Origin of the sequence: Acinetobacter sp. CFCC 11171, from assembly GCF_003268405.1 — a bacterium.
Taxonomy (GTDB): Bacteria; Pseudomonadota; Gammaproteobacteria; order Pseudomonadales; family Moraxellaceae; genus Acinetobacter; species Acinetobacter amyesii.
This window is the reverse complement of the sequence record NZ_LQXP01000005.1, coordinates 1-57,671: the sequence shown is the minus strand read 5'-3', so window position 1 is coordinate 57,671 and position 57,671 is coordinate 1. Positions and strand designations below refer to the sequence as shown.

The 57,671-nt window shown below is 36.9% G+C and carries 52 protein-coding genes, 1 tRNA gene and 1 pseudogene; 20 read left to right on the top strand and 34 right to left on the bottom strand.

The window, feature by feature from the left end; translation table 11 throughout:
* Nucleotides 1-87: 87 nt before the first annotated feature.
* Nucleotides 88-307, top strand: a pseudogene (locus AVJ20_RS04105) (IS5/IS1182 family transposase); the annotation flags it as partial.
* A 247-nt stretch (nt 308-554) separates the two neighbouring features.
* On the opposite strand, the gene AVJ20_RS04100 reads toward AVJ20_RS04105, so the two are convergent.
* From AVJ20_RS04100 to AVJ20_RS04090, 3 genes are read right to left on the bottom strand one after another with little or no spacing between them, the layout of a single operon-like run.
* Complete coding sequence (locus tag AVJ20_RS04100; protein ID WP_111884248.1) at nt 555-2,873, bottom strand: AAA family ATPase; 2,319 nt, start codon at nt 2,871-2,873, stop codon at nt 555-557.
* On the bottom strand, nt 2,857-3,516 hold the full coding sequence (locus AVJ20_RS04095; RefSeq protein WP_111884247.1) for an ABC-three component system middle component 1: 660 nt from the start codon (nt 3,514-3,516) through the stop codon (nt 2,857-2,859). Before AVJ20_RS04095 ends, AVJ20_RS04100 begins: the two co-directional genes overlap by 17 nt.
* On the bottom strand, nt 3,506-4,741 hold the full coding sequence (locus AVJ20_RS04090) for an ABC-three component system protein (RefSeq protein ID WP_111884246.1): 1,236 nt from the start codon (nt 4,739-4,741) through the stop codon (nt 3,506-3,508). Before AVJ20_RS04090 ends, AVJ20_RS04095 begins: the two co-directional genes overlap by 11 nt.
* 340 nt (nt 4,742-5,081) lie before the next feature.
* On the opposite strand from AVJ20_RS04090, the gene AVJ20_RS04085 reads away from it, so the two are divergent.
* Nucleotides 5,082-5,681, top strand: a complete 600-nt coding sequence (locus AVJ20_RS04085; RefSeq protein WP_111884245.1) for a recombinase family protein — start codon at nt 5,082-5,084, stop codon at nt 5,679-5,681.
* Entirely contained in the window at nt 5,671-6,375 is a 705-nt protein-coding gene (locus tag AVJ20_RS18490; RefSeq protein WP_201703681.1) for a hypothetical protein, read from the top strand. The genes AVJ20_RS04085 and AVJ20_RS18490 overlap by 11 nt, the downstream gene beginning before the upstream one ends.
* 268 nt (nt 6,376-6,643) lie before the next feature.
* On the opposite strand, the gene AVJ20_RS04075 is transcribed toward AVJ20_RS18490, so the two are convergent.
* Complete coding sequence (locus AVJ20_RS04075) at nt 6,644-6,985, bottom strand: hypothetical protein (protein WP_111884244.1); 342 nt, start codon at nt 6,983-6,985, stop codon at nt 6,644-6,646.
* A 48-nt stretch (nt 6,986-7,033) separates the two neighbouring features.
* Complete coding sequence (locus tag AVJ20_RS04070) at nt 7,034-8,008, bottom strand: hypothetical protein (RefSeq protein ID WP_111884243.1); 975 nt, start codon at nt 8,006-8,008, stop codon at nt 7,034-7,036.
* A 185-nt stretch (nt 8,009-8,193) separates the two neighbouring features.
* On the opposite strand from AVJ20_RS04070, the gene AVJ20_RS04065 reads away from it, so the two are divergent.
* Nucleotides 8,194-8,589, top strand: coding sequence for an XRE family transcriptional regulator (locus tag AVJ20_RS04065; protein ID WP_111884242.1), 396 nt, complete (start codon nt 8,194-8,196; stop codon nt 8,587-8,589).
* A 105-nt stretch (nt 8,590-8,694) separates the two neighbouring features.
* Here AVJ20_RS04065 and AVJ20_RS04060 read toward each other — a convergent pair whose 3' ends face one another.
* From AVJ20_RS04060 to efp, 12 genes are all read right to left on the bottom strand, one after another.
* Nucleotides 8,695-8,889, bottom strand: a complete 195-nt coding sequence (locus tag AVJ20_RS04060) for a helix-turn-helix transcriptional regulator (protein ID WP_111884241.1) — start codon at nt 8,887-8,889, stop codon at nt 8,695-8,697.
* An 18-nt stretch (nt 8,890-8,907) separates the two neighbouring features.
* Nucleotides 8,908-9,837: a phage/plasmid replication protein, II/X family gene (locus AVJ20_RS04055; protein ID WP_111884240.1), complete on the bottom strand. Its 930-nt coding sequence runs from the start codon at nt 9,835-9,837 to the stop codon at nt 8,908-8,910.
* A 399-nt stretch (nt 9,838-10,236) separates the two neighbouring features.
* Complete coding sequence (locus tag AVJ20_RS04050) at nt 10,237-11,292, bottom strand: metallophosphoesterase (protein WP_111884239.1); 1,056 nt, start codon at nt 11,290-11,292, stop codon at nt 10,237-10,239.
* Nucleotides 11,293-11,320: 28 nt separating this feature from the next.
* Nucleotides 11,321-11,701 carry a hypothetical protein gene (locus AVJ20_RS04045; protein WP_111884238.1) on the bottom strand — a complete coding sequence of 127 codons (381 nt, stop codon included), beginning with the start codon at nt 11,699-11,701 and terminating at the stop codon, nt 11,321-11,323.
* Nucleotides 11,702-11,799: 98 nt separating this feature from the next.
* The gene (locus tag AVJ20_RS04040; RefSeq protein WP_111884237.1) at nt 11,800-13,005 is read right to left on the bottom strand and encodes a tyrosine-type recombinase/integrase; all 1,206 of its coding nucleotides are present in this window, start codon (nt 13,003-13,005) and stop codon (nt 11,800-11,802) included.
* 176 nt (nt 13,006-13,181) lie between these two features.
* A tRNA-Val gene (locus AVJ20_RS04035) sits at nt 13,182-13,258 on the bottom strand.
* Between the two features lie 31 nt (nt 13,259-13,289).
* The gene (locus AVJ20_RS04030) at nt 13,290-15,302 is read right to left on the bottom strand and encodes a transglutaminaseTgpA domain-containing protein (RefSeq protein WP_111884236.1); all 2,013 of its coding nucleotides are present in this window, start codon (nt 15,300-15,302) and stop codon (nt 13,290-13,292) included.
* A gap of 3 nt (nt 15,303-15,305) precedes the next feature.
* Nucleotides 15,306-16,211, bottom strand: a complete 906-nt coding sequence (locus AVJ20_RS04025; RefSeq protein ID WP_111884235.1) for a DUF58 domain-containing protein — start codon at nt 16,209-16,211, stop codon at nt 15,306-15,308.
* Nucleotides 16,212-16,223: 12 nt separating this feature from the next.
* On the bottom strand, nt 16,224-17,180 hold the full coding sequence (locus AVJ20_RS04020; protein WP_111884234.1) for an AAA family ATPase: 957 nt from the start codon (nt 17,178-17,180) through the stop codon (nt 16,224-16,226).
* 229 nt (nt 17,181-17,409) lie between these two features.
* Nucleotides 17,410-17,712, bottom strand: coding sequence for a YbdD/YjiX family protein (locus tag AVJ20_RS04015; protein ID WP_111884233.1), 303 nt, complete (start codon nt 17,710-17,712; stop codon nt 17,410-17,412).
* Between the two features lie 13 nt (nt 17,713-17,725).
* Nucleotides 17,726-19,828 (bottom strand): carbon starvation CstA family protein, encoded by a 2,103-nt coding sequence (locus AVJ20_RS04010; protein WP_078191829.1) that lies wholly within the window; start codon nt 19,826-19,828, stop codon nt 17,726-17,728.
* Between the two features lie 194 nt (nt 19,829-20,022).
* Nucleotides 20,023-20,592, bottom strand: coding sequence for an elongation factor P (efp, locus tag AVJ20_RS04005; protein WP_067762759.1), 570 nt, complete (start codon nt 20,590-20,592; stop codon nt 20,023-20,025).
* Between the two features lie 388 nt (nt 20,593-20,980).
* Between efp and epmB the strand changes: the two genes are divergently transcribed.
* Genes epmB through AVJ20_RS03990 form a run of 3 tightly spaced genes read left to right on the top strand, consistent with a single transcriptional unit; the run spans nt 20,981 to nt 25,868 of the window.
* Nucleotides 20,981-21,997, top strand: coding sequence for an EF-P beta-lysylation protein EpmB (gene epmB / locus AVJ20_RS04000; RefSeq protein WP_111884232.1), 1,017 nt, complete (start codon nt 20,981-20,983; stop codon nt 21,995-21,997).
* 14 nt (nt 21,998-22,011) lie between these two features.
* Nucleotides 22,012-23,757, top strand: a complete 1,746-nt coding sequence (locus AVJ20_RS03995; RefSeq protein ID WP_111884231.1) for a GTPase — start codon at nt 22,012-22,014, stop codon at nt 23,755-23,757.
* Entirely contained in the window at nt 23,739-25,868 is a 2,130-nt protein-coding gene (locus tag AVJ20_RS03990) for an EAL domain-containing protein (protein WP_111884230.1), read from the top strand. Before AVJ20_RS03995 ends, AVJ20_RS03990 begins: the two co-directional genes overlap by 19 nt.
* A gap of 85 nt (nt 25,869-25,953) precedes the next feature.
* On the opposite strand, the gene rpmE is transcribed toward AVJ20_RS03990, so the two are convergent.
* From rpmE to AVJ20_RS03965, 5 genes are all read right to left on the bottom strand, one after another.
* Nucleotides 25,954-26,178: a 50S ribosomal protein L31 gene (rpmE, locus tag AVJ20_RS03985; RefSeq protein ID WP_078190165.1), complete on the bottom strand. Its 225-nt coding sequence runs from the start codon at nt 26,176-26,178 to the stop codon at nt 25,954-25,956.
* A gap of 217 nt (nt 26,179-26,395) precedes the next feature.
* A complete protein-coding gene (locus tag AVJ20_RS03980) occupies nt 26,396-26,866 on the bottom strand; it encodes a hypothetical protein (protein ID WP_111884229.1) in 471 nt (156 codons plus the stop codon).
* Between the two features lie 56 nt (nt 26,867-26,922).
* Nucleotides 26,923-27,897 carry a bile acid:sodium symporter family protein gene (locus AVJ20_RS03975; protein ID WP_111884228.1) on the bottom strand — a complete coding sequence of 325 codons (975 nt, stop codon included), beginning with the start codon at nt 27,895-27,897 and terminating at the stop codon, nt 26,923-26,925.
* 222 nt (nt 27,898-28,119) lie between these two features.
* Nucleotides 28,120-28,521 (bottom strand): lactoylglutathione lyase, encoded by a 402-nt coding sequence (gene gloA, locus AVJ20_RS03970; protein ID WP_078190168.1) that lies wholly within the window; start codon nt 28,519-28,521, stop codon nt 28,120-28,122.
* Nucleotides 28,522-28,718: 197 nt separating this feature from the next.
* Nucleotides 28,719-30,863 (bottom strand): AmpG family muropeptide MFS transporter, encoded by a 2,145-nt coding sequence (locus AVJ20_RS03965; protein ID WP_111884227.1) that lies wholly within the window; start codon nt 30,861-30,863, stop codon nt 28,719-28,721.
* Nucleotides 30,864-31,069: 206 nt separating this feature from the next.
* On the opposite strand from AVJ20_RS03965, the gene AVJ20_RS03960 reads away from it, so the two are divergent.
* Entirely contained in the window at nt 31,070-33,724 is a 2,655-nt protein-coding gene (locus AVJ20_RS03960; RefSeq protein WP_416240535.1) for a Lon protease family protein, read from the top strand.
* Nucleotides 33,725-33,906: 182 nt separating this feature from the next.
* Here the strand turns inward: AVJ20_RS03960 and grxD are convergent, their stop codons facing one another.
* Complete coding sequence (grxD, locus tag AVJ20_RS03955; RefSeq protein ID WP_067762767.1) at nt 33,907-34,248, bottom strand: Grx4 family monothiol glutaredoxin; 342 nt, start codon at nt 34,246-34,248, stop codon at nt 33,907-33,909.
* 198 nt (nt 34,249-34,446) lie between these two features.
* Here grxD and AVJ20_RS03950 point away from each other — a divergent pair, with 198 nt between their 5' ends.
* The gene (locus AVJ20_RS03950) at nt 34,447-35,658 is read left to right on the top strand and encodes an aspartate aminotransferase family protein (protein ID WP_111884225.1); all 1,212 of its coding nucleotides are present in this window, start codon (nt 34,447-34,449) and stop codon (nt 35,656-35,658) included.
* A 69-nt stretch (nt 35,659-35,727) separates the two neighbouring features.
* On the opposite strand, the gene AVJ20_RS03945 is transcribed toward AVJ20_RS03950, so the two are convergent.
* The 3 genes from AVJ20_RS03945 to surE all read right to left on the bottom strand — a co-directional run bounded on the left by AVJ20_RS03945 (nt 35,728) and on the right by surE (nt 38,468).
* Nucleotides 35,728-36,657 (bottom strand): LysR family transcriptional regulator, encoded by a 930-nt coding sequence (locus tag AVJ20_RS03945; RefSeq protein WP_111884224.1) that lies wholly within the window; start codon nt 36,655-36,657, stop codon nt 35,728-35,730.
* A gap of 92 nt (nt 36,658-36,749) precedes the next feature.
* Entirely contained in the window at nt 36,750-37,580 is an 831-nt protein-coding gene (locus tag AVJ20_RS03940; RefSeq protein WP_078191836.1) for a peptidoglycan DD-metalloendopeptidase family protein, read from the bottom strand.
* A 114-nt stretch (nt 37,581-37,694) separates the two neighbouring features.
* A complete protein-coding gene (gene surE / locus AVJ20_RS03935; protein ID WP_111884223.1) occupies nt 37,695-38,468 on the bottom strand; it encodes a 5'/3'-nucleotidase SurE in 774 nt (257 codons plus the stop codon).
* A 116-nt stretch (nt 38,469-38,584) separates the two neighbouring features.
* Between surE and AVJ20_RS03930 the strand changes: the two genes are divergently transcribed.
* From AVJ20_RS03930 to purB, 9 genes are all read left to right on the top strand, one after another.
* Nucleotides 38,585-38,959, top strand: coding sequence for an MCR_0457 family protein (locus tag AVJ20_RS03930; protein ID WP_111884222.1), 375 nt, complete (start codon nt 38,585-38,587; stop codon nt 38,957-38,959).
* A 228-nt stretch (nt 38,960-39,187) separates the two neighbouring features.
* Nucleotides 39,188-39,574 (top strand): MCR_0457 family protein, encoded by a 387-nt coding sequence (locus tag AVJ20_RS03925; protein WP_111884221.1) that lies wholly within the window; start codon nt 39,188-39,190, stop codon nt 39,572-39,574.
* A 118-nt stretch (nt 39,575-39,692) separates the two neighbouring features.
* Nucleotides 39,693-40,841, top strand: a complete 1,149-nt coding sequence (gene dacC, locus AVJ20_RS03920; RefSeq protein ID WP_111884220.1) for a D-alanyl-D-alanine carboxypeptidase PBP5/6 — start codon at nt 39,693-39,695, stop codon at nt 40,839-40,841.
* Between the two features lie 103 nt (nt 40,842-40,944).
* The gene (locus AVJ20_RS03915; protein ID WP_111884219.1) at nt 40,945-41,475 is read left to right on the top strand and encodes a gamma carbonic anhydrase family protein; all 531 of its coding nucleotides are present in this window, start codon (nt 40,945-40,947) and stop codon (nt 41,473-41,475) included.
* Between the two features lie 318 nt (nt 41,476-41,793).
* Nucleotides 41,794-42,426, top strand: coding sequence for a hypothetical protein (locus AVJ20_RS03910; protein ID WP_111884218.1), 633 nt, complete (start codon nt 41,794-41,796; stop codon nt 42,424-42,426).
* A gap of 230 nt (nt 42,427-42,656) precedes the next feature.
* On the top strand, nt 42,657-43,142 hold the full coding sequence (locus AVJ20_RS03905; protein WP_111884217.1) for an NUDIX hydrolase: 486 nt from the start codon (nt 42,657-42,659) through the stop codon (nt 43,140-43,142).
* Nucleotides 43,143-43,146: 4 nt separating this feature from the next.
* Nucleotides 43,147-44,283 carry a tRNA 2-thiouridine(34) synthase MnmA gene (mnmA, locus tag AVJ20_RS03900; protein ID WP_111884216.1) on the top strand — a complete coding sequence of 379 codons (1,137 nt, stop codon included), beginning with the start codon at nt 43,147-43,149 and terminating at the stop codon, nt 44,281-44,283.
* 12 nt (nt 44,284-44,295) lie between these two features.
* Nucleotides 44,296-45,027: a high frequency lysogenization protein HflD gene (hflD, locus tag AVJ20_RS03895; RefSeq protein WP_111884215.1), complete on the top strand. Its 732-nt coding sequence runs from the start codon at nt 44,296-44,298 to the stop codon at nt 45,025-45,027.
* A gap of 56 nt (nt 45,028-45,083) precedes the next feature.
* Nucleotides 45,084-46,472: an adenylosuccinate lyase gene (purB, locus tag AVJ20_RS03890; RefSeq protein ID WP_111884214.1), complete on the top strand. Its 1,389-nt coding sequence runs from the start codon at nt 45,084-45,086 to the stop codon at nt 46,470-46,472.
* Nucleotides 46,473-46,592: 120 nt separating this feature from the next.
* Here purB and AVJ20_RS03885 read toward each other — a convergent pair whose 3' ends face one another.
* On the bottom strand, nt 46,593-46,832 hold the full coding sequence (locus AVJ20_RS03885; RefSeq protein ID WP_111884213.1) for a hypothetical protein: 240 nt from the start codon (nt 46,830-46,832) through the stop codon (nt 46,593-46,595).
* Between the two features lie 212 nt (nt 46,833-47,044).
* On the opposite strand from AVJ20_RS03885, the gene AVJ20_RS03880 reads away from it, so the two are divergent.
* Nucleotides 47,045-47,674 (top strand): DUF2238 domain-containing protein, encoded by a 630-nt coding sequence (locus tag AVJ20_RS03880; protein WP_111884212.1) that lies wholly within the window; start codon nt 47,045-47,047, stop codon nt 47,672-47,674.
* Nucleotides 47,675-47,736: 62 nt separating this feature from the next.
* Here AVJ20_RS03880 and AVJ20_RS03875 read toward each other — a convergent pair whose 3' ends face one another.
* The 7 genes from AVJ20_RS03875 to AVJ20_RS03845 all read right to left on the bottom strand — a co-directional run bounded on the left by AVJ20_RS03875 (nt 47,737) and on the right by AVJ20_RS03845 (nt 56,844).
* Complete coding sequence (locus AVJ20_RS03875; protein ID WP_111884211.1) at nt 47,737-49,944, bottom strand: Ig-like domain-containing protein; 2,208 nt, start codon at nt 49,942-49,944, stop codon at nt 47,737-47,739.
* Nucleotides 49,945-50,275: 331 nt separating this feature from the next.
* Nucleotides 50,276-50,761, bottom strand: coding sequence for a hypothetical protein (locus AVJ20_RS03870; protein WP_111884210.1), 486 nt, complete (start codon nt 50,759-50,761; stop codon nt 50,276-50,278).
* Between the two features lie 96 nt (nt 50,762-50,857).
* On the bottom strand, nt 50,858-51,820 hold the full coding sequence (sohB, locus tag AVJ20_RS03865; protein WP_078190186.1) for a protease SohB: 963 nt from the start codon (nt 51,818-51,820) through the stop codon (nt 50,858-50,860).
* 190 nt (nt 51,821-52,010) lie between these two features.
* Nucleotides 52,011-52,934, bottom strand: a complete 924-nt coding sequence (gene pstB / locus AVJ20_RS03860) for a phosphate ABC transporter ATP-binding protein PstB (RefSeq protein WP_111884209.1) — start codon at nt 52,932-52,934, stop codon at nt 52,011-52,013.
* Nucleotides 52,935-52,947: 13 nt separating this feature from the next.
* Nucleotides 52,948-54,339, bottom strand: coding sequence for a phosphate ABC transporter permease PstA (gene pstA / locus AVJ20_RS03855; protein ID WP_111884208.1), 1,392 nt, complete (start codon nt 54,337-54,339; stop codon nt 52,948-52,950).
* Complete coding sequence (gene pstC / locus AVJ20_RS03850; protein WP_111884207.1) at nt 54,336-55,715, bottom strand: phosphate ABC transporter permease subunit PstC; 1,380 nt, start codon at nt 55,713-55,715, stop codon at nt 54,336-54,338. The genes pstA and pstC overlap by 4 nt, the downstream gene beginning before the upstream one ends.
* Before the next feature lie 100 nt (nt 55,716-55,815).
* Nucleotides 55,816-56,844 carry a substrate-binding domain-containing protein gene (locus AVJ20_RS03845; RefSeq protein WP_111884206.1) on the bottom strand — a complete coding sequence of 343 codons (1,029 nt, stop codon included), beginning with the start codon at nt 56,842-56,844 and terminating at the stop codon, nt 55,816-55,818.
* A 411-nt stretch (nt 56,845-57,255) separates the two neighbouring features.
* Here AVJ20_RS03845 and AVJ20_RS03840 point away from each other — a divergent pair.
* Nucleotides 57,256-57,671: Rieske 2Fe-2S domain-containing protein (locus tag AVJ20_RS03840; protein ID WP_162689725.1), on the top strand; the 416-nt coding region annotated here is incomplete at its 3' end.

Sequence of the window (57,671 nt, the reverse complement as noted above, 5' to 3'; positions counted from 1 at the left end):
TTTTTGTTTCAAATAATCCGCTATAGCATACATTGTATGAAGCACTACTATATAGTCATTAATGCAGAAATATGAGCCAAAGAAGTAGCGAATATACCAAGGAAAACGAATAGCCAATCGAACAATGACCATATGGACTGGTATTTATATAAAATCAGGCATTTAGTTGAAAATATGTTTTGTAGATTAAAGCAATTTAGAGGAATAGCTACTCGATATGACAAGCTCAAAAGGAATTATCAAAGTTCTGTTGCTTTAGCCTGTATATTTTTATGGCTACCTTTATAGGGTTAATTATGAACAGTAAATGTCAACAGACCCTAATAATTTCAGATAAAAAAAAGCAGAATCATTTTGATTCTGCTTTTTGAATTTGGTAGGTATATCCAATACCAAACAGATTACTAAACACTTGATTTAAATGCAAAAAATAAATAAAAGATCACAGTGATACACAATATGATACAAAAAAATTAACAGTAAGCTCTATAAAACATACCTCATGCGTTAATATAAATATAGCCCTTAAAATGTAAGCATATTAATATTTACAATCATGAATTAATATGAATTTTTTGAATATTAAATGGTTTTTGACTCAAACCTACTCTTTTGAATCTAAAGCGTAAGTATGCCGATATATCGTCCTCATGAGAGGATAAAAATAATTGTCTATCTTTTAACTCACATCGTAATAAATCACTCAAAGAAGCAATATTTATATCATCTAAAGATTGAGCAGGATCATCAATAAGAATGAATGGAGAATTAGCATAAACTCTATTAAGCGAAAGAAAGAATGCTAAACTTAATGCTGAAAGCTGTCCAGAACTCATCGCCAATGTAGCATCATGAGCAGATTGTTCAGCTGTACAGAAGCGCAAACGATCACCATCCCCTTCATCAATAAAAATTCCTAAGCCACGCTGATAGTTTTGTATTAACCTCCCACTATAAATATGGAAAGTTAATTCAATTTCTGAAATAATTTTCTTAGAATATGCATTTTCTAAATTACTCAGCTTTGATTTAAGATCATTTATTTTTGACTTTAAGCGACTGCTAGCATTTATAACTTTATCAATCTGTAAAATTTCAGTATTAATCTTATAAATCTGACCACTATTAAATTCATTTTTTTTAATTTTATAATAGTTAAATTTATTAATAATAATAGTTTTATTTAATAACAAAACATCATCTAATTTCTCAAATGATTTTAAAAAAGTGCTTAAACATTTATCAAAAGAGCTTGTGTCAACTTCTTTCTTCAATGAATTTACAGATAAAATCAGATTATTATATCTTTGCTCAATCACAGAACTTGTATTTGTAAAATCATATTCACCACCATCTATTTGGTTGTTTTTCAACCAATAAATAATTGTATTAAGTGAAGAAAAAATACCTTTGTTTAGCTCCAACTCTTTAAATAGATCATTATTAAAGTTAAAATTATCTATAGTTTTTTGAATTTTCTCTTTTTCCACATTAATTATTATTTTCTGTTGCTCCTCCAATGACTCAATTTCTTTTAAAGCTTCATTATTACCTGAATTAATAATATTTGTTTTAAGATCTAAAGCTGAAATTAGAAGATCATAATTATCAAAATCAGAATTACATAATAAGCATTTGGTTTCAGATGAATGCGAGTGTAAGTCTATTAACTTTTGTCGTGCTACATTAATTTCTAAAATTTCCTTACTATTCAATGAAATAGTTTTTCTCCTTTCAATAATTATATTATTTTTTTTAAAAAACAAATCCATATCAAAAGATATTATATTTTTTACTTCATCTAGCATTTCTTTTTTTATTTCTATTAAGTCTTCACTTAAGTAATTTATTGCTTTCTGCAACTCCACTATATAATTATGAGTTAATTTCAAGTCTTCATATTCATGTATGTACTTGCCAATTTTAGTAATAATTTTAAGGTTAGATGAATATTTTTCAATGAAATTATCAATTTTTTTATTATTAATATTTATCGTTAATTTTCCATGGTCTTCAAAAACCTCCAACAAGTTTAAGAAAATTTTATCAACTTCATCTACTATAGCTGCATTCTGAAAAAAATTAAAATTCTCTAAATCCCACAATGGAGTTTCTTTACTAGTCGATAATTTTTTATATAAAATCTCAGAATCCAAATTTAAATCTAACATATGAATTTCTTTAACTTTATCTAATAGATCTATTTTCCTTTCCTTAAACTTACCAACAGTAATCTTTCGTGTAATTTTTCTTTCTATATCACTACAACTTTTAATAACATTTGAGATTTCATCAGTATTAAGTAATTTTTTTATACTATCTTTTCTTTCTTTAATGCTTTTTGAGTAAATGAATTGATTTTGACCTTGCTCCAGATAATTTACAACATTATAATTGTCAAAAAAATTATCATCTAATTTTTCTTCAAGATAACCTTGTGAAATTTCATTCACATAATTATTATCATCAAAACTATTCATCAAAAACAATTTAAAAATATTAAAATTATTTGCTTTATTATTCTGTATTACTTTCAAATCATCAACAAATGCTTTTCTTGAGAAAACAAATACCTCATTATTATCTAAATTAATCAACTCTATTTTAATTAAAATATCTTCTTCGCGAAGCTTATTATTCCAAAATAGATTATCAGCGTAATTTCTTTGAGCCGATAACATTATTCCATTACACAGCCTATTTATTCTTTCAATTTTCCCTGTAAATACAAGTTCTAATGCATCATAAATGGTAGTCTTACCAAAACCATTTGGACCCTCCAATGTTAATAATGTTGAACAATCAAAATTAAGAATTATCTTTTCAAAAGCTTTAAAGTTTCTAATTTCTAACCTATTAATCTTCCATTTCATTCTTAATCATCTCCTCAATCAAAAAATCAAAATCAGTGTCTTCATCAATATTCTTTAAATTATCAAATATAAACTCTGCACCTAATTCACTAACTAAATTCTGAACCTGTAAATTTATTGGAACTATTTCCTGTTTTGTCTTGGGCATCTCTAAAAAAGGTAATTTAATAAATATTCTTGCAATAAAACTATATAAACTAGGACTTAATGGATTCTTCTTATACTCCCCAAATGCTTGAGAATTACTCAAAACATTTTTTATTTCATCAAAACTCATATTCTCTATTAGATCAACTTCTTGATTCATAAAATATAAAACATATTTTTTGAAAAAAAATGCATCTTCCTCAGTTTCAAAGACATCTTTTTCAATTTTTTTAAATTCAGATAAATTTTCAAGGCATAAGAAAACTATCAAATCTGTATTTTTAGAGAAAGCAGCTAACTCCTTTAAATATTCTGGTGTGTTATTCAAAACATACTCATTAATAGACGAAGCAGCATGTAAACTTTCAACACTATAACAAATTATATATCGCTTATAATCACCTTGCTCTTTTTTAAAAAATATTAGGCTATCATTTTTAAAAACTTCATCAAAACCATCTAACTTCAATGCTTCATTTATAACGTCATTTAACATTTATTTCACTCTCTGCCATACTTACTGATATTACCCTCAATGAATACGGTTTCACAATATGGTGTATATTATTATTTTCATCTTCAACATCCATAATATTTTCCATACTCAGAATCTGAAGATCTCCATCAATTTCCGATGCAATAAGGTTATTATATTCAAATACTAAATTTGATAAATTTGGATTATTGCTTATATTTTCTCTCAGCTGTGCAATAAACATATCTGCTCGTATTCTTTTACTTGCTTTTATTTTTAGAGCTGTTGGTAAATACTTATTAATTAGATCATTACAATAGTGGGGAATATCTTTCAATAAAGGAGCAACACCAAATTCAAGAAAAATATCTAAATAATCATGAACATGATCATAGTCTAAAATATAATTCTCCTTGTGCGGTTGAATAGAATCATTAATTGTCACATGATCTAAATCTTTATTTTCACATATAAACTTTAAAATACACGTTAATATATAAATTTGATCTGTAGTGTAATCCTCATTATATAAATACAAATAGTTTTCTATAATATTACATAAGTTTTTTTTAAACCTTAAAGCAACATACTCTTTATCTAAAAGAAACATTTGCGGTTGATTCAAAATATCAACAATTTCCTCACTATTAATTCTATTATAATAAGCAACTTCATTTTGAGTCATACCAGAATGAATTTTTGAATGATTAAATAAAATTTTTCTAGAAATTAACTCAGATAGTAATGTTAACTTTTCTAATATGATATTCTCAGTGGCATCAAGTGAATTTAAATTTAAATATTCTTCCAATATTTTACTTAACCTAACATCAATTTCAGAGAGTGTGCAAAATTTTTGATTATCATATTCATAAAAATTTACGATCTTTTTATTAGAATTTACATAGTCACTAAAATCATCTAATTTATTAGCGACATGAAAAAACCTTTTTGTATTTGCATTACAATCTTTTTGAACATTCGAAGCTTGTTCTAATGCATCTATATAACTACTTCTATTTTCAGATTTTTTTGCTTTAACTTGATGCGTAGATATCGCAACCCCATTAAAATATATTGCAAAATCGTCAGTACTATCTAACTGTAATTCAAAATTATTTATTACTTTTTTTTCAAATTCTCCGTCAACAATTAATTTTAACGAATGCAATAGTGCTATCTTACCTTGATATAAAAACCCACCCCAAGATGAAATTGCGCTATGTGGCAATAAATTATTAGCCATATACTAAACCTATAATTTCATAAAATTTCAAAAATAATAAATCTTATATTATGATTATTTGAAAGTTAATAAACTTCCAAACCATAACAGATATCAAAATCCCATTAAGAAATTCTTAAAAAACTTCATAAGCACACTTAACGTAACTATATATTTTTCAACACATTCATAATTATGCACTAGTATACCTTAGCTTTAAATCTGTACAACTTTAAAATTATCGTTTATCTATACTCAAAAAATAATAAAATTAAATGATAAATAAACTATCATTAGACTATACAATTTAATCAAATGATAGTATTATCATAATACCTGAAAAATTATAGATAAATGATAAATGACTACTAGAATTTATGTACGTGCAAGTACAAAAGACCAAGATGCAGAAAGAGCTTTAGATGATTTGCGAATGTTTGCTAAATCCATTAAAGGTGATGTTAACGAATATATAGAGAATGAATCAGGTACAAAATTAGATAGACCTATTTTAAATCAACTATTAGATGAATCAAAGCACGGCGATACGTTACTGGTTGAGAGTGTCGATCGCCTATCTAGACTTTCCCAAACTGACTTTGATGTTTTGAAAGGACGTATAAAAGAAAAGGGCTTAAAGCTCGTTGTAGCTGATTTACCGACTACACACATGCTATTTAGTTCAAACGATACCATTACAAGCTCTATTCTAAATCTAGTAAACAGCATGCTTATAGATTTGTTAGCTACTATGGCTAGATTGGACAATGACAAACGTAGAGAACGTATAATGCAAGGCTTGGTGAGAAGTGGATACAAACCAAGTGGGAAAAAAGCGGATACAGAAAAACATGCTAGAATTAGAGAGTTAGCTAAGAAAGAGCTTACAAAAGAAGAAATAGCTAAAGCTGTTGGTTGTGGTATTGCTACTGTATATAGAGTATTGAAAGATGTTAAGTAAAAATAAAAAATTTGATTTAGCTACAACCCTGATAATTATTTACTTAGCTTTACTTACTATATCTATAGCTCTATATGCTCTTATACAAATTTATGTAGAAGATAAAGGTACAGCAACAAATCTAATGATATGGTCAGCTACACTGTTTCCAACAATAGCATTGCTATATACATTTAATACATGGAGAAAGCAAAAAGGTAGTGAAGTTTTATCTAAATTATCAGAAATTCTTTTTTTTGAAATAAAAGAGTTTTTTGATATTAGTAAAAAAATTATGGAAGAACACAGAGATGATATATTAGACAAAGTGCTAAATAATATAGAGATACCAAAGTCTAAGTCGGATACTGAATTAACAAATAATTTGAACTTACAATTTGAAAATATAATCCATAAGGTATACTTAATTTATAAATACACAAATAACAATGATATAAAAAAATATGTTAATGAATTTAATGATTCTTATATAGAGTATACAACATTTAGAAAAAATATATATTTTGGGATGAAAATTATTGAAAAAACTGAAACAACACTTAAATCAGTTGCAATAGATAAAAACAATAAAGATGACTATCTTAATCATAGAGATGAACTTTCTAAACTATATGTAAATTTAAATAAATCTGCTTCTAATTTATCTGAAGAAATATTTAAATATATATTTCATATTGATGATAAAAGTGCATAGCCACACCAGAGCTTGTAAATTATTTTGTGTAAGCTAGATTTTTTAATCGCTTACCGAACTAAATCGTAAATTACCGCTAATGTTGGTAGAGCCTCATTCCTTAAAAGCGAATCCAATATTGTTGATAATATTACTATTTACTTAAAATCAAGCCCTGATAATAGTGTGTTTACATAGATTTACAAGCATAAACAAACACTTATGAAATATGCAAAAGCAAGATTTTATCAATCTTGCTTTTTTAAAAAGTGGCTATTATAAAGAAAAATTATTTACGAATATATTCAGGAAAAGCCTTTAATAAATCAGTACACATTACTGATTTACCTCTTTCAGACTCATTTCGATCAAACTCAGCCATACCAAATTTTAAGACTTCTAAACCTCTTTCTTGACCTAATTCGTGCTCAAAACATTTCCTTGAGTCATCAATGAGCTCTTGATTATATTGACTATAACCACATTGAAACTGTGCCCTGCTTAATAAACCATGTAGAGAAACAACTTGTTCACAATACGTTGGTTGTTTGCCGTTTGCAGGCTTTAATGCTTCTTTTGCGAAAACAGTGCTACCTAAAAAAAGTAAAATAAGAATTATAATATTCTTCAATTAACTACACTCCATATAAAATACTAAACAATTAATTCATCTTTATGCTTAATTTTGAGGACCAAACATATAACTGCCAAAATTTGTCTTTACTTCTATTTCTTGAACCATTTGAGCATCACAACCACCTATTGATAATGCTACATATTCACCAAATTTTAAGCTTGATGGAAGTTGCTTTTCTCGCGCATAGCTAGAAAGACCACATTGATTCCCTCTATTTAAAACTACATCATATACAACAACTTCCTCATCAGCTCGACCTTGAACTACAATGTCATATGCAACCTTATCGTAAAGTGATGTATTAAATTCATTAACACCGAATCTTACAGCGATTGGTTGACCATCGCCCTGTTGATTAACTGTATTAACATCGTTTTCTTCACTCGTCCCTTCATCTCTAAAATCTGCGCTATTTTCCCATTCCGAACGCTCTTCATCAACTTTCCCTGAAACACTGTCTATGGAATTCTCATTCAGAACATTTTCAGATTTCTCGCTATTTTCGATCATAGATTTATTTGTAAGGTCATACTTATTTAAAAATTTTCCACCAACGACCATTACAAAAACAATTGTCGATAACATCGTAAACCATGACTTAAAACTTCCTCCTACTTCATTCTTAACATATCCCGTCTTGATAAAGCTTTTCATATCTTCACTGAATAATAATATGAGTACATAAATATCAATTAATATTGAATACAAATATAGAAGAAATTGGAATGTAGAGTAACTTTCAGTGAATAAAGATAATCCATATGAAGCTATTCCAATAATAATTAAAAAAATTAATATAATTCTTGCTAGTTTTTTACGCTTGTATAGAAAGTAAATTAATATTAGGAATAACACACTAATGAAAATTTCTGCTATCAGTAGGACAAGTATTGATTGATCTTGAACTAAATTAGCCCCAACAGCAGCATCTAGAAGAGATATAAGAAAGGAAAAAAATATTGATACAAAAGTCAGCGTTAATATTTTCTGAATGAATAATGGACTATTCTTAAACATTTCACCCTCATAATTTAGATAAATACAAAATTTAATTTAACTTGATAATTTTTATAAATAAAAACCAACTATAACAATATTTTACAGAATAAAAAATACCAACAAAACTTAACTAAAGTTTATATTTTTACGTAACTTATATCAATAGTTACGTGAGTTTCAACTGAATTTACTATTTTGGAGAGATGAAAAATGATGATGAAAAAGCCTTGTTTGCAAAACGCTTAGTACTGGCTATGCAATCTAAAGGTTATGAAGCTAAAGCCTCTATATTAGAAAGAGAGTTTAATTTGAACTACTCTGGCAAACCCATGACCTTACACGGCGTTCGTAAATGGTTGATCGGTGAGGCAATTCCTTCTGGAGATAAATTACTCGCATTAGCAAAATGGTTAGAGATACCGCCTGAAGAGTTAATCCTCAATAAAAATATTCAAACGGCTATTCAACAACGTGATGCTCGATGGAAACAAGAACTCGGCTATAAAGATAAAGAAGTATTTGAAGGATACACTCAACTTTCATCATCGCATAAAAAAATTATAAGAGACATGATCATTGCTTTATTAGATAATAAATAATATACAAATATTTATAACTCATACAAAAGAAGTAAGATTTTCTTGATCTTACTTCTTAAAGTATAAGTACAAAAACTGTATATTAATATTAATAATTATAATATTTTACGAACTCTCAATTTTGTTTTGCCACCAGAGCTCTATTGCACTTACATCAAAATAAACAGCTGCTTGTCTAGTCGTGCCGTCTTTTATCGGTCTTGGAAACGTTTCATCTTCAATCATTAATTTTCTTAATTTATCAGCTTTTATTGATAATAAATAACATACATCTTTTTTTGTAATTCTAATTTTTTTCATTATTATTCTCACTACTTATTAGCTAAATTTTTTTATATCAATATTATATTTCTTTAAAAACTCTTTACTTTTCTTATGAATAACAGATCTAGAATAAGTATTCTCTATATCGCCATTGATCAAACAATTATAGAATCTTCTATCTATAGCATCTGTTATATCGTTATTTGAATTTTTAATTACTAGTTCAGGAATATAAGTTTTATCTAATTTTTTATTAAAAAAATCATTGATATAACGTGTATCTAACCATTGATGCGCAAATTGTAAGTTCCATTCATTCAATTGTTTAGATTTAATTCTTATTTCTTGACGAATCATAAGGTCAGCTAAAGCTTTTAGTTCTAAGCTAGTTTTAGATCTTTTAAAATTATCTTTAATTTCTCGACCCTTATGATAATTACAAATATGCCAACGCTTAGAAGTAAAACCAAAGTAAATACCGTTCTCAAATACAGTTTTCTTCTGATTTGGATATGTAGCTATATTCTTAAGATTAGATAAATACTCAATAGCATTCTGCTTGCTATCAAAAATCATATCTCTTTTTATATCAACTTTGAAAAGTCTAAAATGACCGAGACGAATAGTTTCTAATTGTTCTTCAGTTGGATTTACTAGATTTAAATTTTTCAGTTTTTCAATGGTTTGTAAAACTAATTCTATTAAACTTTCACAACCAGTAACATTGTGACCATATAACCACTTATAAAAATTACCAGTGATCTTTAATTTAGAATTACTTTCATCTATAGATGATAATGATTGCAATGTAATAACACTATCAAATTCGGATATTATTTTTTTTGGGCGATACGTAACTCTTGATTCTTCAAAATTATATTTTTCATCACTAAAGATCTGGTAGCAAGATGCAACTTTTTCTGGCGTGTGATTAATATCAATTACAATTTCAATATAATCTATTTCTACTTTATTTTTTTTCATGATTTATTCTCACTATTAAATGTTAAAAAAATAGTGATAGGGATTTGATTTTTAATTTATTTAAAATTTTAAAAAATAAGATAAGGTATCATAATGACACAATTGTACTATTAATATAATTATAATTAGTTCTTTATAAACTACAATTTACTTCATATACATTCAATGCTCTTAATACTTTAATTTAACTCACTATCACTTCGTTGTGGCGTATAATAAATGCGAATTATATTTTTGTCAAATTTTACAAAAATAACAATAACTTAAAAGGTCAAAATTAAATTAAAATATTTAAACTTAATAACAAAGTTGTGATACCCCCTTTCAAGATATTAACAAAGTTTAATTAGAGGACACAAATTTTAAAATCAACTTCGACAAGGTGCGTACAATTATTGATCACCCCAAATGATCATTCAAAGTATTTTTTATCTTCAATATAATACCATCCTCTTGTACTAGATAATTTTCAGGAAAACGTAAAGCTACAAGTTTATTAGAAAATTCTCTCTGATGCTGACGATCTTCATATCGCTTACCAACTGAATAATCTATGCAAAAAACATTTTTTTTAGCCCCAAACCAATGAAGAGGGTCTATATGCTGAAAAAGATCATTCTTTTTTTCTCTCTTGTTAAAGTTACGCCAATAATGTCCAACTACAACAGGAATATCACTTTCATATTGATCCCACCATTTCAAACGTTTTACCATTCTCCATTTACCTCCAGCAAAAAATACGTCATCTGCAAACGCCTCTGTTCCTGAAGTAACTACCTTAACTGGATTATTCATCTGCTCAACAACATGTTTATGAGCTAGATTTTTGAGAAACGGGACTTTAGAGTAAATATCCTTTAATTGAAACTCATAACCTAATTCTTCTTTTCTAGCCTTTTGAGCAATGTCTGACTTTGTTAAATGTTCTTCAATTCGTTTTGTGAATAGATCATATGCTTCTTTTACTGATTTTGATTTGTCTTTCATCAATGAAGCAATAGATGCATTATCCCAACATGCATGAACTACCCTTATTTTTTCAGACTCTAAAACAAGTGGTAGAGTACTTAAAAATCGAATTATCATTTCCCTGTCATGTAAAGATGCTTCTTTAGAATTAAATTTTTTGTCATCATCTTCATGCGGTGAACCAAAAAACCAACCGTTTCCTTCACGTTTTGAATGAATTAGTATATTTAATTCATGATTCCCTAATACACATTGAGCATTACCATTGTCTACTAAATGCTTAACTAACTTTATAACAGCAACACTATCAAGCCCTCTATCACATAAATCACCAACAAAAATTAATTTTCTATTTTCATTATGATTTCCATCTCTATCATAACCAAGTATTTGTATTAAATTTTGTAACGCATCTATTTCGCCGTGAATATCACCAATAATATCTATAGGTGCATCATAAATTCTTTGTATAAATATATTTTTCATTTGTAATACTTATTCCAAATTTTGTGATTTACCAATCAAAAACATATGCTCCATTAAAAATAAGCTTATAACATGATTTTTGATAATCAATCATATTTAAAACAACTTTACCAAACCCTTCAAAAAAGTTAGTAAATTCACTCTCATTATCTAATAAAAAAATTTTAGGAAACTGATAAAAAATTAACTCTTGATTAATTGTTGTAATATCAGGATAAAATAAACCATATGCAGACCAATTTTTTATTGCTTGTTCCAACACTACAGTGTTTTCACCTATATGTTCTGCCATAATTAAATCAGGATTAAATGCTTCAATTGTCTCATCATAATCATTGTCTAATCCCACTTTACATTCTTTAAATATAGGCTGATCTGAATTCAACTCTAATAAAGATAATAACTTCACGAACCTTTCCTCTCTTTATTATGAAAAGATGATACAGGTTATACATTATTCAAACTATCACTTACTGTAGTATGCTAATAAATTTACATTTTCTTTAATCAAATTTTTAGTACAAGTTCATCAATATAATCTGCCCACCATTGCATCATTTCAACACGCTCTTCAAAATGAGAACCTTTATCATAGATACCTTTAACACCTTTTTTCATGTGTGCTAAACATGCTTCAACAACCTGTTCTTTATCGCTAAATTTATTATTTAGTGCAGTACTCGCAATGTGCCTAAAACCATGCGGATTTTGTCGACCTTTATAGCCCATTCGATTCAAAGCCATATTAAATGTATTATCTGATATTGGCTCACTCAGGCTATTTCTACCTGCAAACAACAAATCAGACTCCATCTGATAATTTTCTAGCTCTTTCAATAATTCAATTGCTTGTCTAGATAATGGAACACAATGAGTCACTCCTTTTTTCATGATCTCAGCAGGTTTAATCCAAATAGCCTTTTCTAAATCAAATTGAGACCATGTCGCGAATCTCAATTCAACTGGACGAGGAAATAATAAAACCATTAATTCCAAACCAATTGCTAATTTACGTTGATGATGATTCCTAATGTCGACAACTAATTGTGGGAATTCACTCATCTCTACAAATTTCATATTACCGCCAACTTTTTTATCTAAATGCTTAGTCATTCCTTCAATTGGATTGAAATGTATTTTTGCTTGAAATTTTGCCCAATCATATGCATTACGACAGTATGATGTTAACTTTTCAACTTGAGTATGAATTCTTAAGTTGCGTTGTAACCCTTGGAAGAAATCAAACCATTCTTTAGGTGTAATTTCAGAGAAATCTCTCTCTCCAAACTCTGGAATGATATGTCTATTGATAGATTTTTGTGCCTTATCAAATGTTTCTTTACCCCAAGAAGCTTTTTTAGTATCGAGCCATTCACTCATTAAAATATTAAATTTTCTATGAGCAATTTCTTGCTTCATTTTTTTTATGTGTTTGCGTGTTTCTAAAATTTCTCCGTTCGCTAATTTCTCTAATAATTCACTAGCTTTACGTCTAGCTGCCGCACCACTTACACTTGGATATGCACCCAATCCTTTCCACGACCAGACCCCTTTTTCATTTTGATATCTTAATTGCCAAGACTTTTTGCCTGTCTTTTGAACCATAAAATAAAGCGAACGAGTATCAATTTCTCTATAATCTCTGTCTTCGGGTTCTAAATTAGCCAAAGTAGTATCAGACAGTGGTCTTTTTTTAATAGCATCTCTCTTCATTATCTCTTGTATCATGAGTTAGATTTAATTAAATGATACACTATGTGATACATAATTTACAGTAGTATAGCTCTTCATATACCGTTATAAAAAGCAATAAAAAAGCCCTAAAACATTGTAGTTTAGGGCTTTTTTATTTATACATCGAAATGTAACGACATATAAATTTAATATATTGGTAGGTATAAGCAGACTCGAACTGCTGACCTCTACGATGTCAACGTAGCGCTCTAACCAACTGAGCTATACACCTGAAGTTCAAGCATCATATTCATTTTTATTTTTTATGACAAGCCCTTTTCTGACTTTTTTAAACTTTGCGTACAAGTTTTAAGCAAAGCCTTAAAATATTGAATATCATGAGAACTTAGCGCGGTACCTACATAAATTTCCTGCTCAAATAACGTAATAACTTGTTCAAATGCCGCCCTTTCCTGTTCAGGTACATTTTCAGCCAAACGTTGTAACCAATGCCTAAAACTTTCTGAAGCCACTTTTTGCTGGCTCAAGGGTAAATTCTTAGCAAACTTGGCAATTTCTCTTTCAAGAGAGCTTAGGCTTTTTCTTTTTTTCCACAAAATCCATATAAAATATAATGCTACAATGCCACCAATACCCAATATAAGAATTAAACCACCTGCATAAGCAGAATTTACCCCGAGCTTTTTAAACCATTGTTGCTGTGATTCAGCATTATAACCCACCACCTTGCTTTGCCATTGGTAACTCACATAATCACTCCATACACGGACTTTTTTCAACATCGAAAATTGCTGATAGGCCCAAGTCGACTGCTGGCTCCCAAAAATTGTCCGATCTTGTTCCATATAATCCTGCATCCCCCCATCGATACGCTGCGGTGCGATCATGGCCGTCGGATCAATACGACGCCAATGTTGATTGATATAAACCTCTGTCCACGCATGTGCATCGAGTTGACGAACTTCCCAACTTTTTCCATCTGGTGCTAATTGACCACCTTGATATCCCACGACAATACGCGACGGTACGCCAACATAGCGCATCAACATTGCAAAACTTGAAGCAAAATGTTCGCAAAAGCCCTGTCTTGATCCAAATAAAAAATCATCTATCCGATTTTGCCCCAATACACCTGGGCTTAAGGTATATGCAAAGCGATTTTGTTTATACCATTGCAAAACTTCGGCAATATAACGCCCGGGATTTTGATGACTTCGCTGCCATAAAGTATGGGCCAATCGTTGTGATTGAACATCCAAGTGTTCAACATAGCGAGTGTTTAATTTATCAAGTAAAGCCACATTTTTTATTTGTGGCGGTTCTGCACTTCCTAACCATGTCAGTTGTATCGGCTCCGTACGCGCCGATAATCGGTAGGGTGTAATTCGACCATCTTGACCTAATGCAAAACGTGCTTCATTGGGAACGGATTGCTCCAACGACATAATCCACATCACACTTGGGTCGGCAGCCAAATATTGATAATTCAATGTCCGCTTCGGTTTTAAATCTTCAGGTTTCAGCTGTATAACGTTCTGGTTAAAAAAATGACTGGTCCATTTAGAACCATTATATTCATCTAATGCCATCGCCCGCCAATACAGCTCTGTACGTGGTGGCAAGGCTTGAATGTCACCGATTATACGAAATGCCAAGCTACTCGACTGTGATAACTCAGAAATATCGCCCGGAGACATGCTGTCACTGATCCCTGTTGTGGCTTTATTTTCAGGAATAGGAATGTGCCATAGCGGTGGTAGGCGTGGAAAAAAGAGAAACAGTAAAATAAAAAATGGAACAGCTAAGGCAATAAATTTTCCCACATGCCCAATATCTTGTTTAATCGCTTGTATTTCACCGCCAGAGTTTTGGCTAAAACCAACGGTCTGTAAACGGAATAATCCAATAAAGCAGCTCAACAACGCCAACAAAATGACCAATGCCATGGCAAAAGACTGGCTAAACAAAAAACTACTGGCAATCACAAACATGGCAAAGTTAAATAAAATAATTACATCACGACGTGTTTTTGTTTCTAAAGATTTAGCAAATAAAAATATACTAAGTACTGTAACCCCTGCATCAACACCAATAAATGTTTTATGACTTATGTAAATGCTGAATAAAGCTATCAATGTCAGCACATAGGTTAAAATTTTAGAAAATGGTTTTTTACTGGCGCGGGTATTGTGTAATAAAATAAGCCAAATGACTAAAAATACTAATGATGTCACCACTGGTATATAAAGCATTTGCGCAATGAGCACCAAAGCTAAAGTGAGTAGTATGGAGCGGCGTATGGTATTTTCAATCATCAATTAAGCCTGCGCCAATAACCGTTTAGCTTCGGAAAAATGCAGTGCTCCAGTGCCTGATGCTAACTCAGCATTAGGTAAATACAGTGCATATTGATCGTAATTTTGCTCAGCCTGCTCGACCAAACCCATCATAAGGCTAAGTTTTTCTTCATGACTTTGAGCTGGCATATAGTGATAATGAATCTCCAATTTCTTTAGATCTTCATATTGTTCAAAGACTTTCACATATAAGCCTTGTCCTCGTGCTGCTTGTTTCCAAGACACCGCATGAAGTGAATCCCCCGTCTGAAAACTCCGTAATTCGCGAAATTCATCAAGATCAGGTTCAAAGTTTTGCTGTTGTTGCTTATTTTCAACGGAATGCCAACTGGCTTGAGGTGCAACCCACGCTGGTTGCTGTACGTACAAATACGTCCAGGCCCGAACCAAACCAAAGGGATAAACACTATAAATTTGTATAGGGGGAATCTGAAAAACACCGCGTTGACTGGTTATAAAATTTAATTGAAAGCCATGCTGTTGCGTATTTAACAATAATTTATGTAGCTGATTTTCAGTTTTAATCCACAAATATCGCGCCTGTTCTACATCTTGTTTAAAGTAAATATCGACCAAAAGTAATTCACCTACTTGCGGTGTATCAACAACATTTATTTGAATCTGCAACGCATGAAGCTGTTTAAAAGTAATATAGAAACTAATACACAGTACAGCGCTAATTAAAAAGCAAAATCCTAAAATCAAGTTATTGGCATAATTCACACCTGCAATAAAGGTGATGAAAATTAACACCAAATACAAGTAGCCTTGCTGATAGATAAAGATCAAGACGTCTTTTTGAGTCAGCTGCTTGTGCTGATCAATTTTAAATCGACGTTCAATCCATTGCTGCCACATCGAAGCCAAGGTTCAACTCCTTTATTGAATCGAAACTTGTTCTAAAAGCTTAAAGGCTTCAAGATCTGACAACCCAATTCGATGAGATACCACAGCTGCAAACACCGCTTGCACATCGTCAGGATTCACATAATTTCGCTGCTCAATCAGCGCATAGGCTTGCGCAGCTTTCTTTAAGGCTAAAACACCACGCGTAGAAAGACCATGTCTCCCTTTACGTGTTTCAGCAGCAAGATCCAAAATGTAATCCATCAAACGATCACTCAGATGTATCTGCTCGACAAAGCCTTGTAGTTGTAAAATTTCTGCTTCATTAAAGATATGTACTAATGCCGCAATCAGATCATGGCGTGAAGTTTGTTGGAGTAATAATTTCTCTGCCTGACGCGATGGATAACCTAAAGACAAACGCATTAAAAATCGGTCCAACTGGGACTCAGGTAAGGCATAAGTACCACTTTGAAATAAAGGGTTTTGTGTCGCAACCACCCAAAATGGTTGAGGCAAAGCATATCGCACACCATCAACCGTCACATACCCCTCTTCCATCGCTTCCAATAAAGCACTTTGGGTCTTTGGACTACAACGGTTGATTTCATCTGCCAATAAAATTTGGGTAAAAATCGGCCCAGATTTAAACTCAAAATGATGTTCTTTTTGATTAAACATATTTACCCCAATCACATCGCTGGCCAGCATGTCATTGGTAAATTGAATCCGTTGAAACTTTAATCCCGCCAAATGTGACAAGGCGCTAGATAATGTCGTTTTTCCTAAACCAGGTAAGTCTTCAAATAGCACATGCCCGCCTGCCAATAGACAAGCTAAAGCCAATTTGGTTTGCTGATTTTTATCCAAAATAATTTGGTTAATTTGTTCGAGGAATATATTTATTTTCGGGTAAAAAGGCGCAAGGCTCTGCTCACTTAAAAGCGTTGATGTATTATTTTGTTGGCTTTTCTCTGATCCCCAAAACACCTTTTATTCCCCAATAAAAAAGTTAAATGAATGACTAACATACAGGGTTTTATTTAAAAATACAGTGTTTATCTCCAAGCCATACCCAGTTCATTACTTTTAATACATACGCTTGATATTTATTGAGTATACAAAAGGGTTGTTTTCGCTTCGACTGATCACAAATCAGCAATAAAAAAAGCGTCCCGAAGAACGCTTTTTTCTTAGATTTTTGGCTCGAGTCACTGCATTAGCAAGGACACTTCTTCATGTCACCACCAGCTGATGGATAACGTGCATCTACACAGTGACGATAAAATGTTTTTGCATCCATCGCTTCCAAATCAGGATGATGTTTTGCCATATGTTCCAAATAATTTTGGTAATCTGGCACACCCACCATCAGGCGGAAGCTTTGCTGTAAACGTTGCCATAACGTCGCAATACGTGACCAATTTTTCGGGTTCAGAATTAAATCCTTCTGCGACAGAATGGTCATTTTAATGATTTTATAAATCACCGTTTTTCCACTTTTTGCAAACTTCAGGTTCATTCATATTCCCCTATTAATGTGCTGAATTTGACGGATTAATTTCAGCTGGGTCACGGTAAATCGCTTCTGCTTCATTCACCGATGGATTTGGATTTGCCAAGGCACGACGCACCACACCAATCGCTGCAAATAACATCACAAATGCCACGATCATAAAGAATGCACAAAGACCGGCATTGATTTGATTCGACAATGCAACCGTATGCATTTCAGCCATGGTTTTCGCAGGTGCCAACAATTCATTTTTCGCAATTGCTGCATTAAAACGATCTGCTTGAGCCAAGAAACCAATTTTTGGATTTTCGTGGAAAATCTTCTGCCAACCAGCGGTCATTGAAGTAATAAACAAGAATAATGTTGGGATAATTGTCACCCAAACATACTTTTGTTTTTTCATCTTGAATAAAATCACTGTACCCAAGATCAATGCCATCGCAGCAAGAATTTGGTTACCAATACCAAATAGCGGCCATAAGCTATTAATACCGCCGAGTGGATCCACCACACCTTGGTAAACGAAGAAGCCCCAACCTGCAACAGCCACCGCTGTACCTAACAGATTTCCGAAGAAGTTATGTGAGTTTTTAACCGCAGGAATCACGATACCCACAGTATCTTGCACCATGAAACGACATGCACGTGTACCCGCATCAACTGCCGTTAAAATGAAAAGTGCTTCGAATAAAATCGCAAAGTGATACCAGAACGCCATCATTGAACGGTTATTAAAAATTTCCGTAATGATATGCGCCATACCAATCGCAAATGTTGGTGCACCACCTGTACGAGACAGAATCGAATTTTCACCCACTTCTTGTGCAAGTAAGGTCAATGCTTCAGGTGTCACCACGAAGCCTAATGTACGAACTGCTTCTGCAGCGGACTCAACCGTTGTACCAATTACCGCTGCTGGCGCATTAATCGCAAAATACACACCAGGCTCAAGAATCGTTGCACAGACCAAAGCCATAATCGCAACAAAAGACTCCATCAACATGCCGCCATAACCGATCATGCGAATATCTTTTTCATTATTCACAAGCTTCGGTGTCGTTCCTGAAGAAACGAGCGCATGGAAACCTGAAATCGCACCACAGGCAATGGTAATAAACAAGAATGGGAACATTGAACCAGCAAATACAGGACCTGTACCATCAATAAAATGCGTTACCGCTGGCATTTTCATTTCAGGTAAAGCAAACATAATCCCGATTGCTAAACCTGCAATAACACCAATTTTTAAGAAAGTAGATAGGTAATCACGTGGTGCAAGCAGTAACCAAACAGGTAATACTGATGCCACGAAACCATAACCAATCAACCACCAAGTTAGTTCAGTACCTGAAAGTGTAAAGAATGGCCCCCAGTACGGATGCTGTGCAATGTCGCCACCATAGATAATCCCAGCCATCATCAGTACAAAACCAATGATCGACACTTCTGCAATTTTACCCGGACGGATAAATCGCATATAGATACCCATGAAAATCGCAATCGGTACAGTGGCAGCGATACTGAAGACACCCCACGGACTATTGGTCAACGCTTTTACAACCACCAAAGCAAGTACCGCAAGAATGATGATCATCACACCAAGTGCGCCAAGCATCACGATGATTCCGGCAAAAGAACCCAGTTCTTGTTTTGCCATTTCACCGAGTGAACGACCATCACGACGCGTCGAGATGAATAAGACTAAAAAGTCTTGAACCGCACCTGCGAGAACAACACCCACCAAGAGCCAAATTGTTCCCGGCAAATAACCCATTTGCGCAGCAAGGATCGGTCCGACTAAAGGACCTGCACCTGCAATCGCAGCAAAGTGGTGACCAAATAGAACGCTTTTATTGGTCGGCACATAATCCAAACCGTCAGCTAAGCGATGAGCAGGCGTTAAACGTCGCTCATTCAGTTCAAAGACTTTATTCGCAATAAATAAACTATAAAAACGATATGCAATGCTATACACACAGATTGCTGCAAGGATCAGCCAAACTGCATTGACATGCTCGCCTCGACTGAGTGCTAGTATGCCGAATGAAACGGCACCTAGAATGGCTACAAACAGCCAGATAATCTTTGAAGCCATTCCTGACTTCGGTTGAATGTTTTCCATCTCAATCCCTCATAAATGTTGAAATAAATCAGCTTGATTTTTCTTGTTCGAGGTACTGCTGTTTCTTCCCTTGAAACTCTACTCCTGTTATAGGTTTTTTCATCTAATACTTTGGAATAAAAATTTAAACCAATAGGTATAAAAAAAGGGATGAATCACTTCATCCCTTTCGATAATAGTCTATTTTTAAACCATTATGCACGTTCTAAATAGTCACCAGTACGAGTGTCTACACGAACGCTTTCTTCTTGCTGTACGAATAATGGAACACGTACAACTGCACCAGTTTCAAGCTTAGCCGGTTTACCGCCACCACCTGAAGTATCACCACGTACACCTGGATCAGTTTCAACGATTTTTAATACAACGAAGTTTGGCGCGCTCACAGTTAAAGGAACACCATTCCATAACATGATTGTACAAAGTTCATTTGAGTCATCTTTCAACCATTTAGCCGCGTCGCCCATAGCAACTTTATCAGCAGCGATTTGTTCGAAAGATTCTGGGTCCATGAAATTCCACATTTCACCGTCGTTATACAAGTAGTTCATTTCAACTTCTTGGATGTCAGCAGCTTCTAGTGAATCACCAGATTTGAAAGTTTTTTCTAAAACTTTACCAGTTTTAAGGTTACGTAATTTTACGCGGTTAAAAGCTTGGCCTTTACCTGGTTTTACGTATTCGTTTTCCATGATTGAACATGGGTTACCGTCAAGCATGACCTTAAGGCCTGACTTGAAATCATTCGTAGAATAATAGGCCATGACTGGCTCACTCCAAACTTACTAACTTTAATCTATAGATGCTATGGGCTGTAACATGTCATTTAGCAAGTACTGACTGTAACATTGGCTGCCACATGCACATTAATGTGATATTGCGTATTCTAAATGACCAATGCACCATGTCGCAACGAAAAAATCCCCATTAAAGGGGTCAAGCTGCTTAACTTACACTCAGACATTAAAGAACTTTGTTTATACAATGCCCACAAACAGGTAAAATTGCTGTTTACTGAAACTTAATAAATGTTTCGTAGGCTTCATCCGTTGTGAGCTTTATCGGAATTATTTCAGCTTACACTTCAAAGTTCGACTCATTAATTTCAGCAATACTCCCCACTCACCTTTCTGCATTTTTTAAACATTCGGCATGATAAACTATTTATTTCAAGAGCAAAACTGGCAAACTCAATTGAGTGATTTGATTACAAATCCTCAAGAATTACTCGATGTATTAGAACTTTCGCATGATCAGTTATTATCGGGTGCTCAGTTCGCAGCAGATGAGTTTCGCCTACGCGTTCCGCGCGCTTTTGTCGAAAAAATGCAAAAAGGTAATCCGCTCGATCCGCTTTTACTCCAAGTCCTACCGCATCATTTGGAACTTGAAGAGCACGCCGGTTTTGTTACCGACCCATTAGGTGAAGAGCAGGCTAACCAACAGCCAGGGGTATTACATAAGTACAAGTCTCGTTTTTTACTGACTTTAACCGGTGCCTGCGCGGTCCATTGCCGTTATTGTTTCCGCCGTCATTTTCCATACCAAGAAAACCTGCCTAAAAATGACGATTGGCCAAACATTAAACAATATATTGAACAACAACCCGATATTAATGAAGTGATTTTAAGTGGTGGAGACCCGCTCACACTATCAAATCGTAAACTTCAAGTGTGGATTGAACGTTTATCGACTTTGCCACAAATTAAATTTTTGAGAATTCATTCACGAGTTCCTATCGTAATCCCCAACCGTGTCGATGAAGAGCTGGTTTCTATTTTAAAAAACAGTAGGCTACGCATTATTCTAGTGGTACACTCAAATCATCCATCAGAGCTAGATGACTTCACGTGCAGCCAGCTTCAACAGCTTGTCAAACAAGGAATCACCGTGCTGAACCAAGCAGTCTTATTAAAAGGGGTTAATGATTCTGCAGAAGCATTGGTCGATTTGAGTTACCGCTTATTCGACGCAGGTGTAATGCCATATTATTTGCATGTTCTGGATAAAGTAAAAGGTGCTCATCATTTTGATACACCAGCTCAGGATATTGATTTAATTTATAAAAAAGTTTTAGAGAACCTACCTGGTTATTTGGTTCCTAAACTTGTACGGGAAATAGCGGGCGAAAAAAACAAGACACCGCTTTTTGGGGCTTCAACTTTTTGAGTTAAATAATAAAGATGACCACGCATACTTCAGATACGTTTTACAATCCGACTGAATTAAAGCTGGATAAATTAAGCTTTTGTCCGACCAATGCTAAAGGTCTGCAAGAGTGGTTAAACGGTATTTCAATTTTACAATTGGGTACCTCATCTAAAGCTTTATTCAATGCCTTACTTGAAATCTCCGAGCTGAAATGCCAAGAGATGTTACGTTTTGATTTGGTTCAAATTTTACATCCAACTATGGAAAGTGTGCTCACAAGCTTAGAAAAACACTTTACCAATCAGAGCCTCATTACCACGGATCGTAATGACCAAATCATTGAATTGGCCATGTTATTACGTAGCCACTTTGCCAAAATCTATATTGATATTGCCAAACGATGTAATCAGCAGCTTAATCAACAAAAGTTTTCGATTTTTTCATTCGGCCATAAAAAAAGCTTACAAACCGCTCGAATTGCGTCGATTTACTATGCACTGCAACAACTGACACTATTGTTGTATCAACAACATATGTTGTATGCCACCCCGACTGCAGGTCAATGGATTGCGGCACATCAACTGATTGAATGTGCCATTGAACACAATTTCTATCAAAGTAATGTCAATCAGTTACTGGGTACTCAACATCAAATTGCAAATATTGCTCAAGCTTATGCACAATTAGTCTTGTTAGATATTTTCAATAACCATCAGATTCGCCCTGCTGAAATCCAAGGTTTGTATTTATGTAGCTTTGACTGGGCAAAATTGGTTCAAATCCTACCGAAAGAAACCACGCTTTCACGCTATGTTGTAGACACTAAAAAAGATCACCCACCGATTTATAACTCAAAACAAGATCGGTCTTATCAAGCCAATGTATACATTTCAACGCAAAACTTGCTCGATCATTTGACCGAAACGCAAACTAGAAATGCCAATTATTTATCTAAAAATGAAAAGTTATTTTTAACTCCAGCGCTATATTTCCATATTCATAATATTTTGACCAACAACACTGAACGTCGTCATGAACGTTATGAATATTCTGCGCAAATTAATATTTGCTTTAGCTTAATGGTGGCGCATTTCTATCTCTCTAAAGGTAAAAACTTCCACGAAACTTTAGATTTGGAAGGCAATTATCAATTCCACAATGAAGCCTCTTTTGTCAATTCGCATGATTCAAATATGCCAACAGGCATGACTAATGCGAAAGCGCTAGATCGTGAAGCAAAACAGATTCATACCGCTGACGTATTAGATATTAGTGTGAATGGTTATCGCATTAAATGGACTGGCCCTACCCCAGCCAATTTAAAAACCGGCGAATTTATTTTGATCCAAGAAAATGCTCAAAGCCAATGGCGTGGCGGTGTTGTTCGTTGGATCAAACAATCGACTGAAAAAAGTTTGGAATTGGGTCTCGAAGTACTGGCTCAAGATTTGTATCCATGTTCAGCCCATATCCGTACCGACCGCAATACAACAAATCATCAACCTGCTTTATTGGTACAGACCACACAACTTGATCAAGTGTCTACGACCTTAATTTTACCTGGGGCAAATCTCTTCCGAGAGAAACAAACGATCCACCTTCGCTTAGGCAAAGAAGACATCAAAGTCTATCTCACCAAAGCGCAGTTGGTGACGCAAAGCTTTATTCGCTTTGAATATGAATTATTGAATGAAGAGCAAGAAAATGTCGTTAAAGACTTTATTGCGAAACAGAGCAATGAGATCAAAAATAACGACTTATGGGAAGCATTAAAGTGAGAAATCCATTACTATCCAAAAAACTAAAACGTACGGAAACTCGATTACTCATTATTGATGATAATCAAATACGTTTTAACCAGATACGTGATTTATTGACAGACAGCGAACATCAAGTTCATGCCATATTACTTGATGATTTACAAAATTTCGAAAAACAGCTGAATCTCAATTGGGACTTGATCATTTTTGGACGTGCTTATGATTTAAAATATGAACAAGCTTTAAGTTTAGTTCAACTATCGAGCCAACCGAATTTACCGATTATTTTACTTAAACCTGAAGACTATCAAGCAGAACAATATGCAAGTTTAGTCAAAAAAGGGATTTATGACATTGTCGATATTGCTGAACCTGAGAGTTTCTATTTTGGTTTAATCCGTGCTTTATCCTTTAGTCGCCTACAACAATCGCAGCAACATTTAATGGAAGAGCTCGAAACAGCTCAAATCCAAACCCAGTCTTTAGTTGAAGATAGTCGTAAAGCGGTTGCCGTGATTCAAGAAGGCATTCATATTCAAGCCAATGCTGAATATCTCACTTTGTTTGGTCTAAAAAATGAAGATGATGTAATTGGTCTGCCTTTACTCGATCTATTACAACCTACTGACCTCAACGACTTTAAACAACGCTTTAAAAAAATTAGCCAAGGGCAGCTCGATTTAGGACGTTTTGATCTCGTTTCACAAAATATCGCAGTGGCTGGGCAAAACCCACTAAAACTCGAATTTATTGCCTCGGCTGAAGAAGATGCTTTACAGCTCGCAATTGAAATTGGCAGTCAAAGCAGCAATGCTGTAAGCAATGCTCAAGTTGAAGCTAGCCCACAAAAACCAAAAGCATTTCAACAACTCAACCGTACCATTGCTCAGCAACCTGCTAATGTAAATGCATTGGTTCTATTTACATTGGCTTCTTGTTCTGATGCGATTTTTCAAAAAGATTGGAATACTTATAAGAGCTATTTCACCAATATTAAAGACTTCTTGAAAGATCAGACTCATGCTCCATTATTTAGTTTAGATAATGGTGCAATCGTTGCCTTATTCCAAGCGGATAATCAGCTCAAACTTGAGTCTAAGTTGATTGGTCTTAACACCCTGAGCAAACCTCAATTACTCAGTGTAAACAATGAAACTTATCCATTAAATTTACGCATAGGATACAGTGTTTTAGACAGCGATATTCGTGATGAAGCACATTTTGATACCTTTATTGCGAAAGCCTTTAATACTGCGCTACCAACCAACCAACAAGCACCTGAAATCGATTTAACTGTTCCATTAGAAATTGACATACCAAGTTTGGATTTCGGTACACCAGAAGCACAAATTGCGCCGATTGTCGTTAGTGATGAAGCTCCTGTTATTAAGGCCCTTCGCAACTGCTTAGAACGCGGTGAAATTCATCTTAAATATCAGCAACTGTATGATAAAGAAGATTCACATCTTTATACTTATGAAGTAACCAGCGGCTTTATTTTTGAAAATAAATGGAAAGATATCGCCCAACTACGTGAATTGGCTGAAGACTCAGAGCTATCCATTAAATTGGATCGTTGGATCTTGGTTGAATCGTGTAAACAGCTACACAACTTTATTACTCAGTTCCCTGAAGCTAAATTAATCGTTAACCTCAACAAGGAAGTGCTATATAACGACCGCACCTTCCCTGAGTTTATTTCAAAACTCATTACGATTATTCGTAGTAAATTGAAGAATCCACTGATTTTACAATTTGCAGAAGAAGACATTCAGCTCAATATTGATGCCGCTCAAAAAGCATTTGTTGAACTTCGTAAAAATGGTGCCGAACTGGCTTTACGTAATTTTGGTCATTCGATGTTTAGTGAATCATTATTACGTCAAATGGATGTTCACTGCTTAACACTAGATTCAAGCTTGACCCAAATGCTTGCAAACGACAAGTCATGCCAAGAGCTGCAAGAAAAAATTACCACTTATCATGAAATCAAAACTGTTGAAATCATGCTACGTGAATTAAATGACATGACACTGTTTGCCAATGCTTGGAATGTAGAAGCTCGTTTTATTCAAGGTGATTATTTCCAGAAGAAACTCGACCATCTCATCGATGTTCAGGACCAATAAGGTTCTGAACATTGCCGATTTAAGGTTTATCTTTTTATCGGCACAAAAAAAAACGGGCATAAAGCCCGTTTTTTCGTTTTGGATATTAACGTTTGATAGAACGTGACATACCAGCAAAACGTTGTTTGAATTTGTCGATACGACCGCCAGTGTCAACGCTTTTCTGTTTACCAGTGTAGAATGGGTGGCAAGCAGAACATACGTCTAGGTAAATAGTTTCTTTACCAAGAGCTGAACGAGTTTCAATTACGTTACCGCATGAACATGTAGCAACTAAAGTTTCATATTTTGGGTGAATATCGGCGCGCATCGTCGATTACTCCTAAGATTTAAGAAGGTTTAGCTGTCATCGCAATTGATCACTCTTGCATCACTACAAGGAAGGCTTAAAAAAGCAGACCAACACCATAACAGACCATTCTTTTGGCCCACCGAGACGGATACCGTCAGAGCTAAGCACAACAAGTTGAGGCAAATTATAGCTGATTTTTTAATGTTAATAAATAGATATTCAAGGCTGAATCGCTCTACTCTTTAGGTTGAGCTTGTTCTAAATATTTTTGATATTGTAATTCGACTATACGCTGAAATTGGGCTTGATCAAAATGATTTAATCTTTCAATAAATGCAGGACAAAACGTCGTAGCATTTACTGACTGTAATGATCTGCTCATACCCTCTAACATGCCTTGAAGCTGCTGTTTAAATTGTGCATCGACGGGCTGATCAACATCTTTTGCTTTTAATGGCTCTACACCATTAAAACGGACAGCCTGAACCGCAGCAATTAATTTAAGCTTTGCAGCTTGATAAGCCTGATCTAATTCCGTATTCATCTGTGGTTGTCGATCACGACAAAAATCCAACATGGGCTGCAGGCTGATGAGCGGCATTTTTTCAATGACATCACGGTTACTATTTAGGGATAAATCCTCTTGGGCATGAGCGGCTGTGTTCAGACCCAAGAGTAAAATAAAGACACCTTGTTTAATTTTCATGATTTTTTTCTTTTCATCTATATAAGGTATTTTAAAAGGACCTATTCATCTCGCCCTTATTCTTGCCCACGGCTTTGTTTTGCCCAAAGGTTGGCAATCACACCACAGACCATCAACTGAATTTGGTGAAAGATCATAATCGGTAAAACTATCATCCCCATCGGCTGCCCAATAAATAAAATTTGTGCCATGGGCACGCCACTCGCCAAGGTTTTTTTAGAGCCACAAAAGAAAATCGTCTTTTGATCAGCTCGGCTAAAGCCCAACCAACGTGGCACATATAACGCCAATAACATAATAATCGTTAACAGGACTGAGCACGCCACAATCAATAGGAATAAGGTCATACCACTCACTTGATGCCATAGCCCTGCCACCACTGCACTACTGAATGCACCATAAACCACCATCAAAATTGAGCCCTGATCAAATACCTTCACGATTTTTGGCATTTTCTTCATATAAGGAAACACCCAAGGACGGAGGAGCTGCCCTAAAATGAAGGGAATCAGTAATAACAGCGTAATTTGGATAATAGATGCCGTCGGATCGTAGTTATGTTGTGACTGACCGAGAATAAAATAGGCCACCATCACTGGGGTAATAAACATCCCAATAATATTTGAAAATGATGCACTACAGACTGCGCCAGCAACATTACCCTGTGCTACCGAAGTAAATGCAATAGAAGACTGTACTGTCGAGGGTAAAAAGCACATAAACAAAAAGCCCCAATACAACTCTTGCCCTAACATCGGCACGAGAATTGGTTTCGCCATTAAACCCAATAATGGAAATAATGCAAAGGTAAAACCAAAAACTAAAGCATGTAACTTCCAGTGCATTATGCCTTCAACCACAGCCTCACGAGATAACTTTGCACCATGTAGAAAAAATAAAATGGCAATTGCAGCCGTTGTAATATAGCCAAAAAGTTCTGCAGCTTGACCACTGACAGGCAAAAAAGTCGCAAGTATGACCATTACAAAAAGTAGAATGGTAAAACGATCCAAAGCCAACATTTTTAGCATAACAACATCCTGTACAAATTTCCCTTTAAACGCATCGACAAAAAAATGCCCAATAAGCTAAATTTACCATTGAGTAAATTTCATCTTACTGGGCCATGTAAATAAAGCCAGCTTTTCTCCGATATATTCATTATTTTAAACGTTGATAGTGAGCTCAACGCAAAAAAAATTATAAATAAGAATATTCAGCATTACATATGACTTTAAATGAATAATTGCAGATTAATTATTTCGTGCATTTGAGTCTTGTTGGATCAACTCAATTTTATAGCCATCTGGATCTTCAACAAAGGCAATGACGGTCACACCACCTTTCATTGGTCCTGCTTCACGTACCACGTTTCCGCCACGTGCTTTAATTTCTTCACAAGCCTTGTAGGCATCATCTACTGCAATAGCAATATGGCCATACGCATTTCCCAACTCATAACTATCTGTATCCCAGTTATGCGTTAACTCGAGTACAGTATGATTTTCTTCATCACCATAGCCCACAAATGCCAAAGTAAAACGACCTTCTTCATAATCACGCTTACGAAGCAAAGTCATACCGAGTACTTCAGTATAGAACGCCAATGAACGCTCTAAATTGCCTACACGTAACATGGTATGCAGCATGCGCATAATCGAGTTTCCTAAATCTATCATTATGTCTGAATACTATAGGGATTTAACATGCAAAGTTCAATTTAAGTCTAGAACGCATATACCTGCTTATTTCAAATATCCTTGTCCAAAACCGCAGATATGCTTAGGCTATTTATAAGCTTAGAATAAAAAAGCCCGTTCAGATTGAATGGGCTTTTTTAATTTAAATTGAATTATGAATTGGATTTTTGTTCATGTTCTTTCAATAGCTTGGCGACCCAAACCACTAAAATCAAAATCGGAATACCAATTAAAGTCGTCATCAAGAAAAAGTTTGGATAACCGATATTGGTCACAATCGTACCAGAGTAACCGCCTAAAATTTTAGGGGTTAAAGTCATTAATGAACTAAAGATAGCATATTGAACGGCTGTGAAAGAAACACTGGTTAAACTCGATAAAAATGCGATAAACGCTGCGCCTGCAAGTCCTGACGCCAAGTTATCGACAATAATCGCGAAATATAGCCACAGCGAACTATAAGGCTTAATGACCTTACCTTTGATGTCCACATTCTGTTCAGCACTTGCCAAATTAATCGGTTGAATATCAACACCAAGTACACCTGACATATTGGCTGATGTATTCACTTGATATGTTAAATCGACACTCTTTTTCACTACATCATTTTCTAGTAGTTGAGCCGTTAATGTTTTTTGCTTTGCTGTTTCGAGTGCTTGACCTGGAATTGCAGCACTAAAAACACCAGTTTTATCAAGCTTCGCGTCGAATGGTTTAGCATCCAAAATAATTTGAATTTTTTGATTTTCTTTTAACTCGCCTGCCAAGTATTGTCCACGGACCACGATACTATTTGCAGTCTCTTGAGCTGAAATGGTGTTATCTGAAGTCACTGGCAGCAACATCATTGCTGAGTTTGAAAAAGCATTATTCAGATACGGCAAACTCACCTGTACTGGATGTTGATTCTTCGACTGATAATCCGCAGTGACTTTAATATTTTGATCAGCCGCCAAGACTGCTTTTGGAATTTGAACTGCCCAAGCTCCCGTGTCATCCGGCGTCGCTGTATATTGCTGCCCTGCTACATTTACAGTGACATCACTCAATGGCTGACCTGATTTGACCAAACCGATAAAAATCAAGTTTGTTGAACTTGCTAAAATCGCACCAACAAACATCAATTTCATAATGTTCATGCGCTGCGCTAGCAAACCGCCAAGGAAGCCGCCAACCAAGCTAAAAATCACACCATAGACTTTTACAGCTTCAGCAATCTGCTCTTTGGTGAAGTTTAAATCTTGATAAAACACATTAGAAATGACGCCGGCGATAATATCGGAAATACGGTAAAAACCAATAAGTAACAACAGTACTAAAGCCAGTTTTAGACCATAGCGCTTAAAGAAATCTGCAACTGGATTAACCCAAGTTTCAAATGCCATCTGCTTATTTACAGCACCTGATTTCACTAAAACAGAACCGACACCAAAAGCAACCACAGCTGAACTAATAAAGCGTACAGCCTCTAAACAGAACAATGCAAATGAGTCTGAAATTTGCCACTGCTCTTTCAAGCTTTCAACCGCAACGCCTGAATAGATATAACTCAAAACAAAAGCAACCACCGCAGCAAAGAATACAGCGACTAAGCGATAATAGTCGGTCCGTTTATAATGCTTTTGTACACGGTCAACCTGCGGCTCACGTATCGATAAAGTTGTAATAATACCAATAACCATCACAGCAGCCATTGCAAGATAAGTATATTTCCAAGCTTCATAAATATAGTTACCTTTGGCCGTGCCTAAATATGCCGCCAAAAATAACGCCCCTGCACCTGCCACGATCATGCCGATACGATAACCTGCATTATAAGTCGAAGCTAAAACGGTCTGCATTTCAGTTTCTGCCAACTCAATACGATAAGCATCAATCACAATGTCTTGCGTTGCGGCAGAAAAACCTAGCAATACAGCGCCAGCGGCCATTTGGTAAATATAGCTTTGTCCTAAAGCAGGATCTGAAAATGCCATGATACAAATTGCACAGATAATGAGAACTTGAGCGATCAATAACCATGCTCGGCGACGTCCAAGTTGTTTAGTTAAAAATGGCACAGGTAACTCATCAATTAATGGCGCCCAAACAAACTTAAACGAATAACCAAGCGCTGCCCAACTAAAAAAAGTCACTGCACTTTTATCAATTCCTGCTTCACCTAACCAAAGCGATAAACTGGAAAAGATCAGTAAAATTGGAATACCGGCCGAAAAGCCAAGAAAAAGCATAATCAGCGCACGTCGGTCTAAAAATGCAGTAAAAGCAGATTTCCATCCTGAAGCTTGTGTTGTCATGACTCAGTTATTTTTGTCAAAATCGAATGATGCTATTCAAGCGCTTAATGACATCGGTTTCAACAACATTTATGAAATCATTGTTTTATTTTATCGATATTTCGCATGCTGTTGCTTGATCTTTGACATTAAACCTGTATACCTTAATTACATATCTCTATTCTTTAGTTTTTTTGGATTCAACAGTGACCCAGCGACTTGAACAAATTCACTCTTCTTTATCAACCACCATTAATGAAACCAACACAAAAAACTTAGCAGAAACAGTAACGACACTAAAGAGCGCTTTTGATCAACCCGAAATACAGAATACTTTAACTAAAACCCAGTTGCAGCCGCTTCAGCTGACGCATACGCCTGAGCTTAAAAAAATACCGACGTCTACCAAGCGGATCAAACCACTCAATGACTTTTTAGGACAAGATCGTGCCCGAGCTTCGGTTGAAGCTGGCATTGCATTGCCCTATTCAGGCTATAACATTTTTGCTGTAGGTACCGCAGGCTTAGGTAAGCGCACCATGATTAAGCGCTTATTACAACAACACGCTAAAAATATGCCAACGCCTTCAGACTGGGTGTATGTCAATAATTTCAAGTTTCCGCGTGAACCGATTGCGCTAAAACTTCCTTCTGGTCAAGCGACAAAATTCCAAACGTTATTACATCAAAGTTGGCAAACTATATTAAAACAGCTTGAACGTCGCTTCACCGCAGAAACCTATCACAATCGCATTGAAATGATTCGCCAACATGCTGGTGATGAACAACATCTTGCTTTAGTTGAATTAACCCGAGAAGGTGAAGAGCTCGATCTTAAACTGATTTCTCAGGATGATGATCATTGTTTCGTTCCGATGCATTTGGTCGATAACAAATACCAAGAAATGTCGAAAGAAGACATCAATGCTTTAAGCAGCAAACAACGTGCTGAAATTGCGTCAAACGTCCGTTATATGGATAAAAAACTTGAACGTCTTGGTCTACATCTTGGTGATCTTGAAGATGACGCACGCGATAAAGTTCAGGTTTTAAACCGTGAAATTGCTAAACAAGTCGTCATGCCGCGTATTGATGTAATTCAAAATAAATTCAGCATGGTTGAAGGCTTGGAAGATTATCTGAAGCAATATGCAGATGACATCATTCAAAATGTTGAGTTTGTGCTTGAGCAAGAAGAAGATGACTTTACACCTGGCCTATTTAACCGCGTGCCATCTCGCTACCAAGCTAACATCATCGCCACACACAAACCAAATGCTGGTGCGCCAGTTATTTTTGAAGATTTCCCAACCCATTACAATTTGCTAGGTCATGTCGAACAACTGACCCAAAATGGCACCATCACCACAGACTTTACATTAATCCGTCCTGGTGCACTGCATAAGGCCAATGGTGGATTCCTTATCTTGGAAGCTGAACAACTTTTAGAGCAGCCTTATGCATGGCAAGGTCTAAAACGTGCATTAAAGTCAGGACATTTAAAGCTGTCTTCACTTGAACATATGCTTACATTGACAGGCAGTATTTCGATTGAGCCTGAAGCTATTGATTTAAATATCAAAGTGATCCTGCTTGCTGAACCTGATATTTATTACGATATTTTAGAACTCGAACCAGAACTGGGCAGTGTCTTTAAAATTCGTGCCGATTTTACCGATACATTACAACGTAATGACATTAATGAGCAGGCATATATGCAGCTGATTGCTGACTATGTGCAAACAGACAAACTTCTGCCATTTGACCGTACAGCACTTGCTGCACTGTTAACTGATTCAAGTCGTCAAGCTGAAGATCAAAGCTCTTTGTCATTACATGCCCTCACCTTAGGTGATTTGATTCGTGAAGCACATCATCATGCAGCACTTGCTGGCGATAAAATGGTGACAGAAACACATATCAACACCGCTCTTGATCATCGTAAATACCGTCTAGGCTACTTACGTGAATTATATTGGCAAGATCTCACTCGCGGTACACAGTTAATCGAAACCAAAGGTCATCGATTCGGGCAGATTAACGCCCTCTCTGTGATTCAATATGCTGATGTTGAATTTGGTTTACCATCACGTTTAACGGCTTCGGTTTATCAAGGTGGCGGCGATATTTTAGATATCGAGCGTAGTGTAGAACTTGGTGGTTCTTTACATGCCAAAGGCGTCCTGCTGATGTCGAGTTTCTTAAAGGCACACTTTGGTCGTGAACAAATTTTACATTTTTCTGCTGCCCTTGCCTTTGAGCAAAGCTATGGCCAAGTAGATGGCGACAGCGCAACTGTTGCAGAGCTTTCAGCTCTTATTTCCGCTATTAGCCAATTACCGATCGATCAATCATGGGCAATCACTGGCTCAATGAACCAATTGGGTCAAGTTCAACCGATTGGTGGTGTAAATGCCAAGATTGAAGGCTTCTATGATGCATGTAAATTACAAGGGCTAACAGGCAAGCAAGGTGTGATTATTCCACGCCAAAATATGCAGCACTTGATGTTACGTAAAGATGTGATTGAAGCTGTGCAACAAGGTCAATTCCATATTCATGCCATTGATACCATTGACCAAGCTTTAGAAATTTTGATGGCGCGCCCAGTAGGTACTCTTGATAAAAAAGGTCGTTATAGCAAAGGCTCAATCTATGCTGCTGTCATGGAGCAACTTGAATACTGGCAAGCGATTGAAGATGGTGCTGAATTTGAGGAAGAAGAGCCAAAGAAAAAGAAAAAGAAAAAAAAGAAGAAGTCAAAAAAGGACAAAGATAAAAAGGCAAAGAAGTCTGAAGCTCAAGACAGTACTGCTAAAAATGGGACTGCTGAAAACGAGCAACGTGTTGAAGAAAGTCCGACTGAAGACAATCCGTCATAAATCTTCGATGAGTTTATTCATTTGTTGATTTTTCCACCATTCATTGCACTTTAAATGCCTTTGAAATGGTGGAAAAACGCATAACCCCAGACTTTTTAGATAATTAAGTCATAAAAAAAGCGCCTTAAAGGCGCTATTTTTTATCTGTATCCAATGATCAAAATCATCAAATACACATCCAATTAAGCTTCAGGAGCTGGGCTATATTGTTCAACTAAAGGTTGTAATTCACCTTTTTGGAACATATCAAGCATAATGTCGCTACCACCGATCAACTCACCATTGATCCATAATTGTGGGAAAGTCGGCCAGTTTGCAATTTGTGGAAGAGTTGCGCGAATATCTTGATTTTCAAGAATATTTACATAAGCAAACGGACGACCAATTTGACTGAGCGCTTCTACTGCACGCGCAGAGAAACCACACTGTGGAAACTGTGGAGTGCCTTTCATGTAAAGTAGAACTGCGTGTTTAGCAATTTGGTCACGAATTAACGCTTCTGTATCGCGTGCTTGTTCAGTCATTGATATATCCTCAATAAATCTGCTTCGCATTATACCCAAAACTGAGTAAAACAATATGACTAAAGCAATATTTCACGTTTTATTTACATTTCAGCTTTTCAAGTGAGTCATATTTTGCTTATATAGACCTCTTGATGCTCATATATATATGGCGTCTCCTCTATATTATTTCAATCACCTGACAAATTAGAGTTAGTCATGAATAACATTACCCTTGCCCCAGTACAAACTGATCAACCATCGCACTTGATGCCAGTATTTGGCCGCCAACCGATCAGCTTTGTCCGAGGTCAAGGTGCTCACCTGTATACCGCAGATGGCACAGAATACTTAGACGCACTGACAGGGATCGCTGTTTGTGGTTTAGGTCACTCACATCCTGCAATTACAGCTGCAATTGCTGAACAGGCAGCGACCCTCATTCATACCAGTAACTTATTTGAAGTGCCTTGGCAAACGGCTGCTGCGCAAAAATTAGCTGAAGTTGCGGGTATGGAAGAAGTTTTCTTCTCAAATAGTGGTGCAGAATCAAATGAAGGTGCAATCAAAATTGCACGTAAATTTGGTCATATGCAAGGTGTTGCAAGCCCTAAAATTATTGTTGCTGATCATTCATTCCATGGTCGTACCATGGCGACATTATCTGCAACAGGTAACAAAAAAGTTCAGGAAGGTTTTGGCCCACTGGTTGAAGGTTTCATTCGTGTGCCTTTCGGTGATATTGAAGCAATTGAAGAAGCTGCAATTCACCACCCAGACATCGTAGCGATTTTGGTTGAGCCGATCCAAGGCGAAGGTGGCGTCAACACTGCTCCTCAAGGTTTTAGCTATTTAGAAGATATTCGTCGTATCTGTAACCAACACAACTGGTTAATGATGCTTGATGAAGTGCAAACAGGTAACGGCCGTACTGGTAAATACTTTGCATATCAACACACCAATATTATTCCTGACGTGCTAACTACAGCAAAAGGTCTAGGTAATGGCTTCCCTATCGGCGCAGTCATGACTCAAGGTCGTGGTGTTGGCGTTTTAACAGCGGGTAACCACGGTTCAACTTATAGCGGTACAGCATTAGGTTCACGTGTGGTTTATACCGTGATTGATACCATTCAAAAAGAAAACCTTGTTGAAAATGCTGCAAATATGGGTGCGTACCTTGTTGAGCAATTCACAGAGCAACTTGCCGATCAAAACGTAACTGTTCGTGGTTTTGGTTTAATGGTCGGCATTGAATTACCAAAAGCATGTGGTGAACTTGTGAATATTGCACGTGATGAGCATCACTTGATTATTAACGTAACAGCAGGTTCTGTGATTCGTTTATTACCTACGCTAAACATCAATAAAGAACAAGCGGATATCTTGATTGAACGCATTGTTAAAATGGTGAAAAACTTTCTAGCGTAATTTGTGCCGAAAGAAAAAAAAGCCGCTAATTGCGGCTTTTTTTTATAACTTTTTCAAGCTTTATTGTTTTTATGAGGCTTCTTGGTATACACGTCCGCCTGGTAATTGACTGAAATACAATTTTAATGCATCTAGGCAACGATGAATCTTGGTAGGCTGTTGATCACGTTTAGACATCACAGCATATAGAGTGAATGATGGTAAGCGCCATTCTGGTAAAACTTCAACAAGAGAACCGTTTAATAAGTCTTTTTGCGTATCTAGATATAATATTCTTGCAATGCCATGTCCTTGTTGGCACATTGCTTTTGCAGCAAATACATTATTTGTTGTAAATCGGGAGTGCACATCCAATGCAACCTGCTCTTTAGTCACTGCATTTTCAAATGCAAAATGCTGAAAGTTTCTAACCAAATTTATTTGAACCATATCATGATTTTGTAAATCTTCTGGTCGTGTAATTAAACTGGTTTGGTTGATATAGCTTGGTGCTGCAACGAGAACTTGTTCAACATGTGCCAATGGCACCACATGAAACTGTTGATCATCAATTTTTGAACTCATTCGTAGCGCAATATCAATGCGGCCATCAATTAAGTCGATATATTGATTATCTGCTTCTAGATGAACGGATAAACCGCGATGTGCCGACATCCAATGTGACAATGCAGGAATCACATGATTCGCACAAAGTTCTGGTGTTGATGCAATACGTAATTCACCGACTAAGTCGTCACGAAGTTCATTGATACGAATTTTGCCGCGCTCTGCGGCAGATAGCATCTCTTGGCAACTATGAAAAAAAGCTTGTCCAGCTTCTGTCAAACTTAACTTACGTGTTGAACGATGTAAAAGAATGACTTCCATATCCTGCTCTAGTGAGCGGATTTGCTGACTCACGGCACTCGTGGTAATACCTAACTCACGAGCAGCACCGCTAAACGAATTTTTTTCCACAACGCAAGCAAAGACACCCATTGCTCGAAGTTGATCTAACATAAATTTCCCTCATAAACTTATGAGAAGCTTCATCTTTCGATAAAAGCAACTCATTGTATTATACGGGGATATTTTGCTTTTGCATTATATATTTAATTATTTGGTAAAACTGAAGTTGGATTGATTGGTTTACCATCTAAACGCACTTGGAACTCAAGCATCGTGCGGTTGGTACCCGATGAACCCATCTCACCAATTTGCTGCCCTGCTTTCACAGTATCGCCACTTTTGACATTCATTTTACTGTTATGTGCATATGCAGTGATATAGCCATTAATATGCTTCACCAAAATTAAATTGCCGTACTCTTTAAGACCATCGGCGGCATAGACCACTTGACCATCAGCTGCTGCAAAAATAGGATCACCTGTATTACCTGCGTAACGTGTTCCTTTCACATTCGATGCTAAGTTATAGCCTTGTAATACCGTAGGACGCGATACTGGACTCACCCAACGTAAACTTGAAGAACTGACCACTGGCGTTGGAACTGTAGTTCGCGTCACTGTCGATGGAGTGGTTGAAGCTTGAGTCACGGGCGCTGTTTGCGTTGGCATTGCAATCGTTTGGCGTTGAATTGGTGCCGCTTGAGTCATGGCTTGTGTAGACGTCGTACGACGAGAGCCACTATTTTTAAGGCGAATGGATTGTCCAACATAGATGCGATAAGGCTGGGCAATATCGTTCATTTCTGCGATGCTGACATAGCTCAAGCCATAGCGAGCTGCGATGCCACTTAAAGTATCTCCCGAACGAACTGTATAATAATCCGGAGCAGTCGCATAACGGGTCGCATTATTAATTTGTGGTTTTGACGCACAGCCAGTCATGACCAAAGTTGTAACCACAGCAGCAGATAAAACAAGGGTCTTAAATAATGCTGCAGGAGCGGTAATAACGCGATATTGTGACACCAGGGACATCATCTTCCTCACTAATAATTCAAATATAGTCATTATGAATGGGCTAAGATTAGCAAAAATCCACTCTAAAAAAGTTGCAGCATAACCATTTTCACAAAGTTATAACACTAATACTTAAATTTTAGATAACTCTGCGTGTAAGTTATTCAAAATCTCATAGTTTGTAGCATCCATTTGTATAGGCGTTACACTGACATAACCATTTGCCACGGCAAAAAAATCTGACTCGATATCGGTTAAGCCTTTCTTAGGCTCTGCCACTGCCTCGCCTGCCAATCCAATCCAATAGACTTGACGACCACGCGGGTCTACATGACTGGTAATCGGTTTGGACTGTAAACGTCTTCCTTGATAGGTCACTTTGGTGCCTTGAAGTTCAGCAACATCTGGAATATTAATATTAAAAATATGTCGTGCAGGTAGCGCGGGTAGTCCATTGGCAATAAAATCATGCACCCATTGCGCGGCGACTGCATAATCTTCTGGGTTATTATAACTACGCACATTTGGCCCAGCCAAAGAGACGGCTAGCGCAGGTTGTTTCATTAAACGGCCTTCAAATGCCGCACCCACTGTCCCAGAATACAGCACATCATCACCCAGATTTGCGCCACTATTGATTCCACTCACCACTAGATCAAATTCAAAATCAAACAGACCATTCATTGATAAATACACACAGTCCGCAGGTGTACCATTTACCGCCCACATATTCGGTGCAATTTCGACAGGTCGTAATGGTCGATCTAAAGTTAAAGCACTTGAAAAACCGCTGCGTTCGCTTTCAGGCGCCACAATCACCACACGACCGAGAGGACGCAATGCATGTGCTAAAGCTTGGATACCGGGAGCAAAAACGCCATCATCATTGGCAATTAAAATATTCACAACTAAATTTCCATTACTAAAAAATTAAAAATGACTCGCAAGAACATTTTATTGAAATATATGAATAATTATATATATTTACATTTCAACATCCAGCATAAATGTGTGTGTACAAAATGAATAAAACCGTAGCACTTCGTGGTTTATTGAGCTTTGCTCTAGCAGCTTGCATGACTCAAACTGTGGTCGCAGACAATGACTTCACTCAAGAAGAAGCCAATACCATCGTAAAAGAAGATATTGCATCTGCACAAGTCATGTTAGAAGTATGCCCTGCGATTATTGGTCAAAATGCAAAATTTGATGCCAACATTCAAGCACTCACTAAAACATATCTTGCTGATTATTCTGATAAATCAATGACATTAGAAAAATTACAGTCTGACAGCGAATATAAATCAGTTCTTGAAGAAGCGCGTCAAGCTGCTAAAGAAACTGATAAAGCTGAGCAAAAATCAGTTTGTGATGACGTTTTAAGTTATGAAGGTTAATTGATCATTCAGCTTTGGACGTCCTCTAAATAGGTTAGTCCTTATTGCATCAAACCTGCCAAAAAAAGGATGAAGCCTTATAGCCTCATCCTTTTTTCTTTCACAATGTATTGATTTTTAAACAGCTTCAATACAATTTTCTACTGATCTCTACCAGAAATACGATTAAGCTAGGCAAATAAATTTTAGCTATTTGATATCTTTTAGTTTATTTAACAGGTTATTTAAATGAAAAACTCCTTTGTAAAATCTCTTTGTGCCCTTAGCCTTTCTGCTTTTGCTTTCACTACCATGTCTGCACATGCCGCAGATGAAAAAATTGAAGTTACCCCTACACCTCAAGTGACCAGTCAAGAACTTGCAGCTATCTATGTACTATCTGAAGTCTGCCCAAAACTGGTGAATGACAAAGATCAACCAAAGTTTGAAGCGGGTTATGCAAAATTAGCTAAAGAATATATGCCGAATGAAAAGAACCCAGTAAATGCTTTACAGCAACTCAGCAAACAAAAAAGTTTTAAAGACGCTTTAAAAGAAGCGCAGTCTGATGCGAAGAAAGCTGGCGATAAGAAAAATGGTGCGATTTGCAAAGAATTGACTGCTTACAGCAAATAATACCAATTGGTTACAATACTTTTAAAATAAGCGCTTGCACCCCATAGCAGTCCGCCTAGCTTTGTCCTAAAATGCTAGGCTCTTTGTGCTTATACCTAAGTTATTGGAACCACCCAGAATGACCCGAAAAACCGCCCTTGCCGCATTACTACTTGCACCTAGTTTTTCATTCGCGGCAACTGTCCTTTCTGCACCACCTGAATTAAATAATAAATCTTATGTGCTGATGGACTATGAGACAGGGCAAATCCTTGCTTCTAAAAATGAAAACGAAAAATTAGCTCCTGCTTCAATGACAAAAATGATGACCAGTTACATCATTGAACAAAAGTTATTAAGCGGTGAACTAACTGAAAATGAAAAAGTACGTATGAATGAGTCGGCTTGGTGTCGCGGCAGCAGCACTGAGTCATGTATGTACGTTCCGCTCAACGGTACTGCAACTGCATTAGAAATGTTACGTGGCATTATCATTCAGTCGGGTAACGATGCTTCTAAAGCTATGGCAGAACATATTGCTGGCAATGAAGGCACCTTTGCCCACATGATGAACCAAGAAGCGAAACGTATTGGCATGGTGAATACTCAATTCATCAATGCGACAGGTATGCCAGCTGAAGGACATTTCTCGACTGCCAAAGATATGGCGACTCTTGCGCAACATATCATTCATGACAGTTCAAAATACTATCCGATCTACTCTGAAAAAGAATTTACGTTCAATGGCATTAAGCAAGGCAACCGTAATGCCCTGCTTTATACTGACCCAAGTGTAGATGGTTTAAAAACTGGCCATACTGAAGAAGCGGGCTACTGCTTAACGACTTCAGCTAAACGTGGTCCTTTACGTTTAATTTCAGTGATCTTTGGTGCGCCAAGCATGAACGAACGTGCATCTCAAACACGTGAAATTTTAGCTTGGGGTTATGCAAACTTTGAAACTGTAAAAGTTCAACCTGCTAAACAAGTGCTTGCAAAAGCAAAAGTTTGGTACGGTAAAGACAATCAAGTTCAAGTAGGTCTAGCTGAAAACTTTAACGTGACGATGCCTAAAGGCGAAGCGAACGCCATTAAAACTCAATTGGTTGTTCAACCTAAATTGACTGCTCCTTTAAAACAAGGTCAAGTGGTTGGTAAATACGTTGCAACGCTTAATGGCAAAGTCATTGCTGAAAAACCACTTGTAGCTCTACAAAATGTTGAAGAAGCTGGTTTCTTTGCAAAAATGATTGATCACATCAAACAATTCTTTAGCAACTTATTCTAAGTTTGATGAAAACTCGATATTAAGACTAAAGTGAAAGCATCTAGATTTCGGTCTAGGTGCTTTTTTATTTTATACTGCCTAAAAACCTGTAGATGACTTTCCTATGAGCCAAAACATTCGCCCTTATTTAGACACTGTTCCACGTATTGCTGACTCTTGCTATATCGATGAAATGTCAGTGGTGATTGGCGATGTTGTATTGGCTGAAAATGTCTCTGTTTGGCCATTTGCTGTGATTCGTGGTGATGTAAACCATATTCGTATTGGTAAAAACTCTAATGTGCAAGATCACTCAATGTTGCATGTGAGTCATAAAAAAGCCGATAAGCCTGAGGGTTCTCCACTGATTATTGGTGAAGATGTGACAATTGGTCATCATGTAAAATTGCATGGCTGTACTATTGGTAATCGTGTTTTAGTCGGTATAGGTACGATTATTTTAGATGATGTAATTGTTGAAGATGATGTGATGATTGGTGCTGGTTCACTTGTCCCACCCAATAAAGTTTTAGAAAGTGGTTATTTATATGTGGGCAGTCCCGTTAAGAAAGTTCGACCTTTAACAGATAAAGAAAAAGCGTTCTTGCCTTATTCAGCGCAGAATTATGTGAAGGTGTCGGGGAATTATAAATAAAATAGATTTTGCATAAGATTTTTATGTAAAAAAATGAAAACTCAGGTAGGTCTAGCATTACTTGCTATTGTAGCAACTAATGAAAATATTTAGAGAAATGCAAGTGTTCTAAATTTATTAGAAAAAAACTTAAAAATAGAAAATGAAGTCTGTAATAAAAAAATTGTAAAAAGTCAGTTTAATCAAGAAAATTTCATCTTTAATTAAAGTTGAAATGCAAATGGGATATGAAGCCAAATTAGATGGCTGAATAATTTATCCAAATCCAAGATTTACAACACATACATTCACATTAACTTCGGCTGCTAGACGTATTTCATGAAAAAATATCTAATTTTAACTATTCTTTTTAGTACAGTTTTCACTATAACTGGATGCTCTAATGCACAAGAGATTCCAAAGAAAAATGAAGTTGTAGAAGAACAAAAAATATCCCTATCAGATGATATTATCATCCAAAAATACAGAACATTAATGAATGATATAGACATTCATAACCCTAAATCTAAAGAAAAATTAAAAAATATTTTATTAGATGTCAAAAAAATCCAAGCTCAAAATGAGCGAGAAAAAATAGAAATGAATATTTATCTCTCTTTAGAAATGTATCAAGAGGCTTATGAATTAAATAAGAAACAACTCAATGAGAGACCAACTCAAGCTAAATTATTTAAGCACTGTGAACTAATGCAAATTTTGAAGTATCCGCAAAATGACCTGCGATCTTGTCAGAGTAAAGTAGCAGAAGGTATAAGGAATGAATTAAATACTATCCCCAACGATGATCCAGCCTATCCGTATGCTAAATGGGGATACTTATTAGCTATGTATAAATCAGGACATGGTGAGTATAAAGAACAAATGGAAAAATTCATTAACTCGACTACAGATGAAACAATGAAGTTCCAATTTCAGGGTTCTTATGAAATGGCAATTGAAAGTAACAATTGAAATAGTGCATGTATTAATTATTTTTTAATATTAATCATATCCATATTACATAAAAAGCCTATATCAACTGTTCAGGGCTTTTTATGATTCATTGTTTCCAACCCCATTTATGAAACAGTGTTCCATAAATTTCTACGCTAAAAAATATCTCTCCAAAGAATTCACCTCCCATCATAGCCACCGCTCCCTAAATTTTGTAGAATAGCGTTTTTACCCCATGGTGCTTTTCTATGACCGCTTGGACTGCTCATGTCACTGTTGCGACAGTCGTTGAAAAAGACGGAAAATTCCTATTTGTTGAAGAACATACAGAAGGTGTGACCCATACTGTATTTAATCAACCTGCAGGTCATGTCGAAGCTGGCGAAACCATCATTGAAGCAGCCATTCGAGAAACCATGGAAGAAACAGGTCATGATGTAGAAATCACGAACTTTCTAGGCATGTATACTTATACTCCCCCGATGTTCCCTGATCGTACTTATTTCCGTTTCTGTTTCTTAGCTAAAGACATTCAGTACCATTCCGATGCACAGTTAGACACAGGTATTGTCGGTGCAGTATGGATGACGCTTGATGAACTCACTGAGTCTGCCCGTGCGCGCAGTCCATTAGTCATCAAAGCTGTGCAAGATGCTCTTTCAGGTCAAAAATTTCCTTTATCGCTCATTTACGAGCATCAAAATTCTCCCTTAATTTCAAATTTGGATGCTTAATCCTATGCAACAACGTGTCATCGTCGGTATGTCTGGTGGTGTAGATTCTTCTGTATCTGCAGCACTTTTACTTCAACAAGGTTATCAAGTTGAAGGTCTTTTCATGAAAAACTGGGAAGAAGATGACGGCACGGAATACTGTACGGCAATGGAAGATCTTGCCGATGCTCAAGCCGTTTGTGACAAAATTGGTATCAAACTTCATACTGCAAACTTTGCAATGGAATATTGGGACCGTGTCTTTGAGCATTTCTTAGAAGAATATGCCGCAGGTCGTACACCAAACCCAGATATTCTCTGCAATAAAGAAATTAAATTCCGTGCATTTCTAGACCATGCTGTGAACTTAGGTGCTGACTTTATTGCGACAGGCCATTATTGCCGCCGTGGTGAAACACTAAAAAATTCACGTGGTGAAGAGTATGCCCCTCTACTGCGTGGCGTAGATCAAAATAAAGACCAAACCTATTTCCTACATGCAGTGCATGGTCGTGAAATTAACAAGACCTTGTTCCCTGTGGGTGAAATTGAAAAACCACAAGTACGTAAAATCGCTGAAGAATTAGGTCTAATCACCGCGAAGAAAAAAGATTCAACAGGAATTTGTTTTATTGGCGAACGTCGATTTAATGACTTCTTAAAGCAATATTTACCTGCTCAACCCGGAAAAATCGTCTTAGACACGGGTAAAGAGGTTGGTGAACATCACGGCTTAATGTACTATACGCTCGGCCAACGTGGTGGCATCGGTCTTGGTGGTCTAAAAGGTGCTGAAGAAGGCGCTTGGTTTGTACTTCACAAAGACATTGAGGGTAACCGCCTAGTCGTTGGTCAAGGTCATGAACATCCACTCATGCAAAGCACCATTTTATGGTCTGAAGCGATTGATTGGGTGGCTGGTGAACAAGAGATTCCTGAATCAGGTTTCCGCTGCACAGCGAAAACTCGTTATCGTCAGCCTGACCAAGACTGTACATTATTTAAAGACTCTACAGCGCCAAATGGTGTGCGTGTCGAATTCGATGAGCCACAACGTGCTGTTACACCGGGTCAAAGTGTGGTGTTCTACACCGGTGAAGTTTGTTTAGGTGGTGGTGTGATTCATCATACCAATGCCCCTAAACCGGATTTTATTTCATAAGGATTGTTTCGGATGACAGAGTTACCGTTTCAACAGCCTCAAACTCTGAATACTCGCCAAAATCGCGCATTGGCGTTAGCTGCTGTTTTTCAAGCGACGCAGCTAACCCATATGACCGCATTGACGGGTACGCAAAGTATTGGTGAAAGCGGTAATTTTTATTTTGAACATCTCATCAAAGCCAGTTTGAATATCCGCCCTAAATCCAATCAGTCCAATCAAACGCTCGATTTTTTTGATAAATTGGCGGATATTTCTCTCGGTTTAAAAACTTTAGAAAGCAGCATTACCCAGCCATTTAACACTTCCCCAAAATCTAGATTGCCTAAACTTGCCAATACCAAGCTGCCCATGACGTATGCGATGGCATTATTGCAGTTAGAAAAGAAAGTCTATAGCAATCCTAAATTTGTCGAAATCATCAAACAATCCCAACAAAAAATTCTAAGACAGCTTTCCTTTTTCGATAATAATTATTTACATCCAAGTATCATTGCCAATTTAGCGCAAACCTATATTGAAACTGCTGGCCAAATTAATCCACGTATTATGGTTCGTGGTAATGCCGAAGCATTTAAAGACACCTCTCATACCAATCGCATTCGCGCCACCTTATTTACCGGCTTACAAATGGCACATTTATGGCGTCAGCTCGGTGGTAGCTCATGGGGTATGATTTTCAGTAAGCGCAAGCTACTACAAGATATTCAAGATCTTGCCCGTTTACAGTATCAGGTGGTTTAACTGATGCAGTACGGGCTTTTTGTTTTACGTTTAATTCCAAAATTTAAGGAATCGCTATGAACGCTTTAACCGCACTTTCTCCATTAGATGGACGTTACGCAAGCAAATGTGATGCTCTACGTCCCTTCCTCTCTGAGTTTGGTTTAATCCATGCTCGTGTGACTGTTGAAGTGCGTTGGTTACAAGCGCTTGCAAACCGTCCTGAAATAACTGAAGTTCCAGCGTTCAGTGCTGAAACTAACGCTGCGCTTGATGCAATTGTTGCGAACTTCTCTGAAGACAATGCAAACCGCATTAAAGAAATTGAACGTACAACAAACCATGACGTAAAAGCAGTTGAGTACTTCTTAAAAGAGCAAATCGCACATATCGATGAGCTTAAAAATGCAGGCGAATTCATTCACTTTGCATGTACATCAGAAGACATCAACAACTTGTCTCATGCTTTAATGCTTAAAAATGGCCGTGAAGTTTTAGTTGCAGCAATGCAGCAAATCATCGATTCAATTGTTGCTTTGGCTGAACAACACGCTGAACAACCAATGTTGTCTCGTACACATGGTCAAACTGCAAGCCCAACAACTTTGGGTAAAGAAATGGCGAACGTGGCTTACCGCCTTGCACGTCAAATCAAACAATTCAAACAAGTTGAATTACTTGGTAAAATCAATGGTGCAGTAGGTAACTACAACGCGCACTACTCTGCTTACCCTGAAATTAACTGGCCTGCGCATTCACAAGCATTTGTTGAATCTTTAGGCTTAAAATTTAACCCGTACACCACTCAAATCGAACCACATGACTACATGGCGGAACTTTTTGATGCGCTACGTCGTTTCAATACGATTTTGATCGACTTTAACCGTGACGTTTGGGGCTATATCTCACTTGGTTTCTTCAAACAACGTTTGAAAGAAGGCGAAGTTGGTTCTTCAACGATGCCGCATAAAGTAAACCCAATTGACTTCGAAAACTCTGAAGGTAACTTAGGTATTGCAAATGCAGTACTTGCGCATTTAGGCGAAAAACTTCCTGTATCTCGTTGGCAGCGTGACTTAACTGACTCTACTGTTCTTCGTAACATGGGGGTTGGTTTTGCACAAAGCTTGATTGCATTTGAAGCTTGCTCTAAAGGTATTGGTAAACTTGAATTGAATGCTCAACGTATTCTAGAAGACCTAGACCATGCGCAAGAAGTACTTGCAGAACCAATTCAAACTGTTATGCGTCGTTATGCAGTTGAAAAACCATACGAAAAACTTAAAGCCCTCACTCGTGGTCAAGCAATGACTCGCGAAATGATGGTTGATTTCGTAAATGGTAACGAATTAGAAGCTGTTCCAGCTGCTGACCGTGCACGTCTTGCTGAAATGACACCTGCAACATATACAGGTAATGCATCAACTCAAGCAGCAAACATTAAAGATCTTATTTCTAAAATCTAATTTTAGATAGATCAAAAAAACGAGGCATCATGCCTCGTTTTTTGTTTCCACCTATATACTCCTACTCCCTTTGGGATGAAGAGCATGCTCCGCAAGGAGATAGAAAATTTAGACGTAATTTTATTCTGCAGGGCAATATTTCGCCCAATCATCTTTCATCCGTTGTAATTCGCAGCCTGTTAAAACATCTGAATAATAAACATAATATGTGGCATCGGAATATTGAATCTCATGGCGAAACATCATGCCGCGCAAAGACACAGAGAGCTCTTCTGGAAAATCATCTGTTAAATTAAGTTCTTCAAACTCATAGTTAAAATAACAATTTTGAGTCGCAATAAATGCCTCAACAACAGCCATAGTCACGTCCAAATATATAAACTTCGATATTCATCTGAGTTTAATACAATCTTTTTAAAAATACTTATCCCCAGCCGCAAACTAAAGACATTTGAAAAAATAATGCACAAATTCTAGCGCCGTCTAACTAACACTTTTCATCGCATTATGGCTATACTTGCCGCGAATTATAACCACTGCACACCGATAAAAATTTTGAGCTTTGCCTTTTCATGATTGATTTCAAATTAAAACTTAAGCACATCTTAGCTTTTGCATTATTAACTCTTGCCATTGTGATCGCCAGTATCCAACCTTTAGAAATGGAAGCGTATATCCTCCATCAAATCGGCACAGCGTTTATGCTGATCGTGTTGCTCGTTTTCCTCTATAAATTAGGGCTAACTTTCAGAACAGTTTGTCTGTATCTTGGCTTTTTACTGATTCATGTCATTGGTGCCCATTATTTATATTCTTATGTACCCTATTCTGAATGGACACAAGCTCTCCTCGGTTTCAACCTTGATCAAAGCATGGGATGGAGTCGGAACATGTATGATCGGCTTGTACATCTTGCCTATGGATTGCTGCTCTACCCGTTCTTTTATCGCATATTTCAAATCTGGCTACCGCAGTTAAAAGCCGGAACACTCTTTGTATTGGTCGTACAATTCGTCATGGCGACCAGTTTATTTTATGAATGGATCGAATGGCTGATTGCCATTGGCTTATCACCAGAGGACGCTGAAAATTACAATGGGCAACAAGGTGATATTTGGGATGCGCATAAAGATATGCTGCTTGCAACATTTGGTGCGATGATCACTGGCGGCCTTTTATATTTCAATCTGAAAAAATCTTAAATAAAAAAGCACTCATCCGAGTGCTTTTTTATCGCTATATTCATGAATGGATGTATTAATAATTAATAGAGTGGTAGCACATTTAAGGATTGATCTAACGGATCTAATGTGCCCCATGCTGTTTGGAACGCTGCATTCGAAACTGCTGTCCCACCCGATACAGGATTGATGGACGCATTTAAATAAGATGAATCATCTGATATTACATCAAGAGCATTGTTGGGTTCAGGATTGCTCAATAAGCCGTTCAAATTGATTTGATCATCAGAAATAAAAGAGCTTGTTTCGTTTAAGCCAAAGCTCGAAACACTGTGCTGTGCAAGTACATTGAACACACTATTATCATCTGTTAACATTGATGCTTGATCATGTAATTCATCCGAAGCCTGCTCTTCTGACATCAAGAATAAACTCGCTTTGGCAACTGTCATCGCTTCAACGGTAAAATCAAATGCTGAGCTTTTGGCACTGGTATTTCCAGCCGCATCCGTTTGGGTAAAACTATAACTGTACTTGCCTGCGGCTAAATCAGACTCTGGTGTATACAACCATTTCCCACTGGTATCTGCTTTGACCGTTGCCACTGCGACGCCATTTTTATAAATGGTGATCGTGGCATTTGCCTCACCTTTGCCTTCAAAACTTGGGGTTGAATCTTGAGTGCTCTCCCCCTGTTTAATGGTGAGCTTTGTCGTCTCGCGATCATCATACACAGTCGTCAATGTCGGCGCGGATGGCGCAATGGTGTCCTTTGTACCAATCACTTGCGTGCTCTTTGAGCTATTGCCAGCGGCATCTGTCGCAGTCACTTGGACAACATTATTATCTGTTACTGCGCTGCTTAATTTCACCGTATAGCGACCATCGTCACCTACAGTTGCAGTACCAAGCGTATTTCCTGCACTGTTTTTAATGGTAATTTTGGCACCAATTTCAGCGCTTCCCGACACTTCTGTACCATCTGTATTGATTATTGCTGTTGGTGCAACGGGTGCCGTATTATCCGTTCCAGCAGTGACATTTAAAGGTAACGATTGATTCCCTGCTGCATCAACCACAATAATAGTTGTCTTATTACTATCCGACAGTACTGGGGACAATGTCAGTTTAAATTGACCATTGGCATCTACTGTAGTGGTGGCGATGACTTGTGAATTTGCGTCTAATATTTGAATGGTGCTGTTAGCTTCAGCCGTACCAACCAGTTCAGTTCCGGCTTTATTCACTTCAATCTTAGGTTGATCAGGTCGAAGCGTATCTTTGCCCATCTCAACTGACTGCACTTCAGATTTGTTGCCGGCTTTATCTTCTACAATGACTTTAGCCGTCTCACCTGCTTGTAAAGTATTACTTAATGCAATGGAGAAATTGCCATCACTTGCCGCAGTCACAGGCCCACCTAAAAGCGTTGTGCCATCTGCAGCATAAACATAAACTTTTGCACCCGCTTCGGCAAAACCAGAGACAAACTTACCGCTTTCATCCACTTGTGCATTTGCCGCGTCCGGCGAAATTGTATCTTTACTACCCGTCAATATCGTCGATTGTGAACTATTTCCCGCCTTGTCTTTCGCGTACAAAATTACGCGATTGCCGTCTGTAATCGCGACATCCAAAGTAATTTTATAGTTGCCATCGGCATCTGCTTTAGATTGACCAATCGTATTGCCTTTCGCATCTACGATATAAACCGTTGCACCAGCTTCCGCCTTGCCGGACACGACTTTTCCATCACTATCAAAACTTCCAGTTGGCGTACTTGGTGCTGTTTTGTCATTGCTAGAGGATTTATCATCTTCTTTGTCAAATGCCAATAGATATACCGCTTCTGCACCCAAGATCGCCAATCCTGCCTTAAGTAGTGATGGTGAACCATCATCTTCACTTGCAACTTCCGTAGCTTGAGCAGGCGTTGTCACCTGATTTAACTGTGTCGATGCAGATAAAGGCTGCGCAAACTCATTCACAGAACGATAGCTCACCGTTTTGCCATCGACATCCATTTCGACTAGCTCAAATTGCTGTGGCCCACTAAGTAAAACCAAAGAATTATCAGAGCCAAAGTTATCTGTATAAAAATGATCAATCACGATCTTTTGACCATTTTTCAGGGTAATCACACATTGATTTCCGACCCGATGGATCGACTGAATATCGGCTGGCTTAAGTTCTAACTGAATAACGGACGGTTGAGATATTTGTATTTTTGTGGCCTGAGTTTCTTTTAAAATCGTTTGATCTTTCTTTGATATCACGACAATTTTTATCATTTCGCCCTCAGTGTTATTATGTAATAAACATCTAATAAATAATTAGTTAAGTACCTTATCAAATTGGTGCTAAACAGACAAACCCTAATATATAATTATTTATTGAGTAATTTTGGCATAAAAAAAGCCAATGTAATATATGAGTTGATTCGTATTACTAAGTATTGGGTGATCTTCTAGACTCATAAAAATATAGGGTTTAAAAAGACAACATATGCTAAAAGTTAAGCTTCTAACTACCTAAAATGCTATTTTACTAGGAGCACTCTTCCAGTCCCAGAATAATTATTCACACATTATAATTAAACAAAAAAGAACCGTATTATTTATTTCATTCATGAGAATTATCATGTTTCGAACACTGACTAAAATGGCTATTTCTTGAATGATAAAAATTAATATTCCATTCTTCATCCAATTGTCTAATGATATCCCCCTCTTCATTATCTACATTTTTAATTAATATCTTCGGGGGAATAATCTCTAACTGGCGACGATTTTGACAATAAATATATGACTGGGCCATTTTTTTCAGAAAAACCCATTCGTTTTTCTTCAAAATTTCATCATGATAAATTAAAAAATCAGCGATACTGAAATCTTTATAATGGATACTATAAAGTACATCATGCGAGGAGTAAGAACTATAACTTCCTTCCAATATTAGAATATTGCCAAAAATTTCTTGGGCCTTTTGCTTCAATTCTAAATTTATTGGGTGTTGGCTATCCGTTATTTTAATTTCCTCAGACTGCGGATTATTAGAAATATAGTTAAAAACTAAAAAAGAAGTAAGGATAAAAAATAATAATATCAAACGAAAATTAAATACAGATTTCAGTTTTAAAGCCCTTTATTTGAGAAACCCAACCATTAAAAGCCAATCTTTGGATTGGCTTTTAAACTTAAAGAATTAAAGCTTTGGATCACGCAACTGTACGAGACTCGAATTGGCTTTACTCAATGACTCCATTACTTTAGACATGACAGCAGGCACCAATGAGTCCGCAATTTGTGCTGCCTGTAAGCCCAACTTCTCACCAAGGGTTGGCTTTTTGCGGGTTTCAATCATATATACATCATGTTGTGGCATGAGACTTAATAGATATTCATCTGACGTTTGCAGTTTATCGACTAGATTAAGATCAATGGCATCTTGCCCATACCAATGCTCACCTGTTGCAACTTTATCGACATTAAGCTGAGGACGGTATTTTTCAACAAAGTGTTTAAACAAGTTATGGGTTTGCTGCAACTCTTCTTCAAATTTGGCTTTACCTTCAGCCGTATTTTCACCAAACATCGTGACGGTACGTTTGAACTGACCTGCTGTATACAGTTCAAAATCGATATGTTTTTCTTTCAATAAACGGTTAAAGTTTGGCACTTGTGCAACCACGCCAATCGATCCCACAACTGCAAATGGAGCTGAAACAATTTCATTTGCAATGCAGGCCATCATATAGCCACCACTTGCAGCAACTTTGTCCACACAAATGGTTAAGTTAAATCCAGCATCACGTAAACGTACCAATTGTGCTGCAGCCAGACCATAGCCATGCACCATCCCGCCTGGACTTTCTAAACGTAAAACTACGCGGTCGCGCCCAGCTTTTGCTGTCGCTAAGATTAGGGTAATTTCTTCACGCAGGCTTGTCACCGCAGATGCAGCGGTATCACCATTAAAATCGATAACATAAATTTTTTGGTTATTCTTTTTACGTGCGCGCGCTTCTTTTGATAATTGTTGGCTTAGTTGCAGCAGCTCAAGTTTAGATGCAGTGGTTTGCGCAATTTTTTTTCGTTGTTCATTAATACGTGCATTTAAATGGCTTACACGAATTTCCGCAGGCAACTTGGGATTATGAAATAGCATAAAATTGAAACTCATTTAATTCATATTTATGTTGTATAACATGTGGGTTGCATCACAAAAATTCAATCTATTTTTTGAAAATAATTCTCATTGAGCCAAATTGAGCATTTTATTTTTATCAAGACTTTTTGACCTAATTATTGACTTCATAAAAAAAGAGCCTTTCGGCTCTATTTTTAAACCGATTAGATTAACCAAAACGCCCGGTAATATACGCTTCAGTCAATTGATGATCCGGTTGAGTAAAGACTTTTTCAGTGGAATTCACTTCAATCAAATCACCCAAATGGAAATATGCGGTACGGTCAGATACACGTGCTGCTTGTTGCATCGAGTGCGTCACAATCGCAATGGTATATTGCGCTGAAAGTTCAGTGATGAGTTCTTCTACTTTTGCAGTTGCAATCGGATCGAGTGCTGAACAAGGTTCATCCATCAAAATCACTTCAGGACTGACCGCAATGGTTCGCGCAATACATAGACGTTGCTGCTGACCACCTGAAAGCCCCGTACCCGGTTGGTTTAAACGGTCTTTCACTTCATCCCAAAGCCCCGCTTTACGCAGGCTATTTTCAACTATTTCCTCCATGTCGTATTTATCACGCGCCAATCCATGCAGTTTAGGACCATAAGCGACATTGTCAAAAATTGACTTTGGAAATGGGTTTGGTTTTTGGAATACCATGCCAACTTGCGCACGCAGTAATACCACATCAAGATTTGGATCATAGATGTCTTGATTATCCATGAGCACTTGTCCTGTCACACGACAAGAATCAATCGTGTCATTCATACGGTTGAGCGTACGCAGGAAAGTTGACTTACCACAACCAGACGGTCCAATAAAGGCGATAACTTCATTTTCATAAATGTTCAGATCAATGCCTTTGATCGCTTCAGATTCGCCATAGTACACATGCACATCATTGGTACTGATTTTCACATTGCTCGATTTCGCATCTTTTTTCGCGCTAGATTGCGTATCGAATTGTGACACAAACGCAGTATTGGTTTTTTTTTGGCTGCCCTGAGCAGAGGTAAATTGTGTTTGTTCTGGATTCACGGACTTATCCTGATCTAAGGAATTCTTTTCTGTTGTAACGACGCTATTCATATAATGCCCTCAATTACCAGCGTACTTCAAATTTCTTACGTAACCAGATGGCTAAACTGTTTAAGCCGATCATGAGAGCAAGAAGTACAATGATTGCTGCTGCGGTACGCCCTTCAAAGAAGTTACGTAGTTCGTTACCTTGCCAAAGGAAAATTTGTACAGGTAATGCAGTGGATTGATCTAAAGGAGTGGCTGGTACACTTGCCACAAAGGCACTCATACCAATCAATAATAATGGAGCAGTTTCTCCTAGGGCTTGCGCAACACCAATAATTGCACCGGTTAAGATACCTGGTAATGCGAGTGGCAAGACGTGGTGAAATACAGTTTGTAAACGTGATGCACCCAAACCTAAAGCGGCTTGACGGATCGATGGAGGAACAGCTTTTAGTGAAGCACGTGTGGTAATAATGACCGTTGGCAAAGTCATCAAACTTAAGACTAAACCACCAACCACAGGAGCCGAAAGCGGCATATGCATCCAACCAATAAAGATCGCTGCACCAAGCAAACCAAAGACAATCGAAGGAACCGCTGCTAAGTTGTTAATATTGACTTCGACAACATCGGTAATCCAGTTTTTAGGTGCAAATTCTTCTAAGTAAATTGCGGATGCTACACCAATTGGAATCGAAATAATGATCACGATCAGCATCATAAATAACGACCCCATAAACGCCCCAGCTAAACCTGAAGTTGCAGGTGAGCTACGAGAGTCTGGATTCTTAAATATTTCAGTATTAAATGAGTTAGTAATAACACCATCAGCTTTAAGTTTATCTGCAAGTTGGCGTACTTCTGGGCTCAATTGTTGCTGTTCATCAGGCAAGCTGCGGTCAATATTACCAGCCAACCAGACATCGACATTAGCATCTGCAAGGATTTTAAAATCTTGTTTTTGACCAATCAATGACGGATCTGCCATTACCATGTCACGTAAGCGATAAGCTTCTGAACTTGTATATAAACTGTTGAGATCATCACGTTGTGAGGCAATCGCTGGATCTTTTGCTATGATGCCATTTACGATGAGCGCATCCCAATCCACCATGCCCATGTCAGTTTGCCAAGCAATGTAACGCTCTTGGAACTGTGCAGGTGATTCACCTTCTTTTTGAATTGGTTTCGCACCAACTTTGACAATGTTTGGATCAAAAAATACAGGTACCGTCATTGAGCTTTGCCAAAATGCAGGTAAACCTTTGGCTAAAATACTACCAAACAATAGCACGACGAAAAATAAACCAGTCACTACTGCACTAAAGCCCAAGACACGGAAGGTCTTTTCTTTACGATGTCTTTTCGCCAAAGAGTTTTCAATGATTTTCTTACGTTTTTCACGAAGCTCAGCGGCTGCATGTGAATCAAATTTTTGATCCATGTTTGATGTATTCGTCGTACTCATTCGTATTGCTCACGGTATTTACGCACAATGTACAGTGCAACAATATTCAGCCCTAAGGTAATCACAAACAGTGTTAAACCGAGTGCAAAAGCAACCAATGCTTGAGGACTCGCAAAGTCTGTATCACCTGTTAATTGGTTTACGATGGTAATGGTGACTGTAGACACTGCTTCGAGCGGATTAATGTGTAGTAAAGGACTGTTCCCTGCTGCAAGTACCACAATCATGGTTTCACCAATTGCACGAGATGCTGCCAATAAGAATGCACCGATAATGCCCGGCAAAGCTGCAGGTATCACTACTTGGCGAATCGTTTCTGATTTTGTTGCACCCAAACCGAGTGAACCGTCACGAAGCGCGCGAGGAACTTGAGTAATGATGTCATCAGATAATGATGAAACGAATGGGATAATCATAATCCCCATCACAAAGCCTGCTGTTAGAGCACTGGTTGCATTAATATCGAGTCCAATATATGCGCCAAGCTGTTTTGCAAAGGGTCCAATAATCATTAAGGCAAATACACCGTAAACGATGGTTGGAATACCTGCGAGAACTTCTATGGCAGGTTTTGCCCAAGCACGGAAACTTGGCTTTGCATATTCAGCCAAATAAATTGCAATCATCAGACCAACTGGAACAGCAACCAGTAGTGCAATACCACTAACCATGAGTGTGCCCCAAAGGAGTGGCAGCAAACCATAACTACCTTCGGCATTCCCTGATGTACTAAAACCTGGGTTCCATTCAGTGCCCAAGAAGAAATCGAGTGGACTGACAAAACTAAAGAAACGCATGGCTTCACTAAACATCGACATCACAATGCCAACTGTTGTCAGGATGGCGACACCGGAACATAATGCCAATGCGATATTAATAACTTTTTCGACTTGGTTACGTGCACGATATTTTTCTGCGATGCGGCGTTTAGCCAGGACTAAACCAATCAATGCCGCACAAATCACAACGGCCAATTTTGCATATGAGCCGATGCTTTCAATTTTCTTTAACTGTTCTGCTGCTGCAAGTTCATATGCAGCTGGCGTATCACTTACTCCAAAACCAGAAGCAATCGCTTGAACGCGGTCAACCATTACGCTTGTGCTTGCAGGATCTAAACCTAAACGAATATTTTCTGGGACATTATTTAAAATAACGTGTTGAAAAATACTTGGTTCAACTAAATTCCAAACAATCAAGATTAAAAAAGCGGGAATCCCACACCATAAAGCGACCAAAACACCATAATAGCCCGGTCGAGAATGCAGCATTGCTGAGTTATTCCCTTTACCTGCAAGTTTACGACTCTTGGTTAAGCCAACTTGATAGGCAATGGCAATAATCGCCAGTAACACACCAATGAGGAGCAGATTCATGTAATCTCCACTGTTTCTTCAATGACACATTTTGAAAAAACTGTTTCTTTGCAAAAAAACCAATGGCAGGTCGACCCTGCCATTGGCTAATTCCATACTTTTATTTAACAGCCTTACCCGCTTTGAAGTTTGCAAGTACCGCAGCACGTTCTTTGTCAGACATTGAAATCAGACCTGCTTTTTCAAGCTTAGAACCTTTACCAGATACTTTTTTGCTTACAAAGAATTCTGTAAATTCTTTCAAGCCTTTGATTGATTTAAGATGCTCACCTTTCACGTAGAAGAACAATGGACGTGATACAGGGTAAGAACCATTCAGAATTGTTTTCTCAGATGGCGCAACATTGTTTACTGTCGCTACACGTAATTTGTCACGGTTTTGATCATAGAAACCTAAACCGAATACACCTACAGCGTTAGGTGAAGTTTTTAAGCGTGCCAATGTCTCTGTATAGTCACCAGCAATTTCAATTACACGGCCATCTTTACGGAATGTAGAACATGCCTTTTTCTTTGCATCTTTATCTAGCTTCGCAAATGCTTGGTAAGTTTCACAGCCAGCATCCACCATTTTTTCTTGGAACACTTCACGTGTACCATGGTTTGATGCAGGAATAACTAAAGTGATTGCTTCGTTTGGTAAAGTTGGGTCGATTTGATTCCAACGTGTGTATGGGTTTGGAACCAATTTACCTTTTGATGGTAATTCAGCAGCAAGTGCAGCAAATACGTGCTGTGGGCGAAGTTTGAATGCCGCTTTTTTCGCATTTGAAGCAAATACGATACCGTCATATCCAACTTTAATTTCTAAGATTTGGTTAACGCCTGCTTTTTTACATGCAGCCAATTCAGTACCTTTAATTTTACGAGATGCATTTGCAACGTCAATTGTGTTATCGCCTACACCATTACAAAATTGTTTCAAACCACCTGAAGTACCGCCTGAACCTACGACAGGTGCTTTAAATTGTGGGAATGTATTACCAAACTCTTCTGCAACAATACTTGCATAAGGCAGTACAGTTGAAGAACCAGCAATTTGGATCGTGTCACGAGCTGCATTTGCAGTTGTAGCGACTGTTGCCCCAGTAGTGAGTACCATAGCAAGTGCGATATGATTTAAGCGCATTCTCATCTCTCTTAATTGATGCATTTATTGGAGTACGCCACTTTTGTTTTTAAAGTCTTGTACTTTTTCGATATCTGCATTTTGATTTTAGAGTATGACAGTTAGGTTACATCTTTATGACGCTTTTATGATAATTGATGATTGCACATTGATTTAAATATAATTCTTTATTTTTCAATACGTAATGAAATTTATCAAAGTATTGGTCTTATATATTTCTACTTTGATATTCGTAAGAATTCATATCACTGTCATATTTTGTCTTATTTTCTTTTTTCAAATTCTCCTCTTTTTCTGAATGATACACATTTGCATGTTCGATTTTTTATTTCCTCATATTCCAATAATTGAAATTTCATTACATTTTTAGTCCGCTCAATATGCAAGTTTACATAAAAAAAAAAGCCTAAAATGACCAGTAAAGCCAATGCGACATTTAATCCAGACTTGCCTGTGCATATGACTTTTGATGAACATGACTGGCACTTACTTGCAGAATATTGGTATCCGATTGCACTCGCTCGAGACATTACAGAACAGCCTTATGGCACCATGCTTTTAGATATGCCGCTCGTCATTTATAAAATGGGAGATGAACTGATTGTAGCTAAAGATGCGTGCCCTCACCGCGGCGTGCCTCTCAGTTTAGGCAAGAATGATGGTCAAGGCGTGGTCTGCCGATATCATGGCTTACGCTTTGGTGAACATGGTCATTGCAACCGTATTCCTGCACATCCAGAACAGAGAATTTCACCGCACTTTAATTTACGCACCTATGTAGCGGTAGAGCGCTATGGTTTGATCAGGTGCAATCTGACGGCTCATTC

Excerpts from the sequence above, each read along its gene's own strand:
- AVJ20_RS04100 (WP_111884248.1), bottom strand. The coding sequence starts at position 2,873 with ATGAAATGGAAGATTAATAGGTTAGAAATTAGAAACTTTAAAGCTTTT.
- AVJ20_RS04095 (WP_111884247.1), bottom strand. The coding sequence starts at position 3,516 with ATGTTAAATGACGTTATAAATGAAGCATTGAAGTTAGATGGTTTTGAT.
- AVJ20_RS04090 (WP_111884246.1), bottom strand. The coding sequence starts at position 4,741 with ATGGCTAATAATTTATTGCCACATAGCGCAATTTCATCTTGGGGTGGG.
- AVJ20_RS04085 (WP_111884245.1), top strand. The coding sequence starts at position 5,082 with ATGACTACTAGAATTTATGTACGTGCAAGTACAAAAGACCAAGATGCA.
- AVJ20_RS18490 (WP_201703681.1), top strand. The coding sequence starts at position 5,671 with ATGTTAAGTAAAAATAAAAAATTTGATTTAGCTACAACCCTGATAATT.
- AVJ20_RS04070 (WP_111884243.1), bottom strand. The coding sequence starts at position 8,008 with ATGTTTAAGAATAGTCCATTATTCATTCAGAAAATATTAACGCTGACT.
- AVJ20_RS04065 (WP_111884242.1), top strand. The coding sequence starts at position 8,194 with ATGAAAAATGATGATGAAAAAGCCTTGTTTGCAAAACGCTTAGTACTG.
- AVJ20_RS04060 (WP_111884241.1), bottom strand. The coding sequence starts at position 8,889 with ATGAAAAAAATTAGAATTACAAAAAAAGATGTATGTTATTTATTATCA.
- AVJ20_RS04055 (WP_111884240.1), bottom strand. The coding sequence starts at position 9,837 with ATGAAAAAAAATAAAGTAGAAATAGATTATATTGAAATTGTAATTGAT.
- AVJ20_RS04050 (WP_111884239.1), bottom strand. The coding sequence starts at position 11,292 with ATGAAAAATATATTTATACAAAGAATTTATGATGCACCTATAGATATT.
- AVJ20_RS04040 (WP_111884237.1), bottom strand. The coding sequence starts at position 13,005 with ATGAAGAGAGATGCTATTAAAAAAAGACCACTGTCTGATACTACTTTG.
- AVJ20_RS04030 (WP_111884236.1), bottom strand. The coding sequence starts at position 15,302 with ATGATTGAAAATACCATACGCCGCTCCATACTACTCACTTTAGCTTTG.
- AVJ20_RS04015 (WP_111884233.1), bottom strand. The coding sequence starts at position 17,712 with ATGAACCTGAAGTTTGCAAAAAGTGGAAAAACGGTGATTTATAAAATC.
- AVJ20_RS04010 (WP_078191829.1), bottom strand. The coding sequence starts at position 19,828 with ATGGAAAACATTCAACCGAAGTCAGGAATGGCTTCAAAGATTATCTGG.
- efp (WP_067762759.1), bottom strand. The coding sequence starts at position 20,592 with ATGGCCTATTATTCTACGAATGATTTCAAGTCAGGCCTTAAGGTCATG.
- epmB (WP_111884232.1), top strand. The coding sequence starts at position 20,981 with ATGATAAACTATTTATTTCAAGAGCAAAACTGGCAAACTCAATTGAGT.
- AVJ20_RS03995 (WP_111884231.1), top strand. The coding sequence starts at position 22,012 with ATGACCACGCATACTTCAGATACGTTTTACAATCCGACTGAATTAAAG.
- AVJ20_RS03990 (WP_111884230.1), top strand. The coding sequence starts at position 23,739 with ATGGGAAGCATTAAAGTGAGAAATCCATTACTATCCAAAAAACTAAAA.
- rpmE (WP_078190165.1), bottom strand. The coding sequence starts at position 26,178 with ATGCGCGCCGATATTCACCCAAAATATGAAACTTTAGTTGCTACATGT.
- AVJ20_RS03980 (WP_111884229.1), bottom strand. The coding sequence starts at position 26,866 with ATGAAAATTAAACAAGGTGTCTTTATTTTACTCTTGGGTCTGAACACA.
- AVJ20_RS03975 (WP_111884228.1), bottom strand. The coding sequence starts at position 27,897 with ATGCTAAAAATGTTGGCTTTGGATCGTTTTACCATTCTACTTTTTGTA.
- gloA (WP_078190168.1), bottom strand. The coding sequence starts at position 28,521 with ATGCGCATGCTGCATACCATGTTACGTGTAGGCAATTTAGAGCGTTCA.
- AVJ20_RS03965 (WP_111884227.1), bottom strand. The coding sequence starts at position 30,863 with ATGACAACACAAGCTTCAGGATGGAAATCTGCTTTTACTGCATTTTTA.
- grxD (WP_067762767.1), bottom strand. The coding sequence starts at position 34,248 with ATGACTGAACAAGCACGCGATACAGAAGCGTTAATTCGTGACCAAATT.
- AVJ20_RS03950 (WP_111884225.1), top strand. The coding sequence starts at position 34,447 with ATGAATAACATTACCCTTGCCCCAGTACAAACTGATCAACCATCGCAC.
- AVJ20_RS03945 (WP_111884224.1), bottom strand. The coding sequence starts at position 36,657 with ATGTTAGATCAACTTCGAGCAATGGGTGTCTTTGCTTGCGTTGTGGAA.
- AVJ20_RS03940 (WP_078191836.1), bottom strand. The coding sequence starts at position 37,580 with ATGTCCCTGGTGTCACAATATCGCGTTATTACCGCTCCTGCAGCATTA.
- AVJ20_RS03930 (WP_111884222.1), top strand. The coding sequence starts at position 38,585 with ATGAATAAAACCGTAGCACTTCGTGGTTTATTGAGCTTTGCTCTAGCA.
- AVJ20_RS03925 (WP_111884221.1), top strand. The coding sequence starts at position 39,188 with ATGAAAAACTCCTTTGTAAAATCTCTTTGTGCCCTTAGCCTTTCTGCT.
- dacC (WP_111884220.1), top strand. The coding sequence starts at position 39,693 with ATGACCCGAAAAACCGCCCTTGCCGCATTACTACTTGCACCTAGTTTT.
- AVJ20_RS03915 (WP_111884219.1), top strand. The coding sequence starts at position 40,945 with ATGAGCCAAAACATTCGCCCTTATTTAGACACTGTTCCACGTATTGCT.
- AVJ20_RS03910 (WP_111884218.1), top strand. The coding sequence starts at position 41,794 with ATGAAAAAATATCTAATTTTAACTATTCTTTTTAGTACAGTTTTCACT.
- AVJ20_RS03905 (WP_111884217.1), top strand. The coding sequence starts at position 42,657 with ATGACCGCTTGGACTGCTCATGTCACTGTTGCGACAGTCGTTGAAAAA.
- mnmA (WP_111884216.1), top strand. The coding sequence starts at position 43,147 with ATGCAACAACGTGTCATCGTCGGTATGTCTGGTGGTGTAGATTCTTCT.
- hflD (WP_111884215.1), top strand. The coding sequence starts at position 44,296 with ATGACAGAGTTACCGTTTCAACAGCCTCAAACTCTGAATACTCGCCAA.
- purB (WP_111884214.1), top strand. The coding sequence starts at position 45,084 with ATGAACGCTTTAACCGCACTTTCTCCATTAGATGGACGTTACGCAAGC.
- AVJ20_RS03885 (WP_111884213.1), bottom strand. The coding sequence starts at position 46,832 with ATGGCTGTTGTTGAGGCATTTATTGCGACTCAAAATTGTTATTTTAAC.
- AVJ20_RS03880 (WP_111884212.1), top strand. The coding sequence starts at position 47,045 with ATGATTGATTTCAAATTAAAACTTAAGCACATCTTAGCTTTTGCATTA.
- AVJ20_RS03875 (WP_111884211.1), bottom strand. The coding sequence starts at position 49,944 with ATGATAAAAATTGTCGTGATATCAAAGAAAGATCAAACGATTTTAAAA.
- sohB (WP_078190186.1), bottom strand. The coding sequence starts at position 51,820 with ATGCTATTTCATAATCCCAAGTTGCCTGCGGAAATTCGTGTAAGCCAT.
- pstB (WP_111884209.1), bottom strand. The coding sequence starts at position 52,934 with ATGAATAGCGTCGTTACAACAGAAAAGAATTCCTTAGATCAGGATAAG.
- pstA (WP_111884208.1), bottom strand. The coding sequence starts at position 54,339 with ATGAGTACGACGAATACATCAAACATGGATCAAAAATTTGATTCACAT.
- pstC (WP_111884207.1), bottom strand. The coding sequence starts at position 55,715 with ATGAATCTGCTCCTCATTGGTGTGTTACTGGCGATTATTGCCATTGCC.
- AVJ20_RS03845 (WP_111884206.1), bottom strand. The coding sequence starts at position 56,844 with ATGCGCTTAAATCATATCGCACTTGCTATGGTACTCACTACTGGGGCA.